Below are 56,586 nucleotides of genomic sequence, written 5' to 3' on the forward strand. Positions count from 1 at the left end.
CGCTGCTGCGGGTCCAGCATCGTGTCGTCGTGCCCGTCGGGCTCCTCCAGCTCCACCGACAGGCAGTGCGCGACCACCTCGGTGCCGGGCTGCCACTTGGTCACCCCGGGCCCGGTGCGCAGCACCACGCCGGCCAGGTCCGACCCGACCACGTGGTAGGGCAGGTCGTGCCGCTTGGTCAGCGGCGAAAGCCGGCCGTAGCGCTCCAGGAACCCGAAGGTCGAGACCGGCTCGAAGATCGAAGTCCACACGGTGTTGTAGTTGATCGCCGAGGCCATCACCGCCACCAGCGCCTCACCCGGCCCCAGCTCGGGCAGCGCCACGTCCTCGACGTGCAACGACTTGCGGGGATCCTTCTCCTTGGTCGACATCCCCTCGAACATGTCGACCTCGTCCTTGTGGACCGTGGCCGCACGGTAGTGGTCGGGGATCTCCAGGTTCGCGAAGTCTCCGGTGGCCGCGCTCTGCTCGTCTTCCTGGCTGGCCATGATCGCGTCGAGGATGTGCTGCACGTCGGCTCCTGTGTTCAGGGTCGGGGCTTTGGCGGGGACATTACCCATCGGTAACCGTGGCTGACACCCCGGTGTGACCTACCTATCTGCGTGATCTGACGGCGCCGCCGGCTCGACGAGCTCGACGAGCACCCCACCGGCGTCCTTGGGGTGGATGAAGTTCACGCGCGACTCCGACGTACCGCGCTTCGGCTCGTCGTACAGCAGCCGGACGCCGCGCTCCCGGAGGGTGGCGCTGACGGCGTCGATGTCGGTGACCCGGTAGGCCATCTGCTGGATGCCGGGACCCTTGGTGTCCAGGAACTTGGCGATCGTCGACTGCTCGTTCAGCGGGGCCAGCAGCTGGATGTGCGACCCGGAGTCGCCGACGGCCATCATCGCCTCTCGGACGCCCTGCTCCTCGTTGACCTCCTGGTGCGCCAGGCGCATCCCGTAGGTCTGCTCGTAGAAGGCGATCGCGGCGTCCAGGTCCGGGACGGCGATGCCGACGTGGTCGATGGCGGTGAACAGGTGCGAGCTCATGGCGCACATCGTCGTACGGCGACCGGAGGGCCGCGAGCGGGTGTGACGTGTTCCACCCTCGCCGGGCCCGGAACCCGTGGGTAGGGTCGGCGCCAGAAGCACTCACGAGTTCTCTGGAGGCACCATGTCCGGTCCGTCCGTCATCGTCGCGGGGGCGCGCACCCCGATCGGCCGCCTGTCCGGCAGCCTCAAGGACTTCTCCGCCGCGCAGCTGGGCGGCGTGGCGATCAAGGGCGCCCTCGAGAAGGCGGGCGTCTCGGGCGACCAGGTCGACTACGTGGTGATGGGCCAGGTGATCCTGGCCGGCGCCGGCCAGAACCCCGCGCGGACGGCGGCGATCGCGGGCGGGATCCCGATGAACGTGCCGTCGATCACCATCAACAAGGTGTGCCTGTCCGGCATCAACGCGATCGCGCTCGCCGACCAGCTGATCCGCGCGGGCGAGGTCGACGTGGTGGTCGCCGGTGGCATGGAGTCGATGACCAACGCCCCGCACTTCCTGCCGAAGTCGCGCGAGGGCATCAAGTTCGGCGACGTGAAGCTCGTCGACTCGATGGCCTACGACGCGCTCTACGACCAGGCCACCCAGCAGGCGATGGGCCTGCTCACCGAGGAGTGCAACGCCGCGGCCGCGAACCTGACCCGCGAGGAGCAGGACGAGTTCGCCGCGCAGTCGCACCAGAAGGCCGCCGTCGCCTGGAAGAACGGCATCTTCGACGAGGAGGTCGTCCCCGTCGAGATCCCGCAGCGCAAGGGCGACCCGATCCAGTTCGCGACCGACGAGGGCGTGCGCGGCGACACCACCGCGGACTCGCTCGGCAAGCTCCGCCCGGCGTTCTCCAAGGAGGGCACCATCACCGCCGGCTCCTCCTCGCAGATCTCCGACGGCGCCGCCGCGGTGGTCGTGATGAGCAAGGCCAAGGCCGAGGAGCTCGGCCTGGAGTGGCTCGCCGAGATCGGCGCGCACGGCCAGGTCGCCGGCCCCGACTCCACCCTCCAGCTGCAGCCGGCCGCCGCGACCGCGAAGGCCTGCGCGAAGGAGGGCATCGCCCCGACCGACCTCGACCTGGTCGAGTTCAACGAGGCGTTCGCGGCCGTCGGCATCTCCTCGGCGCGCGAGCTGGGCCTCGACAACGCCAAGGTGAACGTGAACGGCGGGGCGATCGCGCTGGGCCACCCGGTCGGGATGTCCGGCGCCCGGATCGTGCTCCACCTCGCGCTCGAGCTCAAGCGCCGCGGTGGCGGCGTGGGTGCCGCCGCGCTGTGCGGCGGCGGTGGCCAGGGCGACGCCCTGATCGTGCGTGTCCCGAAGGGCTGAGCGCGGCATCCCCGCGTCTCCCAGGGCCGTCGCGAGCGGCGTCCAGCGCGTGCGCTGGCAAGGCGGAGGAGGGAGGCGGCTCGGGTATGCCTGCGACTGACGACAACGAAGCCAGCGTGCGTGATGGGCGTCGCGTAGCAGGCCGGGGGAGGCGCGGGGATGCCGATGTCGGTGACCTCGTCGAGCGCGCCCGCGCCGGCGAGGCCCGGGCCGTCGCTCGACTGATCTCGCTCGTCGAGGACGAGTCCCCGCTGCTGCGGGAGGTGATGGCGGCCCTGGCGCCGCACACCGGCAACGCGCAGGTCATCGGCATCACCGGCTCGCCCGGCGTCGGCAAGTCGACGTCGACGAGCGCCCTGGTGACCGAGCTGCGCCGCAACGGCAAGCGGGTCGGCGTCCTCGCGGTCGACCCGTCGTCGCCGTTCTCCGGCGGTGCGCTGCTCGGTGACCGGGTCCGGATGCAGGACCACGCCCTGGACCGGGAGGTCTACATCAGGTCGATGGCGTCGCGCGGCCACCTCGGCGGCCTGGCGTGGACGACGCCGCAGGCGCTGCGGGTGCTGGACGCCGCCGGCTGCGACGTGATCCTGATCGAGACCGTCGGCGTCGGGCAGAGCGAGGTGGAGATCGCCGGCCTCGCCGACACCACGATGGTGCTGCTCGCGCCGGGCATGGGCGACGGGATCCAGGCCGCGAAGGCCGGCATCCTCGAGATCGGCGACCTGTACGTCGTGAACAAGGCCGACCGGGACGGCGCCGAGCAGGTGCGGCGCGACCTGCGCTCGATGCTCGCGCTCGCCGAGCGCACCGAGGGTGCGTGGAAGCCGCCGATCGTGATGACGGTCGCGCAGAAGGGCGAGGGCCTCGGGGAGGTCGCCGCCGAGCTCGACAAGCACCGGGCCTGGATGGAGTCGAGCGGCGAGCTCGAGCGCCGCCGTACCCGACGGGCTCGGGACGAGATCGAGGCGATCGCGGTGACCGCGCTGCGGTCCCGGTGGGGCGACGTCCACGGCCGGTCCGAGCTGGACGACCTCGCCGCGGCCGTGGTGGCGGGCACGAGCGACCCGTACGCGGCGGCGGACGTGCTCCTGGAAGACCTCTGACGGTCGCGTCCGGGCCCGGCCGACGGGCCCGGTCTGCCGCCGATCCGGTCTAGACCGGCGTGTCCGGTGGCCGTCGCTCACCCGGTCGGGTAGACATCGGGTCGATCCATGTCCTGACTCCGGGTGTCTGCGGATGGAGCTTCCCCATGAAGAAAGCAGTGATCGCGCTGCTCGTCGTCTTCGGCCTGTTCTGGATGGTCACCGACCCCCACGGGCTCGCGCAGTCCGCGCACCGGGCCGGCGCCAGCGGCGCCCAGATGACCGGGTCCTTCTTCGACGCGGTGATCACGTTCATCCGCGAGGTCGAGTAGGCCGATGGCGCTCGGTCTCTGGGTCGACCCGCGCATCGCGAAGCACCTGCTCCGCGACGAGGGTGAGGTGATCGTCGACGAGGTGCGGCACCACTGGGCGGCGTACGTGCGCCCGGTCCTCGAGGGCCTGGTGGGCTTCGGCCTGCTCCTGCTGAGCGGGGTGACGCCGGTGGACGTCGCCTGGCTGCCGATCCTGCTCGCGTTCGGCGTGCTCGGGCACGCGCTGTGGCTCGCGGTCGCCGCCCACCGCGACCGGTTCGTGATCACGAACATGCGGGTCTTCCGCGTGCACGGGGTGCTGGGCCAGAGCCTGGCGACCATGCCGCTGAGCCGCATCCTCGACATCACCGTGCGCCGTCCGCTGCACGGGCGGATCCTCGGCTTCGGCCACTTCTGCTTCGAGTCCGCCGCGCAGGAGCAGGGGATCCGGGACGTCCGGTACGTCGCGCACCCGTACCAGCGCGATCTCGCGATCCAGCGGGTCGTCCAGCGCGCGGGCCTGCGGGGGCGCCAGTTCCACTAGGGCCGCCCGCATGGACGGCGCGAGCCGGCTGGGGGACGCGGCGACTAGCCTCCTGGCGTGACCTTGCCCTTCGATCCCATCGACGAGGCCGCGCGTCAATGGGGCACCCGCTGGGACCGCGTCCCGGCCATGCACGCCGTCACCTCGCTGATGCGGGTGCAGCAGCTGGTGATCGGCCGCCTCGACGCGATCCTGAAGCCGCACGGCCTCACCTTCGCGCGCTACGAGGCGCTGGTGCTGCTGGTGTTCTCCTCGCGCGGCTCGCTGCCGCTGGGGAAGATGGGGGAGCGGCTGCAGGTCCATCCGACCTCGGTCACCTCGATCGTCCGGCGGCTCGAGACGGCCGGCCTCGTGGTGCGGCGGGCGCATCCCGAGGACGGCCGGGCGGTGCTGGCCGAGATCACCGAGGCGGGCCGGGAGCTCGTCGAGCGGGCCACCCAGGACCTGGTCGACGCGGAGTTCGCGCTCGGGGCGCTCGGCGACGACGACCTGGCCCGCCTCTCCGAGCTGCTGCGACCGGTGCGCAAGGCGGCCGGAGACTTCTGAGCCGCCGGCCCGGGCCGCAGTTGGACGATTTAGTTGGACGTCCTACTATTTCGGCATGAGCGAGAGCGCACGTGACCGCTGGCAGTCCCGCTACGAGAAGTCGCGCGTCCGGGAGGCCGACTTCACCACGCTGAGCGGGCTCGACGTCGAGCCGGCCTACGGCACCGACGACTCCGAGTGGCCCGGCGAGTTCCCGTTCACCCGCGGCCTGTACCCGACCGGCTACCGCGGCCGCACCTGGACGATCCGGCAGTTCGCCGGCTTCGGCAACGCCCAGCAGACCAACGAGCGCTACCGGATGATCCTCGGCCGCGGTGGGGGTGGGCTCAGCGTCGCGTTCGACATGCCGACCCTGATGGGCCGTGACTCGGACGACCCGAAGTCGCTCGGCGAGGTCGGCCACTGCGGCGTCGCGATCGACTCCGTCGCCGACATGGAGGTGCTCTTCGACGGCATCGATCTCGGCGACGTCACCACGTCGATGACGATCAGCGGCCCGGCCGTCCCGGTCTTCTGCATGATGCTCGTGGCCGCGGAGCGTGCCGGCGTCGACACGCGGACGCTCAACGGCACCCTGCAGACCGACATCTTCAAGGAGTACATCGCGCAGAAGGAGTGGCTCTTCGCGCCCGAGCCGCACCTGAAGCTGATCGGCGACCTGATGGAGTACTGCGCCGCGAACATCCCGGCGTACAAGCCGCTCTCGGTCTCCGGCTACCACATCCGCGAGGCCGGCTCGACGGCCGCGCAGGAGCTGGCGTTCACGCTCGCCGACGGCTTCGGGTACGTCGAGCTCGGGCTCTCGCGCGGCCTGGACGTCGACGTCTTCGCGCCCGGACTGTCGTTCTTCTTCGACGCGCACGTCGACTTCTTCGAGGAGATCGCGAAGTTCCGCGCCGCCCGCCGGATCTGGGCGCGCTGGATGCGCGACGTCTACGGCGCGCAGACCGAGAAGGCGCAGTGGCTGCGCTTCCACACCCAGACCGCGGGTGTCTCGCTGACCGCGCAGCAGCCCTACAACAACGTGGTGCGCACCGGCATCGAGGCGCTGTCCGCCGTGCTCGGCGGCACCAACTCGCTGCACACCAACGCCCTCGACGAGACCCTCGCGCTGCCGTCCGAGCAGGCCGCCGAGATCGCGCTGCGCACCCAGCAGGTGATCATGGAGGAGACCGGCGTCGTCAACGTCGCCGACCCGCTCGGCGGCTCCTGGTACGTCGAGGCGCTCACCGACCGGCTCGAGGCCGAGGCCACCGCGATCTTCGACAAGATCCTGGCGATGGGCGGCTCCACGCTCACCTCCGAGCAGCCCGAGCAGATCGCGGAGGCGGTCCGCAACGGCGAGTGGCTGGTGACCCGCGGCCTGCTGCGCGGCATCGAGGAGGGCTGGTTCATGTCCGAGATCGCGGAGGCGGCCTTCCAGTACCAGGTCGCGCTGGAGAAGCGCGAGAAGCGGATCGTCGGCGTGAACTGCCACGAGGAGTCGGTCACGCACGACCTGGAGATCCTGCGAGTCTCGCACGAGGTCGAGGTCGAGCAGGTCCGCGCGCTCGGCGCGCGCCGCCAGGCCCGCGACGAGGCGTCGGTCCGGGCCACGCTGGACCGGATGGTCGAGGCCGCTCGGGCCGGCGAGAACCTCCTCGAGCCCATGCTGGACGCCTGCCGCGCCGAGGCCACGCTGGGCGAGATCTGCGACGCGCTGCGCGCCGAGTGGGGCGAGTACCGGGAACCCGCGCGCTTCTGAGCCCGTCCATGCCGGCATGAGGCTCTGGCTCGTCGCCCTGCTGGTCCCGATCGCCGCGTGCTCCGACGATCGCGGCGAGTGGTGGCAGGAGCCGCCCGCGGGCTCCCGGTGGGTGGGGTACGACGGCGCGGTGGTCGCCGTGCCGGACTGGTGGACGACGGGTGAGACGCAGTGCGGCGAGCCGGTCGAGGACACGGTCTACGTCGACTCCGGTGCGATCTACGACTGCGCGAACCCGGCCGACCCGGCGGTCGTCGCCGAGGTCTCGTCGCTGGCGGTCAGCAGTGAGGGCGGACGGGCGGTCTTCGAGGTGACCATCGCCGACCAGGGCGACGGCGACGAGGAGCAGATCCTGGGGTCGCGCCGGCAGCTGCCCGAGGGCGTCACCACGGTGCCGCTCGCGGTGGCCGGGGGCTGGACCCCCGCCTGGGGAGCCGACCCGAGGACGGTGCGCGACCTCACCGCGGCGATCGAGGCCGCCGGGCTGGGAGTGCGGCTCGAGACCGTCGAGCCGGACCCGAACGGGGACGTCGCGGACCTGGCGCCGGGCAGCCTCCTCGACGTCGAGCCCGCGCTCGGCACGCCGGTCGTGGCGGGGAGCACGGTCGTGCTCAAGGTCATGGGCGGGGGGACTTCCGGCCCATGACCGGGCGTGCGGGCTCTGGTGGAATCAGGCTGTGGACCTCGCTCGCGCCCTCACCGGCCTGCCGGACAACCCCCGCGTCGTCGTCACGGGCAACCATGCGACGCCCTGGCACGTCCTGAAGCTCCTCGACGAGGAGCTGGACACCTATCGACTCTGGGCGCTCAACGGGCAGCGCGGCCTGCCGGACCGCGAGGGCGTCACGATGGAGACGTCGTTCGTCGGGCCGGGGCAGCGGCACAGCCGTCGGCTCAGCTACGTGCCGTCCCGGCTGTCGATGGTGCCCACGCTGTTCGGCCGGCAGTTGCCGCCGGACGTGGTCGTGCTGCACACGACCCGCCCGCGCGACGGCAAGGTGTCGCTCGGCGTCGAGGTCAACGTGCTGCCCGCCGCCGTCGAGGCCGTCAAGCGGCGCGGCGGCGTCGTGATCGCCCAGGTCAACGACCACATGCCGTGGACGTACGGCGACGCGCTCCTCGACGTCGGCCTCGTCGACCTGCTCGTGGAGGCGGACGCCCCGCTGCCCGCGGCGCCCGCCGGCCCGGTCGACGAGGAGGCCGCCCGGATCGGCGCCCTCGTGGCCCACCGGGTGAGCGACGGGTCGACCCTGCAGGCCGGCATCGGCGCCGTACCCGACGCGACCCTGCACGGCCTGACGGGCCGCGCGGGCCTGCGGGTCTGGACCGAGATGTTCTCCGACAGCGTGCTGGCGCTGGAGAAGGTCGGGGCGCTGGACCGGACGGTGCCGATCACCGCGTCGTTCCTCTTCGGCTCCCCGGAGCTGCTCGAGTGGGTCGATGGCAACGACCGGGTCGAGATGCGGCGTACCGAGGTGACGAACAGCCCGGCCCGGATCGCCCAGAACCAGCGGATGGTCAGCGTGAACACCGCGCTGCAGGTCGACCTCTTCGGCCAGGCGAACGCGTCGCGGATCAACGCCCGGATCCACTCCGGGTTCGGCGGCCAGACCGACTTCATCGTGGGGGCCATGCACAGCCTCGAGGGGCAGGCCTTCATCGCGCTGCGGTCGTGGCACCCCAAGGCGGACTGCTCGACGATCGTCCCGCTCGTGGACGAGCCGGTGACGTCGTTCCAGATGAGCGCGGTCGTCACCGAGCAGGGGATGGCGGAGATCGCCGGGCAGGACCAGCGCGAGCAGGCCCGCCAGCTGATCGAGCACGCCGCCCACCCGAGCGTCCGCGAGGAGCTGCGCGAGGAGGCCGTGGCGCTGGGGCTGGCCTGATCTCCCTAGGATTGGTCGTATGAGCCAGCAGCCGTTCTCCCGTCCCGGTGCCGTCGACCTCTCCGGGTTCGCGGGCGCCACGCCCGCGGGCGCACCCGAGGGTACGCCGGCGGGCTCGTCGTACGCCGTCGTCGTCACCGAGCAGAACTTCCAGTCGACCGTCGAGGCGTCCACGACCGCCCCGGTGTTCCTCGTCTTCTACTCGCCGACCCGGATGCCCGAGAGCGCCGACCTCGCGCGCGACCTCGAGATCCTGTCCGGGGAGTTCGAGGGCCGGTTCCTCGTCGGCCTGGTCGACATCGACCAGGTCCCGCAGATCGCGCAGGCCATGCAGATCCCGTCGATCCCGCTGGTCGTGGCCGTGCTCGACGGCCGGCCGGCGCCGCTGTTCCAGGACGTGCTGCCGCTCGACCAGCTGCGGGCCCAGCTCACCCAGGTGATGCAGCAGCTGACCGCGAACGGCGTCGCGGGCCGCCATCAGCCGCGCCACGTCGCGGCCGAGGGTGAGGACGGCGAGCCCGCGGTCGACCCGCGGTACGCCGCCGCCCAGGACGCGCTGGGCGAGGGCGACATCGACCGCGCGGTCGCGGAGTACCAGAAGCTCGTCGACGCCAACCCGGCCGACGCCGAGGCCGCCGCCGGGCTGGCGATGGCCAAGGTGCTCCAGCGCACGGCCGGCGTCGACCTCGGCGCGGCCCGTGAGGCGGCCGCGGCGAACCCCGACGACGTCGACGCGCAGACCATGGTCGCCGACCTCGACATGCTCGGCGGCCACGTGGAGGACGCGTTCAACCGGCTGGTCGAGCTGGTCCGGCGTACCTCCGGCGACGACCGCGACCGGGCACGCGAGCACCTGCTCGGGCTGTTCGCCGCGGTCGGCAACGACGACCCGCGGGTGCTGCGGGGCCGGCAGAACCTCGCGTCCGCCCTCTTCTGATCGGGTCGTCCGCCTCTCGCGCGTGTATGCGCCACCCTCAGGCGGACGACCCGGCGAGGGCCCCCAGGACCGCACACACCGCGGGTGAGTCCGCCATGCTCCGGCGGTGCACCGCGATCACCTCGCGGGTCGGCGCGGGATCGTCGGCGGGTACGCCGACCAGCTCGTCGCCGAGCGGCTGCCGGCCGAGCCGGGGCACCAGCGCGATGCCGAGCCCGGCCCGCACCAGCGCGAGGTGGGAGTCGAACTCCACCGAGGTGTGGGCGATGCGGGGGAGGCGCCCGGTCCCGGCGTACATCCGGGTCAGCCACTGGCGGCAGATGGTGCCCTCGGGGGTGGCGATCCAGTCGTCGTCGACGAGGTCGCGCGGCGTCAGCGCGGGGCGGTCGGCCAGCGGGTGGTCGCGGCGCATGATGACGTCCGCGACGTCGTGCGCGACCACGGTGCTCGCGAGGTGGTCGGGGATGGTGATCGGGAGGTCGCCCCAGCGGTGCACGACGCCGAGGTCGGTCTGCCCCGAGGAGACCAGGTCGACCGTGTCCCAGGGTTCGCGCTCGGTGAGCGACAGGATCAGCTCGGGGTGGGCGTCGCGCAGCCGCCGGACCACCGGGGCGACCAGGCCGCGCATCGCCGTCGAGAACGCCGTGACCCGCAGCCGCCCGGCGACCGCGCCGGCGCGGCGGTGCAGCGTCGACTCGACCTCCTCGAGGTCGGCCAGCAGCCGGCCCCCGGCGTCGACGAGGTGCCGGCCGTGGTCGGTGAGGATCACGCCCCGGCCGACCCGCTCCAGCAGAGGCACGCCGGTCTGCCGCTCCAGCCGCTTGACCTGCTGGGACACCGCGCTCGGCGTGAACCCCAGCGCCTCGGCGGCCGCCACGACCGAGCCGTGGGTGTCGACGGCGCGCAGGCTGGCCAGCGCGGCGAGGTCGATCATGCAGGGATGCTACATCGAACGTTGCATGATCGTTCGCTGGTGCTTCATGATCCGGACGGGCAGGCTGGTCCGGTGAGCCGCCGTGACTCCCTCCTCGCCGCCCTGGTCGCCTCGATCTGGGGGCTCAACTTCGTGGTGATCGACTGGGGGATGCACGACGTTCCACCGCTGCTGTTCGCGGCGATCCGCTTCGCGGCCGTCGTCTTCCCCGCGGTGCTCCTGGTACGCCGGCCGGACGCGCCGTGGCGGGTGGTCGCCGCCGTCGGACTGTTCATGTCCCTGGGCCAGTTCGGCTTCCTGTACGTCTCGATGCACGCGGGCCTGCCGCCCGGCCTGGCCGCGCTGGTCCTCCAGGCGCAGGTGATCTTCACGGTGCTGATCGCCGCGGGCGTGCTGCGGGAGGTCCCGACCGTGCCCCAGGTCGCCGGCGTGCTGCTCGGCTGCGCGGGCCTGGCGGTCGTGGCGGTCGGCCGCGGCGGGCACGTCCCGGCGGGGGCGGTGGCGCTCTGCCTGCTGGCCGCGCTGTCGTGGGGGATCGGGAACGTCGTGAGCCGGGCGTCCGGCGTGCGCGGCGGCCTCTCGCTGACGGTGTGGTCGGCGGTCGTGGTCCCCGTGCCGCTGCTCGCGCTGTCGCTGCTCGTCGACGGGCCCTCGGTGGTCGGTGCCGCGCTGACGTCGTTCTCGTGGCAGGCCGCGGTGTCGACGCTCTACACGGCCGGGCTCGCCTCGCTCGTGGGGTACGGCGTGTTCAACACGCTGCTGTCGCGCAACCCGTCGTCGTCCGTGGTGCCGTGGGTGCTGCTGGCCCCGGTCGTGGCGATGGCCTCGGCCTGGCTGCTGCTGGGCGAGCGGCCGAACGCCGCCGAGCTCGCCGGCGGCCTGATGCTGGTCGCCGGCGTGCTCGTGGCGATGCGGGACTCAGGCCGCGGGGCCCTTCGCGCGGACGTCGGCGACGGCGTTCATGGCCTGCCGGAGCTCGGCGAGCCAGTCACCCTCGTGCTGGCCGACCAGCCGGACGCACCAGGCCAGCGCGTCGGACCGTGACCGGGCGACGCCCGCGTCGACCAGGGTGTCGAGCACCAGCCGCTGCGGCTGGCGGAGCCGGGTCATGACCGGTGCCGAGACGTGCGTCCAGAGCTCGCGGTGGTCGCCGACGGCGAGCCCCCAGGACACCTTCCGCTCGAACCGGTGCTGCGCCTCCTGGGCGATCTCCATCCGCCGTTCGCGGGTCTCCTCGCGGAACGCCGACGCGCGGCCCGCCCGCGCCTCGGCCGTGGCGGCGTCGGAGCCCTGCGGCTCGACGTCCGTCGTGGTGAGCACGACCGTGATCTCCTCGCGGTCGACGGTGACGTCGGCGGGCTGCCAGTCCGCCGGGAGCCGGCCGGCGAACCAGCCCGTCACGCGCTCCCGTTGTTCCTCGGTAATCATGTAATCATCGTTGCACGACTGGTCAAACTTAAGGTCGCCGACGCTTGTAACGCGGTGTCGGGACCACTGGGAACCCGCTGCAACGGGTTCACAGTGGTCGTAACACCGCGTTACAGCCGGGTGTGGTCGCGTCAGGCGTAGCCGGACTCGGTGTAGGTCGGGCCGTCGTCGTCGAGGTTGGCGAGCGCCGCGGCGATCCGGCGGGCGGTGAAGTCGGCGCACCGCTCGAGGACCTGCTCCGGGGTGCAGAACTCCGCGGTCCGGATCTCGCGGGTCTGCCGGACCACCGAGTCGAGCAGGGACGGGTCGTGGACGCCGCCGTCGAACACCAGGCAGAGCGCGTCGTCCCAGCCGCTCCACGGCGGCAGCCAGTCGGTGAGCAGCAGCCGGCCGACGGGGACGGTCAGCCCGAGCTCCTCCTCGACCTCCCGGGCCACGGCGACCTGCGGCGACTCGCCGACCTCGACCACGCCGCCGGGCAGGTCCCAGTCCTGCTTGTAGGTGAGCTGGCACAGCAGCACCCGGGAGTCCGTGGAGCGCATCAGCAGCTGGCTGATCGCCCGCTTGCGCGGCAGGAACGAGTTGAGCAGCGCGCGGAAGCCCTCCGGTTCGTGGACCGGTGTGTCGGTCGCCAGCCGCGCATACACGATCCGGTCCACCGGCTTGCCGCCCACGGTGACGCCCCGCATCACGCCCTCGCGGCGCAGGCCCGACCAGGTCGCGGTCCGCTGCGCCGCTTCGTCGTCGGGGTCGACCAGGGCCTCGACCCGGGCGTGGTCGACCAGGGCGGCCGCGACCTCGTGCCGGACGACGTCGACCGGTTGGTCCGGCGACCAGGTGATCCGGGCGATCCCGTCCGCGACGGTGGTCACGATCGTGTTCGGCTCGGTCACGGGGAAAGACTAGCCACGCTTCCGGAACCACACCGTCGCCAGCGGCGGCACCACGATCGTCGCGTGGGCGGGCTGCCCCGACCACTCGCCGTCGACCGCGGTGACCGTGCCGAAGTTCCCCACGCCGGAGCCGCTGTAGGCCTCGGCGTCGGTGTTCACGACCTCGTCCCACTCGCCGCTCTCGGGCAGGCCGAGCCGGTAGTCGTCGTGCGGCACGGACGCGAAGTTCGCGACGCACACCACGTCGGGGTCGCCGTCGCGGCCGCGCCGGATCCAGGAGAACACGTTGCGCCCCGCGTCGTTCGCGTCGACCCACTGGAAGCCGCCCGGGTCGTTGTCGCGCGACCACAGCGCGGGGGAGGCGACGTACGCCGCGTTCAGGTCGCGCACCAGCGACTGCACGCCCCGGTGCTCGGGGTGGTCGAGCAGCCACCAGTCGAGCTCGCGGGACTCCGCCCACTCCGACTCCTGGCCGAACTCGATGCCCATGAACGTCAGCTGCTTGCCCGGGTGCGCCCACATGAAGGCCAGGTAGGCGCGCAGGTTGGCGAGCTGCTGCCAGCGGTCGCCGGGCATCTTGCGCAGCAGCGAGCCCTTGCCGTGCACGACCTCGTCGTGGCTGAGCGGCAGCACGTAGTTCTCCGACCACGCGTACACCAGCGAGAACGTCATCTCGCCGTGGTGGTACGCGCGGTGCACGGGCTCGCGCGCCAGGTAGCCGAGCGAGTCGTGCATCCAGCCCATGTTCCACTTGAAGCCGAAGCCCAGCCCGTCGGAGTCGGTCGACCGGGTGACGCCCGGCCACGACGTCGACTCCTCGGCGATCGTGGTGACCCCGGGAACCCGCTTGTAGACGGTCGCGTTCATCTCCTGGAGGAACTGCACCGCCTCGAGGTTCTCGTGGCCGCCGTGGATGTTCGGCGACCACTCGCCCTCCTCGCGGGCGTAGTCGAGGTAGAGCATCGAGGCCACGCCGTCGACGCGCAGCCCGTCGGCGTGGAACTCCTCGAGCCAGTAGAGCGCGTTGGCGTACAGGAAGTTCCGCACCTCGCGCCGGCCGAAGTTGAAGATGTGGGAGCCCCACTCCTTGTGCCAGCCGCGCTGCGGGTTGGGGTCCTCGTACAGCGGCGTGCCGTCGAACCGGGCCAGCGCCCACTCGTCGGTGGCGAAGTGGCCGGGCACCCAGTCCAGGATCACGCCGACCCCCGCCTGGTGCAGCCGGTCGACCAGCAGCCGGAAGCCGTCGGGGTCGCCGAACCGCGCGTCCGGCGCGAAGTACGACGTGACGTGGTAGCCCCACGAGCCGCCGAACGGGTGCTGCATGACGGGCATCAGCTCCACGTGCGTGTAGCCGAGGTCGGCGACGTACGACGGGAGCTCGTCGGCGAGCTCCTCCCACGACCAGTACCGCCCGTCGTGGTGCTTCTTCCACGACCCGAGGTGCATCTCGTACACGCTCATCGGCTCGTTGGCCGGCTGCTTGGTCGCGCGCTCGGCGAGCCACGCGTCGTCGCCCCACGCGTACGACGACTCGAACACCCGCGAGGCGGTGTCGGCGGGCTTCTCGGCCCAGGACGCCATCGGGTCGGCCTTCTCGCGCCACTGGCCGTCCGGCCCGAGGATCACGTACTTGTACGACGTCCCGCTGCCGACGCCCGGCACGAACAGCTCCCACACGCCGGACGAGCCCAGCTGGCGCATCGGGTGCTCGCGTCCGTCCCAGCTGTTGAAGTCCGCCTTGATCCGGACCGCGCGGGCGTTGGGCGCCCAGACCGCGAACGACGTGCCGGTGACCGGCTCCAGCGCGCCGGGGTAGTGGTGCAGGCGCGCGCCCAGCACGTCCCAGAGCCGCTCGTGCCGGCCCTCGTTGATCAGGTGCAGGTCCATCTCGCCGAGCGTGGGCAGGAAGCGGTAGGGGTCGTCGATGACGTGCTCGTCCGGCCCGTAGCTGACCGCGACGCGGTAGTCGGGCACGTCCGGCAGCGGGATCACGCCGGCCCAGATGCCCTCGTGCTCGTGGGTGAGCTCGGTCTCGCCGCCCTCCCACCGCACGACGACCCGCGACGCCAGCGGCTTCAGCACGCGCACGGTCACGCCGCCGTCGTACGGGTGCGGACCGAGCACGCCGTGCGGGTTGCCGTGCTCGCCGCGCACCACCTGGGTCAGCTCGGCGGGGTCGACCTTCAGCAGCTTCGGGGTGCTCATGCTCAGGCTCCGATCCTCGCCACGGCCTCGAGCGGGATCGCCACCCAGGTCGGACGGTTGCGGGTCTCGTAGACGGTCTCGTACACGGCCTTGTCGGCGACGTAGGCGTCGAGGAGGACCCGCTGGTCCTCGTCGAGCGCGCCGTCGGCGTACGCCGTCAGGAAGTGGTTGCGGTTGCGGTGGGCCCACTCCTCGGCCCGGTAGGCGCGCTGCTCGGCGCCCTCGGGCTGGTCCTCCGCGAACTGCCGCTCCACCACGTGCGGGACGTAGTCGAAGGAGCGCAGCATCCCGGCGACGTCGCGCCAGGGGGAGTCCGGCTTGAGCCGCTCGGCCAGCGGCTTGGCCGGCTCGCCCTCGAAGTCGACGATCTTCCAGCCCAGGCTGGTGCGCAGCGTCTGGCCGAGGTGCAGGTCGCCGTGGATCTGCTGCACGGCCACGTCGTCCAGCCTCCGGAGGCGGTCGTACGCCGCGCGCAGCGTCCCGGCGTGCGGGGCCAGCTCGGGCACGACCTCGAGGGCGGCGTCCAGGCGGGCGTCCATGCCGTCCGCGAGCGCGCGCACGGCCGCGGCGTCCAGCCGCTCGACAGGGAAGTTTTCGGCGAGCACGCCGTGGACGTCGCGCAGCGCGACGCCGAGCCGCTCGGCCTCGGCCGCGAAGTCGCCGCCGGCCTCGTAGGCGTGCAGGTCCCCCTCGGCGAACAGGTTGCGGGCACTGGCCAGGGCCAGGTCCCACCCGTCGCTGGCGGTCCGCAGGAACTGCTGGAGCATGGCCAGCTGCAGGATCGTGCCCGAGCCCTCGTCGGCGCCGCTCTCGGGGTCGCCGTCGACCCAGTCCAGCCAGCCGTAGAGCGCCGCGATGTGCTCCGAGCCGGTGCGGGTCAGCACCTCGTGGACGCTGATGTCCGGGTTGACGCCCGGGGTGATCTTGCGGAACACCTTCATCAGCGAGTCCTCGCCGTAGGCGACCGAGGAGTTCGACTGCTCGCCGGAGAACAGCGTGGAGTGCGCCTCGAGGTCGAGGTCGTGGCCGGGCAGCCGGTGGAAGCGGAGGCCGCTCTCGTCGCTGAGGTTGCCGCCCGGCTCGCGGGCCGCGCGGTCGAACGCGGCGAGCCAGCAGTCCATCGCCTCCCGGTCGTGCAGGGCGTCGTACGCGTGCACCCAGCCGTGGGTGGGGTCCTCCCACCAGCCGATGAACGCGTGGTCGAGCCGGGTCTCGGGATCGGTGTAGAACGACATCGGCACCTGGTAGACCTCGGTGCCGCCCTCGCTGTCGCCGTAGGCGACCTCCACCAGGTCGATGACGACCACCGGGCTCGACTCTCGCGACGTCGGCACCTCGCCGATCCGCCGCACGTCGGAGATCTGGAACGGGCGGCCCTTGCCGCCGAACCACCGGGTCCGCCCCAGGTAGCGGTGGAACACGTCTGGCTCTGGGATCACAGCAGTAGCCCCTCTTCGGTTGTCTCCTGCGGCGTCAGCCGGAACCAGTAGAAGCCGTACCCGGCCAGGGTCAGCAGGTAGGGCAGCTCGCCGATCTCCGGGAACGGCACCCCGCCGAGCAGCTCGACCGGCCGGCGGCCCTCGAACCGGCGCAGGTCGAGCTCGACCGGCTGCGGGAACCGCGACAGGTTGTTCACGCAGAGGATCAGGTCCTCGCGTCCGTCCTCCCCGACGTGCTCGCGGACGTAGGACAGCACCGACGGGTTGGACCCGCCGAGGTCCTGGAACGTGCCGAGACCGAACGCCGGGTGGTTGCGGCGGGCGTGGATCATCCGGCGCATCCAGTGCAGGAGCGACGAGGAGTTCTCCAGCTGGGCCTCCACGTTGACCGACTGGTACCCGAAGACCGGGTCCTGGATGACCGGCCGGTCGAGCTTGCCGGGGGTCGCCGAGGAGAAGCCGGCGTTGCGGTCCGCGGTCCACTGCATCGGCGTGCGGACGCCGTCGCGGTCACCCAGCCAGATGTTGTCGCCCATCCCGATCTCGTCGCCGTAGTAGAGGACCGGCGAGCCCGGCAGCGACAGGAGGAGCGCGTTGAAGAGCTCCATCTGGTTCATGTCGTTGTCGAGCAGGGGGGCGAGCCGGCGGCGGATGCCGATGTTCGCCTTCATGCGGGGGTCCTTGGCGTACTCGCCCCACATGTAGTCGCGGTCCTCGTCGGTGACCATCTCGAGCGTCAGCTCGTCGTGGTTGCGCAGGAAGATGCCCCACTGGCAGCGGTCCGGGATCGGCGGCGTCTGCTCGAGGATCTCCGAGATGGGGAACCGCGACTCGCGGCGCACGGCCATGAAGATGCGCGGCATCACCGGGAAGTGGAACGCCATGTGGCACTCGTCGCCGCCGCCCTCGAAGTCGCCGAAGTACTCGACGACGTCCTCGGGCCACTGGTTGGCCTCGCACAGCAGCACCCGGCCGGGGTACTCGTCGTCGACGACCTTGCGGACCCTCTTGAGAAAGTCGTGGGTCTCGGGGAGGTTCTCGCCGTTGGTGCCGGGACGCTCGTAGAGGTAGGGCACGGCGTCGAGGCGGAAGCCGTCCATGCCCATGTCGAGCCAGAAGCGGATCGCGTCCAGGATCGCCTCGTGCACCCGCGGGTTGTCGAAGTTCAGGTCGGGCTGGTGGGAGAAGAAGCGGTGCCAGAAGTACTGCTGGCGCACCGGGTCCCAGGTCCAGTTCGACGGCTCGGTGTCGACGAAGATGATGCGGGCGTCCTGGTAGAGCTCGTCGGTGTCGGACCAGACGTAGAAGTCGCCGTACGGACCGTCGGGGTTCGACCGCGACTCCTGGAACCACAGGTGCTGGTCGCTGGTGTGGTTCATGACGAAGTCGATGATCACCCGGATGCCGCGCTTGTGGGCCTCGCCGAGGAAGTAGCGGAAGTCCTCGATGGTGCCGATGTCCGGGTGGACGCCGGTGTAGTCGGCGACGTCGTACCCGTCGTCGCGCAGCGGGCTGGGGAAGAACGGCGGGATCCAGAGGCAGTCGACACCCAGCCACTCCAGGTAGTCCAGCTTCTCAACCAGGCCCCGGAAGTCGCCGGTGCCGTCGGCGTTGGAGTCGCGGAACGCCCGGACCAGGACCTCGTAGAAGACCGCGGTTTTGAACCAGTCGGGTGTGCGGTTGAGGGGCTCGATCGTCACCGGGCCCTCCTCACGCTGAGGATGTGCGCCGGTTCGTGGAACGGGTCGAGCCGCACGTAGTTGTGGGCGGTCCAGTTCCAGTCGGCGCCGGTGATCTCGTCGTGGACGAGGAACGACTCGTGCTCGGTGAGCCCGAGGGCCTCCATGTCCAGGTGCACCGTCGTCTCCCGAGCCGCGTGCGGGTCGACGTTCACGACCACGATCACCACGTCGCTCTGCCCGTCGGGCAGGGTGTGCCGCTTCGAGAACACCAGGATGTTCTCGTCGTCGCTCCAGTGGACGGAGACGTTGCGGAGCAGCTGCAGGGCCGGGTGCGCGCGACGGATCTCGTTCAGCCGGGTGAGGTACGGCGCGAGCGTGCGGCCCTCGCGGTCGGCGGCGTCCCAGTCGCGGACCCGGATCTGGTACTTCTCCGAGTCGAGGTACTCCTCGCTGCCGGGCCGGACGGCGACGTGCTCGAACAGCTCGTAGCCGGCGTACACGCCCCAGCTCGGCGACCCGGTGGCGGCGATGGCGGCGCGGATCTTGAACGCCGCCGGCCCGCCGTACTGCAGGAAGGCGTGGAGGATGTCCGGGGTGTTGACGAAGAAGTTCGGCCGCATCAGGTGGTCGGACTCGTGCGAGACCTCGAGGAGGTACTCCTCGAGCTCCCACTTGGCCGTCCGCCAGGTGAAGTACGTGTAGCTCTGGTGGAAGCCGACGGCGCCGAGGGCGTGCATCATCGCCGGGCGGGTGAACGCCTCGGACAGGAAGATGACGTCGGGGTCGGTGCGCCGCACCTCCTTGAGCAGCCACTCCCAGAAGGCGACCGGCTTGGTGTGCGGGTTGTCGACCCGGAAGACCCGGACGCCGTGCGACATCCAGAGCCGGACGGTCCGCAGCACCTCCTGGCTGATGCCGGTGGGGTCGTTGTCGAAGTTGACCGGGTAGATGTCCTGGTACTTCTTCGGCGGGTTCTCGGCGTACGCGATGGTGCCGTCGGCGCGGGTCGTGAACCACTCCGGGTGGGAGGTCACCCACGGGTGGTCCGGGGCGGCCTGCAGCGCGAGGTCGAGGGCGACCTCCAGGCCGAGCCCGCGGGCCCGGGCGACGAACGCGTCGAAGTCGTCGAAGGTGCCGAGGTCGGGGTGGATCGCGTCGTGCCCGCCGTCCTTCGAGCCGATCGCCCAGGGCGAGCCGGTGTCCTCGGGCCCGGGGTCGAGGGTGTTGTTCGGGCCCTTGCGGTTCACCTCGCCGATCGGGTGGATCGGCGGCAGGTAGATCACGTCGAAGCCCATCGCAGCCACGGCGTCGAGCCGCTTCGCGGCCGTCTGGAAGTTGCCGCTGGTGACCGCGCCGGTCTTCGGGTCCTTGGTCGCGCCCTCGGAGCGCGGGAAGAACTCGTACCAGCTGCTGAACAGCGCGAGCTGCCGGTCGGCGTACGCCGGGTAGGGGCCCTCGACCGTGAGCAGCTCGCGGATCGGGTGGGTGTACAGGATCCCGGTCACCTCGGGCGACTCGAGCACCGCGAGCCGGGCCTCGGGCGGACGGCTGGTGTCGCGCGCGGCGTCGACCGCGCCCTGGAGGACCTGGGCGGCGTCGGCGGACGAGGGGTCGCGCGGGTCGAGGGAGGCCAGCACGCGCTCGAGGAGCAGCGCGCCCTCGGTGAACGTCAGCTCGACGTCGACGCCGGCCGGCACCTTGAGCGCCGCGTGGTGCTGCCAGGTCCCGAGCGGGTCGGACCAGGACACGACCTCGAAGCTCCAGGCGCCCACCGTGTCGGGGGTCACCCAGGCCTCGTAGCGGTCCGGGATCTCCGCGTGCTTGGTCATCCGGACCGGCGGCCGCCGCCGCCCGTCGGGCCCGATGAGGACCACCTCGGCGCCGAGCTTGTCGTGACCCTCGCGGAACACCGTCGCGGTCACCGGGAACGGCTCGCCGACGGTCGCCTTGGCGGGTTGCCGCCCCAGGTCCACCAAGGGCGCGACGTTCATGATGGGGATGCGTCCGACCATGATCTCCAACCTAGCGAGCGTGCGGAGGGGGTCGGCAAGTGCTGTCCGCCGACCCGTACCGCGTACCCGACCGTGCGGGTGGGAAACGCCGTGTCCGGTGGGCGACCCTGTCGGGGCCCGGAACGAGCGCGGGGCGGTGACGACCGTCACCGCCCCGCGCCCGAGTGAGTCGGGTCAGAACGCCTGCAGCTCCGCGGCGTGCACGATCGTGCCGCGGTCCGACCCGGACTTGCAGTCGGTCGAGGCGGACGGGTCGTTGTCCTGCTCACCGGCGTAGCCGGCGAACCCGGTGCACTGGTTCTCCAGCGCCACGAACCGGATCGCCGCCGCCCGCGTCGCCGGTACGGCGAACGAGCGGAGCGTCAGGTTCGGGGCCACCGGACGCGGGCGGACCGCCGGGAACGCGTCGCCGGGCGACACGTAGAACCGCTTCCAGGTCGCCTTGGCCGAGCCGCACTTCTTCACGCACGCCTCGAGCGCGAACTTCCGCAGCGCGGTGAAGCGGGAGCCCGAGTCGGGGTCGGGGTCCTTCGCGAGCGGGACCTCGTTCGGGTCGGCCGGGGCGGGGGTGAGCATCGCGCTGACCTGGACCCGGCGCACGGTGTGGACCCGGCCGGCGAGGTCGACGGTGACCGAGGGGTGCGAGACGTCGACCGTGTCGGCCGTGACCGCGCCCCACGCGGTGCGCTCGGTGCCGTCGATCAGCGACACGGCGTTCAGCGAGCCCGCGGAGGCGGCGAGGACCTTCGCCCCGTTCCGCTGGGCCGCGAGGTTCTTCGGCATGTGGAGCCGGACGACCTTGTGCTGGCCCGCCTTCACGGTGATGTGGAACCGCTTGAACCCGCGGGCCTTCGAGACCGCGAGCATCTCGTAGCGGCCCGGCGTCATCCGCAGGGTGTGCTTCACGGGGGTCACCCGGGCCTCGAAGTGCCCGACGTAGACCTTGGCCCGGGCGCCGCGGAAGACGACCTTGGCGTTCTTCGACGTCGGCGAGGCGAAGCTCGGCTTCGTGTCGCCGGAGTCGGCGTTCGGCGACGACGCGCCCTTGCCCATCCCGCGGCGCGCGAAGGCGTCCCACAGGACCTTCCGGTCCTTGCCCCCGAAGCGCATCCGGTCCGCGGCGATCATCGCGTCGCGGGCGTCGAGCATCGAGGTCGCACCCTGCTGGAGCAGGAACGCGTCGAAGACGAGCTGGATCCAGCGGCGGTTGCCCGGGCACTGGGCGGCGGGCAGCGGCGTCGCGTTGGCACGCGCCTGGGCGCAGCGCAGCTGGAGCGCCTTGTTGCCGTAGGGGAACTTCTTGTTCCACTTCTTCACCAGCGCCTGGCGGACCTCCCAGTTGGTGCCGTTCCAGATCTCGCCGTCGGCGTGCACCTCTTCGCCGGTGCTGTCGAAGCCGATGTCGGAGTAGTTCAGCGGGTTGCGGTTGATCGCGTAGTCGCGGATCGCCACGGACTTGTTGCCGGTGGCGTAGACGCCGACCGCCCAGGGGTTGCCGCCGTTGCCGTAGCCGTGGCTGAACATGTACTCGCCGGCGGTCAGGTCGCCCCAGGACTCGCCCATCGCGCCGCCCTGGAAGGACGTGATGCCCTGGTCCGGGCCGCCGATCATCCGGTTGCTGATCGCGTGGGTGTACTCGTGGCCGACGATGCCCATGTCGAGCGCGCCGTCGACGCAGGGGGAGTAGAAGGCGCCCGCGATCGGCTGGAAGAGGTACTGGTTGGTGATGCCCGGCACGCCGTCCTGCAGCGTGATCTGGTTGGCGTTGTCGCGGCCCAGGTACGACGGGGTGCCGCCGGAGAGCGCGCCGGCCTGGGCGTTGCCGGTCTCCTGGTCACCCTCGACGCCGCCGCGGCCGAAGTTGCTGGCCTGGAGGTTGTAGTTCTCCTCGGTGAAGCCCAGGTAGTAGGAGAAGTCGTGCATCCGGTTGTGCGCGACGAACAGGTTCGTCACCGTCGCGTCGATGTCGTTGCCGCCGGGGTGCAGCTGGGAGGGGTCGCACTGGGAGTTGTTCCAGGCGTCGGTGAACTCCGTGGTGTACTCACGGGTCGGCGAGGTCGGGGCCTGGGCGGTGCCGCCCGGGGTCAGCGGGCTGGCCCACGCCTCGTGGGTGTTGGCGTTGTTGCCGACCGTCGTCATCGAGCCGTTGCCGCTCCCGGACAGGGTGTCCCAGGGGCCCGGGGCCGCGACGTTGCGGAACGGGCCGGTCGGGGTCGTGCAGCCCGGGCCGGGGAACCAGCAGCCCACCACGGTGTTCTTCGGCGTGGTGTCGGGGGAGTAGTCGAGCGTCGGGTTCGCGGTGAAGTAGCGCCACCTCGGCTCGAAGCCGCGGTCGCCCGCGGACGGGCCCGCCGTGTCGCTGGTGGTCACGCTCGCCGCGTAGTTGCCCGGCGGCAGGAACGGAGCCGTCGGGTCGTCGAACGGGCAGACCTGCATCGTGTAGATGCCCTTCGGGATCGAGTCCGCGGCGTACGTCGCGGTCTCGGGGCTGGTGCCGAGGTCGCCCGCCACCAGCAGGTCGCCGCTCGGCGAGAAGATCTTCACGACGATGTCGTTGGCGGAGTTGGCCATCGCGGCGACCGCGTCGATCTGCTTGGTGTTGCCGTCGGTGAGCTCGAACTCGTGCTTCGGACCGCACTCGGTCGCCGTGACCTCGCCCTGGAACGGGTAGACGTCGTTGTTGTTCTCGACCTGGTTCTGCCGGTGCAGGATCGCGCCGGTGACGCCGTCGACCATGATCGTGTACGCGAACGCCGCGCCCTTCTCGACGTCCAGCACGTTGGTCTCGAAGACCGGGCGGACCGAGCCGTCGGCCAGGGCGAGCGCCCGCTCGCGCACCAGCTGCTGCTGGGCGAAGCCCGGGACGGTCAGCCGGGTCCATCCGCCGGTGACCTTGCTGGTGATGTCGCCGGTGTCGACCTTCCGGCCGACGTCGGCGGCCGCCTTCACGAACGCCTGGACCGGGCTCAGCGTCGCCGCCGGCGGCGCCCCCTGGGCCTTGGCGATGGACGAGGAGGCGTAGGCGATCTCGCCGTTCGCGACGCCGACGGTGACCATGCTGTCGAGCGCCGGGGAGAGGTCGCCGAACTTCTGGCGGAACAGGACCGCGCGGGCGTCGCTCTGCGCGAACCGCTGGCTGTTGACCAGCTCGAGGTCGTCCACCTGCTGGGCGGTGAGGCCGAAGACGGCGGCGTTGTCCCGCAGCCAGGCGCGCGCCGCGGTGACGGGGTCGGCCGAGGTCGCCCGCGCCAGCACGCCGTCGGCGGGCAGGATCGAGGACGGCGTGCCGAACCGGTTCCAGCGCAGGTCGACGGCGCCGAGGCGGGCCGCGGCCGTGCGTTGGGCGGCGGTGGGCAGCGCGGTGCCCCGCGCGTCGAGGTCGGTGAGGCCGGCGACGGGGTCGCCGAGGCCGCCGAGGGGGACCGTGGTGGTGTCGGGAGCGGTGGTGGCGCTCGTGGCGAGGGCGGGCAGCTGCGTGAGGCCGGGGACCAGGGTGGCGGTCAGCAAGGCCAGTGCGGCGACGCGGTAGCGGGTCATGCCCGGGCCAACGCCGGACGGCCGGGTTCGTTATGTGAACCCCGAGTTGCTCGTTTCTTTGAACGATCCAAGCCTCTCGGGGTAGCGTCGGTCGGGTGCGTGCAATTCGTCGATTCACCGTCCGGCCCGTTCTGCCTCCGGCGCTCTCCGCGCTCGGGGACCTGGCCGGCAACCTGCGTTGGTCCTGGCACCCCGAGACCCAGGACGTCTTCGAGTACGTCGACCCCGAGCGCTGGGAGTCCACCGGCCGCGACCCGGTGAAACTGCTGGGCGCCGTGGGCCGGGCCCGCCTCGAGGAGCTGGCGGCGGACGCCGACTTCCTCGCCCGGCTGGGGTCCGCCCGGGAGAGCCTGGAGCAGTACCTCACCGGCGAGCGCTGGTACCAGCGCCGGCAGCGCACCGGCGAGGACCTGCCGAGCGCGATCGCCTACTTCTCCCCGGAGTTCGGCATCACCGCGGTGCTGCCGCAGTACTCCGGCGGCCTCGGCATCCTGGCCGGCGACCACCTCAAGGCCGCCAGCGACCTCGGCGTCCCGATCCTCGGCGTCGGCCTGCTCTACCGGCACGGCTACTTCAAGCAGTCGCTGTCCCGCGAGGGCTGGCAGCAGGAGACCTACCCGGTCCTCGACCCGGACGGGCTGCCGATCTCGCTGCTGCACGAGGAGAACGGCACGCGGGCCACGATCTCGATCGCGCTGCCCGACGGCCCCGACCTGCTGGCGCGGATCTGGGTCGCCAGCGTCGGCCGGGTCCCGCTGCTGATGCTGGACACCGACGTCGAGGGCAACCCCGACCACTACCGGGACGTGACCGACCGGCTGTACGGCGGCAACAGCGAGCACCGGCTGCGCCAGGAGCTCCTCCTCGGCATCGGCGGCGTGCGCGCGATCCGCGCGTACTGCCGGATCACCGGCCACCCGGCGCCCGAGGTGTTCCACACCAACGAGGGCCACGCCGGCTTCCTCGGCCTGGAGCGGATCCGCGAGCTGACCGTCGCCGAGGGCGGCCCGAAGCTCGACCTGGACACCGCGATCGAGGTCGGCCGCGCGTCCACCGTCTTCACCACCCACACGCCGGTGCCGGCCGGCATCGACCGCTTCCCGCGCACGCTCGTCGAGCAGTACTTCAGCGAGGCCGGCCCGGTCCCCGGCGTCCCGGTCGAGCGGATCCTCGAGCTCGGCACCGAGGACTACGAGGGCGGCGACACGTCGGTCTTCAACATGGCGGTGATGGGCTTCCGGCTCGCGCAGCGCGCGAACGGCGTCTCCCAGCTGCACGGCCACGTCAGCCGGGGCATGTTCCAGGGGCTGTGGCCGGCCTTCGACGAGGCCGAGGTGCCGATCGGCTCGATCACCAACGGCGTGCACGCCCCGACCTGGGTGGCGCGGGAGATGTTCGACCTCGCGGCCGGCCAGGGCGCCGAGCGCGAGTCCGACGACACCGACGCGTTCTGGGCCGCGGTGGACAAGGTCCCCGGCGACCAGGTGTGGGCCACCAAGCGGGTGCTGCGCGACAAGCTCGTCCACGACGCCCGCAAGCGGCTGCGCAGCTCGTGGAAGAAGCGCGGGGCGGCCACGGCCGAGCTCGCGTGGATCGACAGCGCGCTCGACCCCGACGTCCTCACGATCGGCTTCGCGCGCCGGGCGGCGTCGTACAAGCGACTCACGCTGATGATGCGCGACCCCGAGCGGCTCAAGAGCCTGCTGCTGCACCCCGAGCGCCCGATCCAGCTGGTGATCGCCGGCAAGGCGCACCCGGCCGACGACGGTGGCAAGAAGCTGATCCAGGACATCGTCCGGCTCTCCGACGACCCGGAGATCCGACACCGGATCGTGTTCCTGCCCAACTACGACATCGCGATGGCGCAGCCGCTCTACCCGGGCTGCGACGTGTGGCTGAACAACCCGCTCCGTCCGTACGAGGCGTGCGGCACCTCCGGGATGAAGGCCGCGCTCAACGGCGGCCTCAACCTGTCGGTGCTCGACGGCTGGTGGGACGAGTGGTACGACGGCGACAACGGCTGGGCGATCCCGACCGCCGACGGCGTCGAGGACGTCGACCACCGCGACGACCTCGAGGCGGCCGCTCTCTACGACCTCATCGAGAACGACGTCGCGCCGCGCTTCTACGACCTCGACGCCGAGGGCGTGCCGACGCGCTGGCTGGAGATGACCCGCCACACGCTCAAGTCGCTGGGCCCGAAGGTGCTCGCGACCCGGATGGTCCGCGACTACGTCCGCCAGCTCTACGCGCCGGCCGCGACCACCGCGCACCGCCTGAACGCCGACTACGCCGGTGCCGCCGAGCTCGCCGCGTGGAAGAAGAAGGTGCGGGCCGGCTGGCCGCACGTGCACGTCGAGCACGTCGAGAGCAGCGGCGTCGGCGACGCCCCGGAGGTCGGCGACACGATGAGCGTCCGCGCGTTCGTGGCGCTGGGCTCGCTCGCCCCCGAGGACGTCGACGTCCAGCTCGTCTACGGCCGCAGCAACGGCGACGACGAGCTGCTGGAGACCGGCATCGAGTCGCTGCACGTGGCCGAGTCCTACGAGGGGGGCCGGCACCGGTTCGACGCCGAGCACGTCCTCGACCACTCCGGCTCGTTCGGCTACACGGTGCGCGTCATCCCGCGCAACGACCTCCTGGCCTCCCCGGCCGAGCTCGGCATGGTCGCGCTGCCCTGAGGCCGACTCGGCGCTACTGCAGGTCTACGGGCCGCCGAGTCGGCGCTACTGCAGGTCTACGGGCCGCCGAGTCGGCGCTACTGCAGGTGTGAGCCCTGCATTCGCGCCGACTCGGCGCCATGGCGGCCTGCATTCGCGCCGACTCGGCGTCAGAGCTGGCGGAAGACGACGACGGTGCGCCGGCCGATCGCGAGCCGGTCGCCGGCCTTGATCGGGGTGCCGACGGGGAGCTTGGCGTCGGTCGAGAGCACGACCTCGCCGGTGTGCACCCACTCGTTCTCCGGGATGGTGATCTTCTGGGGCAGCCAGTCGGAGTTGAACCAGATCATGAACGACTTGTCGACCTGCTGCTCGCCGCGCGGGCCGGGCGCGCGGAGCGGGTCGCCGGAGACGAACATGCCGATCGCCCGCAGGTGCGGGTCGTGCCAGTCGTCGCCGGTCATCTCGCGCCCCGAGGGGTGCAGCCAGGCCAGGTCCTTGGCGCCGCCGAGCATCGTCGGCCGGCCCTCGAACCAGTGCCGCTGCCGCAGCGCCGGGTGCTCGCGCCGCAGCCGGAGCGCGGTCTTGGTGATCTCGTAGACGTCCAGCCACGCGTCGTCCGGGCGCCAGTCGATCCAGGACACCTCGTTGTCCTGCGCGTAGGCGTTGTTGTTGCCGCGCTGGGTCCGCCCGCGCTCGTCGCCGGCGGTGATCATCGGGACGCCGTTGGACAGGCAGAGCGTCGCCATCATGTTCGCGGCCTGGCGACGGCGTACGGCGAGCAGCGCCGCGTCGCCGGTCTCGCCCTCGGCGCCGTGGTTCCAGGACCGGTTGTTGTCGGTGCCGTCGCGGTTGTCCTCGCCGTTGGCCTCGTTGTGCTTCCGCTCGTAGGACACCAGGTCGCGCAGCGTGAACCCGTCGTGCGCGGTGACGAAGTTGATCGAGGCGTACGGCGAGCGGCCGTCGTCGAGGTACAGGTCGGACGACCCGGCGAGCCTGGTGGCCACGGTGCGGATCCCGGAGGAGTGGTTGCGCCAGAAGTCCCGGATCTCGTCGCGGTACTGGTCGTTCCACTCCACCCACGGCGGCGGGAACTCACCCACCCGGTAGCCGTCCATGGAGGCGTCCCAGGGCTCGGCGATCAGCTTCACGTGCCGCAGGACCGGGTCCTGCCCGATCGCCATCAGCAGGTGGTTGTTCATGTCGACCCGGTGGTGCACCCGGGTCAGCGCCGACATCAGGTCGAACCGGAACCCGTCCACGTGCATCTCGGTGACCCAGTAGCGCAGCGAGTCGAGGATCAGCCGCAGCGCGAAGGGGTTCGACGCGTCGACGGTGTTGCCGCAGCCGGTGACGTCCCAGTAGGTGTCCTGGAACGGCTCGCCCGCAGCGGAGCCGGCGACCCGGCAGTAGAACCCGCGGTCGTCGAGCCCGCGGAACGACAGCGTCGGCCCGAGCGCGCCCGCCTCGGCCGTGTGGTTGTAGACCACGTCGAGGATCACCTCGAGCCCCGCCTCGTGGTACGCCTTCACCATCTGCTTGAACTCGGTCACCTGCTGGCCCCGGTCGCCACCGGCGGAGTAGGCGTTGTGCGGGGCGAAGTAGCCGATCGAGTTGTAGCCCCAGTAGTTCGTCAGCCCGCGCTCGAGCAGCGCCGGCTCGGACACGAACTGGTGCACGGGCAGCAGCTCGACCGCGGTGACCCCGAGGTCCTTGAGGTAGTCGATGACGGCCGGCGTCGCGAGCCCCGCGTACGTGCCCCGCAGCTCCTCGGGCACCCGGTCGTGCAGCGCGGTCATGCCCTTGACGTGCAGCTCGTAGATCACGCTGTCGCGCCAGCGGTGCCGCATCGGCTGGTCGTCACCCCAGTCGAACCGGTCGTCCACCACCACGCCGAGCGGCACGAACGGCGCGGAGTCCAGCTCGCTGCGACGCTCCGGCTCGCCGACGACGTAGCCGAAGATCGCGGGGTCGACGGTGAGGTCGCCCGCGACCGCCTTGGCGAACGGGTCCAGCAGCAGCTTGTTCTCGTTGAAGCGCAGGCCCTGCGCGGGGTCCCACGGGCCGTCCACCCGGAAGCCGTAGCGGGTCCCGGGCCGGACGCCGGGGATCGCGCCGTGCCAGATGCCCAGCGCCTGCTCGGTCAGCCGGTGCTGCACCTCGTGGCCGTCGTCGTCGAAGAGCGAGACGAACGCCGCGGTCGCGCGCGGGGCGTGCACGGCGAAGTTCGTCGCCTCCTCAGACCAGGTCGCACCCAGCGGCCAGTTACGGCCCGGCCACACCGGGGCACGCTCACCGCGGGTACGCCAGAGTCCGGGGGTCACCCGCCCCATTGTTCCCGATACGGTCGGGGCAGTTGAACCGACCCGACCCAACCAGAGAGGTGGCCGCCCCATGGGGGAGTTCGTGCGACTGGAGGTGGCCGACGGCGTCGGCACGATCCGGCTGGACCGGCCGAAGATGAACGCGCTCAACGTGCAGGTCCAGGAGGAGATCCGGGCCGCCGCCGTCGAGGCCACCGAGCGCGACGACGTCCGGGCCGTGGTGCTGTACGGCGGGGAGCGCGTCTTCGCCGCCGGGGCGGACATCAAGGAGATGGCCGACATGTCGTACACCGACATGGTCAAGCGCTCCGGTGCGCTGCAGTCGTCGTTCGGCGCCGTCGCCCGGATCCCGAAGCCGGTCGTCGCCGCGGTCACCGGCTACGCGCTCGGCGGCGGCTGCGAGCTCGCGCTCTGCGCGGACGTCCGGTTCGCCGCGGAGGACGCGGTGCTCGGGCAGCCGGAGGTGCTGCTCGGCATCATCCCGGGCGCCGGGGGCACCCAGCGGCTGACCCGCCTGGTCGGCCCGAGCAAGGCGAAGGACCTGATCTTCACCGGCCGGTTCGTCAAGGCCGACGAGGCGCTGGCGATCGGCCTGGTCGACCGCGTCCTGCCGGCCGACCGGGTGTACGACGAGGCGGTGGCCTGGGCGCAGCAGTTCGCGGGCGCCGCGGCGTTCGCGCTCCGCGCCGCGAAGGAGAGCATCGACCGCGGCCTCGAGGTCGACCTCGAGACCGGCCTGGAGATCGAGCGGCAGCAGTTCGCGGCGCTGTTCGCGACCGAGGACCGCGGCATCGGCATGCGGTCGTTCGTCGAGAGCGGCCCCGGCAAGGCGAGGTTCGAGGGCCGATGAGCCGCAGCAGCGCCGTACGCACCCGGGTCGCGCAGGTGGTCTGGGTGGTCGCCGTCGTGTGCGCCCTCCTCCTCGCCGTGGGGGCGCTGCTGATCGCCCTGGACGCCAACCAGCACAACGCGCTGGTGAAGTTCGTGCTCGACGCCGCCGACGTCCTCGATCTCGAGGTGTTCTCGCGCGGCAACGGCATCTTCGAGTTCCACGGCGGCGACGCGGCCACCAAGAACGCGCTGGCGAACTGGGGCCTGGCGGCCATCGCCTACCTCGTCGTGGGCCGGGTCCTGGAGCGGGTCATCCGGCCCTGACCCCGGTCCGGCGCGGCCGCAACCGTGACAGCGCCGCTGTGACGAACCCGACCCTCGCACGAGTTTCGACGCCGGTGACCCGGCGGTAGCCTCACGACCAACCCGAGTACACAGGAGGGGCCCGAGGGGCCACACCCACCATGAACATTGTCGTCTGTGTGAAGTACGTCCCCGACGCCACTGCCGACCGGCAGTTCGAGTCGGACAACACCGTGGACCGCGTCGGCGTCGACGGGCTCCTGTCGGAGCTCGACGAGTACGCCGTCGAACAGGCCCTGCAGCTCAAGGAGAAGGCGGGCGATGACACCAAGGTGACCGCCCTCTGCGTCGGCCCGGAGAAGGCCGTCGACGCGGTGCGCAAGGCCCTGCAGATGGGCGCCGACGAGGGCGTGCTCGTCACCGACGAGGCGATCGCCGGCTCGGACGCCGCCGCCACCTCGCTGGTGCTGGCGAAGGCCGTCGAGAAGGCCGGCGCGGACAGCAAGGTGGACCTGGTGCTGTGCGGCATGTCCTCGACGGACGGCGCGATGAGCGTCGTCCCGGCGATGCTGGCCGAGCGCCTGAACCTGCCCCAGGTCACGCTCGCGTCGGTGGTCGAGACCCAGGGCGACCAGGTGCGCGTCAAGCGCGACGGCGACACCGCGACCGAGGTGATCGGCGCGACGATGCCGCTGGTGCTGTCGGTCACGGACCAGTCGGGCGAGGCCCGCTACCCGTCGTTCAAGGGCATCATGGCCGCCAAGAAGAAGCCGCTGGAGACCTGGTCGCTCGGCGACCTCGGCGTCGACGCGGGCCAGGTCGGCCTGGACGCGGCGTGGACCGCGGTCGAGGAGACCACCGCCCGCCCGCCGCGCACCGCCGGCGAGGTCGTCAAGGACGAGGACGGGTCGGGCGCCACGGCGCTGGCCGAGTTCCTCGCCTCGAAGAAGTTCATCTGAGGAGCGCTGCCTGATGTCTGAAGTTCTCGTTCTGATCGACCACGCCGAGGGTGCGGTCCGCAAGCCGACGTACGAGCTCCTCACGATCGCCAAGCGTCTGGGCGAGCCGTCCGCCGTCTTCATCGGCCCGGCCGGCCAGGCGTCCGACGTCGCGGAGAAGGTCAAGGCGTACGGCGCCGAGAAGGTCTACGTCGTCGACGACAGCCAGATCAAGGGCTACCTGGTGGCCCCGAAGGCGGAGGCGCTGCAGCAGCTCGCCGAGAAGACGTCGCCCGCCGCGATCCTGATCCCGTCCTCCGCGGAGGGCAAGGAGGTCGCCGCCCGGCTCTCGATCAAGCTGGAGTCCGGCCTGATCACCGACGCCGTCGACGTCCAAGAGGGCCCGGTGACCACGCAGAGCGTGTTCGCGGGCAGCTACACCGTCACCGCGAAGGTCATCCACGGCACGCCGATCATCACCGTGAAGCCGAACTCCGCCGCCCCCGAGGAGTCCGCGGGTGCCGGCACCGTCGAGGAGTTCGAGGTGACGGTCTCCGACGCCGCGAAGGCCGCCCAGATCGTGGCCTCGCAGCCGCGGAAGGCGACCGGACGTCCCGAGCTGACCGAGGCCGCGATCGTGGTCTCCGGTGGCCGTGGCACCGGCGGCAACTTCGAGCCGGTGGAGAACCTCGCCGACGCCATCGGCGGCGCGGTCGGCGCCTCGCGCGCCGCAGTCGACTCCGGCTGGATCCCGCACACCTTCCAGATCGGGCAGACCGGCAAGACCGTGTCGCCGCAGCTGTACATCGCGACCGGCATCTCCGGCGCGATCCAGCACCGCGCCGGCATGCAGACGTCGAAGACGATCGTGGCCGTCAACAAGGACGAGGAGGCCCCGATCTTCGAGCTCGTCGACTTCGGTGTGGTGGGCGACCTGCACACGGTCCTCCCGGCCCTCACCGACGAGGTCACCAAGCGCAAGGGCTGACCACCCTGATCCCCGGGAACGACGGCGACTTCGCGTCGCTCCAGCCGCTCGAGGGCGGCTGGTCCGGGGAGACGTTCGTCGCCGAGGCCGGCGGAGACCGCACCGTGGTGCGGATCTTCGCCGGCCTCCGTCATGCTCCGCAGGCGGCCGAGATCCAGGCCGCGCTCCTGCGCCTGGTGCGCGGGCTGCTGCCGGTGCCGGCCGTCCTCGAGCAGCGTCCGGGACTGCTCGTGACCGAGTACCTGCCCGGCGTACGCGCCGACCTGGTGCTGCCGACCCTCTCGCCCGACCGGCTCCGGCGCCTGGGGGAGTCGCTCGGCGCGGTCGCCGCCACGCTGGGTGGCATGCCGATGCTGCGCCGCGGCGTGTTCGCCGACGCGGACCTGACGGTCACGCCGTACGACCTCGAGCTCCCGCCGTCGCTGGGGCCACTCGCCGAGCGCGCGGACAGCCTGCTCGACACCGAGCCGCGCACCTGCCTGGTGCACAGCGACCTCAACCCCAAGAACCTGCTCGTGGACCCGGACACGCTGGCGGTCACGGGCGTGCTCGACTGGGAGTTCGCGCACGCGGGCCATCCGTTCACCGACCTCGGCAACCTGCTCCGCTTCGACCGGGAGCCGGCGTACGTCGAGGGCGTGCTGGCGGCGTACGCCGCGGCCCGCGGCACCGCCCCCGAGGCGGCCCTGGACCTGGCCCGCGCCGCCGACCTCTACGCCCTGTCCGAGCTGGCCTCGCGCGCCGGGGAGAACCCGGTGGCCGACCGCGCCGCGGTCCGACTCGCGGCGATCGTCGCCGCCCAGGACTGGCACGCCACCGACGTCTCGACTCAACGGGGAGTGGGTATCGGGGGAGGGTGACCGACATCCCGCAGCCGGCCCTGGCGACGCTCAGCCACGAGCGGTTCTGGGAGGACGGCTGGGTCTACGAGCGCAAGCTCGACGGGCAGCGCTGCCTGGCGGTGCGGACGGGACAGGGCACCCGGCTCTACTCGCGCAGCGGCCGCGACGTCACCGTGGCGTTCCCGGAGATCGCCGAGGCGCTGGAGCAGCAGGCGTCGTCGGACTTCGTGGTCGACGGCGAGGTGGTGGCGTTCGAGGGCTCGCGCACCAGCTTCGCCCGGCTCCAGCCGCGGATCCACCTCAGCAGCGCGGCGAAGGCGCGGCGCAGCGGGGTGGCCGTCTACCTCTACGCGTTCGACGTGCTGCGCGCCGACGGCGCGGACGTCCGCCGGGAGCCGCTGCTCGACCGCAAGCGACGGCTCCGGAACCTTCTCACCTGGGACGACCCGGTCCGCTACACCCCGCACCGCGTGCACGGCGGCGAGGAGTGGTTCGGCGAGATCTGCGCGAAGGGCTGGGAGGGCCTGATCGCCAAGCGGGCCGACGCGGCGTACTCCACGGGCCGCACCAAGGACTGGCTGAAGTTCAAGTGCGAGGCCGGCCAGGAGCTGGTCGTCGTCGGCTGGACCGACCCGGAGGGCTCGCGCGTGGCGCTGGGTGCGCTGCTGCTCGGCTACTACCGCGGCGACGACCTCGTGTACGCCGGCAAGGTCGGCACCGGCTTCAGCCAGGCGGTGCTCCGCGACCTGCACGCGCGGCTGACGCGGCTCGAGCGCGACACGAGCCCGTGCACGAAGGGCGCCCTGCCGCGCAAGGGCGTGCACTGGGCCGAGCCCGAGCTGGTGGTCGAGGTGGCGTTCACCGAGTGGACGACCGCGGGCCAGCTGCGCCACCCGCGCTACCTGGGACTGCGGACGGACAAGAAGGCGAAGGACGTGGTGAGGGAGTGAAGGTCGCAGGCGTAGAGATCAGCAAGCCCGACAAGGTCCTCTTCCCGGACGACGGCATCACCAAGGCCGTCCTGGCGGAGTACTACGCCGGCGTCGCGGACCGGATGCTGCCGCACCTGAAGGACCGGCCGATCAACATGCAGCGCTTCCCGGACGGCATCGGGAAGTTCTCGTTCTACGAGAAGAAGGTGCCCTCGCACTTCCCGGACTGGGTGCGCACGGTCGAGGTGCAGACCGCCGACGGCCCGCAGCGGCAGGTGGTGATCGACGACCGGCGCAGCCTGGTCTACCTCGCCCAGCAGGCGTGCATCACCCCGCACACCTGGCTCAGCCGGGCGGAGCACCTGGACCGCCCCGACCAGCTCGTCCTCGACCTCGACCCCAGTGCCCCCGACGAACAGAGTGACCTGGCGAAGGTCCGCCGCGCGACTCGGCTGGCCGGCGAGGCCCTGGAGGACCTCGGGCTCACGACGTACCTCAAGACCACCGGCTCCCGGGGCTACCACGTGGTGGTGCCGCTGCGGCCGGAGGAGGGGTTCGACGAGGTGCGTGCGTTCGCGCGGGCGGTCGCCGAGCGGCTGGTCGAGCGTGAGCCCGACCTGCTCACCCTGGAGGCGCGCAAGGCCAACCGCGGCGACCGGGTGCTCGTGGACATCTTGCGCAACGGCTACGGGCAGACCGTGGTGCCGCCGTACGCCGTGCGCGCGCGGCCGGGCGCTCCGGTCTCGGCGCCGATCGCGTGGGACGAGCTGTCCCGGGTGCGGCCGGCGCAGGTCACCATCGCGAACCTGGGCCGCCGGCTGGCCGCGAAGGACGACCCCTGGGCCGGGATGCGCCGGCACGCCAGCGGCCTGGCGCGGGCGCGCCGGCGCCTGTGAGCGCCGGGGTCAGCCCTGGCCGCCGTACCCCTCCTCGTGGACGATGCCGACCTGGGGGACCGTCACCTTGCGGTGCTGGGGCGACCCGCTGATCCGGATCTCCCGCAGCGACTGGTTGTTGTCCGTCGAGGACTCGACCAGCTTGTGCTCGGGGTTGGCGGTCACCGCGATGTAGTAGGTCCCGTTGGGCAGGTCCGCGATCGGGAAGGACTGCCCGGCCCGGTACTGCGAGTAGGTGTCGCCCCATCCGGAGACCAGCACCTCGCGGATCGAGAGCGACGAGTAGTCGCCGCACGAGGTGGAGAGGTCGGTGTTCTCCGGCCTCCAGTCGGCGGCCGGCACGGTGAGGTCGACGGAGTCGGTGTTCGCGAGGCAGAAGGCCTCCTTCTTCGACTTCGCGACCTGGGTCTGGTCCGCGTCGAGGAGCGTGTAGCGGGCGAAGTCCTCGAAGTGCCAGTGCGAGTGCGACGGCCGGGGGTCCCACTCCATCGAGCCGACCGGCTGGTAGCCGGTCTGGTTGCCGGCGGCGTCGAAGAAGTACTGGTAGGCGTCCATCAGGTCCTCGCCGTCGCGGCGGAAGCCGTCGACGACCAGCGGGCTGTCGCCGGCGTTCCACACGGTCGCGGAGAACCGCAGGTAGGTGCCCTTCTTGTTCAGCGAGATGCCCCACGCGGGCAGCGACCGCAGGTCGGGCTGCGGCCCGCCCTCGTCGGCGCGGCCGGCGGGGCCGGTCGGCCGGTGCGCCGCGGGCCTCGCCAGGTCGCGGTGCCGGCCCACCGACGCGGCCTCGCCGCCGCGCTCGTCGGTGACCGTGAGGGCGAGGCTGCGGGTCGCCTCGTCCGGGCTGATCCCGAAGATCTCCGCGTACCGGCTCCGGATGGTCGCCGTCACGGTGTACTCGCCGGGGCCGATCCGCAGCGGCCTGCTCTGGCTCAGGACCGGCGTCGCCCAGCCGGCCTGGATGCCCTGCACCGAGCCGAGGCTGTAGGCGTTGTACCAGCAGCCGACGGGGTACGGCGAGCGCGGGTCGGCGTTCGGGTCGACCCGCTCGGAGTACCCGTTGAGGCACCCCTTCCTGGTCATCGTCAGCGTGTCCTCGCCGCGCTTCTTCGGGTCGATCGTGATCTTCAGGAAGCGGTCCAGGCCGGAGAAGTCCGACATCGATCCGGCCGGCAGGGGCACGTCGCCGGCCGCGGAGTGCCAGACGGTCTGGATCTGGTCGTCGTACGACGGCCGTTGCGACCAGAGCTCGAACGGCGCGCCGTGCGCGATCACCCGCAGGCCGAGGTCGGTCCAGGTGCGGTGCCGGAAGGCGAAGGCGGTCACGTGCGACGGCGCCCACAGGGTGATCGGAGCGGCCGGGTCCGCCTTCGGGGCCTGCGGGGACTGCGCGGTCGCAGCCGGTCCGACGGAGGCGAGCAGCGGGGCGGCCAGCAGCAGGCCTGCGGCGGCGAGGAGGGAACGGCGCAACGGAGGGACCTTTCCGGAGGTGAGCCTGACCAACGTACGACGCAGGGACGGCCGGATCGGTTGCGACGCCCTACTCTCGTCCACATGACCAGTCCAGTCGTCGTGCTCGCCGAGCGCGCCCGCGCGGCCAGCCACGGGCTGGCGCTAGCGACCCGCGCGCAGAAGGACCGAGCGCTGGAGGCGATGGCCGACGCGCTCTGCACCCACGAGGACGCGATCCTCGCGGCCAACGCCGAGGACGTCGCCCGCGCCGAGGACGGCGGCGCGCCGCCGAACATCGTCGACCGGCTCCGGCTCACGCCCGAGCGGCTCGCGGGCATGGCGCAGGGGCTGCGCGAGGTGGCCGGCCTGCCCGACCCGGTGGGCGAGGTGGTGCGCGGCAGCACCCTCGCCAACGGGCTCGAGCTGCGCCAGGTGCGGGTGCCGTTCGGCGTGGTCGGGATGATCTACGAAGCCCGGCCGAACGTCACCGCGGACGCGGCGGGCATCTGCCTGAAGTCCGGGAACGCCGTGCTGCTGCGCGGCAGCTCCAGCGCGAGCGCCAGCAACGCCGCGATCGTGGCGGCGCTCCGCTCGGCCGTGGCGGACGCCGGTCTGGAGTCGGACGTCGTCCAGCTGGTGCCGGCCGACAGCCGCGACACCGTCAAGGAGCTGATGCGCGCCCGCGGGCTGGTCGACGTGCTGATCCCGCGCGGGGGAGCGGGCCTGATCCGCTCGGTGGTCGAGGAGTCGACCGTGCCGGTCATCGAGACCGGCGTCGGCAACTGCCACGTGTACGTCGACCGGGCCGCCGACCTCGACAAGGCGCTGGCGATCGTCGTGAACGCCAAGACCCAGCGCACCAGCGTGTGCAACGCCGCCGAGTCGCTCCTGGTGCACGCCGACGTCGCCGACGCGTTCCTGCCGCGGGTGGTCGCCGCGCTGCAGGACGCCGGCGTCACCGTCCACGGCGACGCGGCGTTCCAGGCGCTGGACGGCGTGGTCCCGGCCACCGACGAGGACTACGCCGAGGAGTACCTCTCGCTCGACATCTCCGCGGCCGTCGTACCCGACCTGGAGGCGGCGATCCGCCACATCCGGCGGTACTCCAGCCAGCACACCGAGGCGATCGTCACCGAGGACCTGGCCGCGGCCCGCCACTTCACCGCCGCCGTCGACTCCGCCGCGGTGCTGGTCAACGCGTCCACGCGGTTCACCGACGGCGGGGAGTTCGGCTTCGGTGCCGAGATCGGGATCAGCACCCAGAAGCTGCACGCCCGCGGCCCGATGGGGCTGCCGGAGATGACCTCGACCAAGTACGTCGTGACCGGCGACGGCCACGTCCGCTGACCCCGGTAGGCTGTCGCCCATGCTGAACCCGTACGTCGTCGCCCTCGCCGCCGAGGAAGCCGTCAACGAGAACGTGCCGAACCACTGGTTGGTCGGTGGCGTCACGCTCGCGATCCTGCTCGCGCTGATCGTCGCGCTCCTGATCTTCGGCGCGGGACGCGAGCACAGCTGAGCGAGCACGTGCCCGACGCCCGGCGGATCGGGGTCATGGGCGGCACCTTCGACCCGATCCACCACGGTCACCTCGTGGCGGCGTCGGAGGTGCAGGCGTGGTTCGACCTCGACGAGGTCGTCTTCGTCCCGACCGGTGACCCCTGGCAGAAGTCCGACCGGGTGGTCACGCCGGCCGAGCACCGGTACCTGATGACCGTCATCGCGACGGCGTCCAACCCGCGGTTCACCGTCTCCCGCGTCGACATCGACCGCGCGGGCCCGACGTACACGATCGACACGCTGCGCGACCTCAAGGCGCAGCTGCCCGACGCGGAGCTCTACTTCATCACCGGCGCCGACGCGCTCACCGAGATCTTCACCTGGCGCGACGCCGACGAGCTGTTCGCGCTCGCGCGGTTCGTGGGATGTACCCGTCCTGGGTACAGCATGGACGAGGAGACCCTCGCGACCATCCCCGCCGACCGGGTGACGATGGTCGAGATCCCCGCGCTGGCGATCTCGTCCACCGACTGCCGGGAGCGGACCCGGCGCGGGGAGCCGGTCTGGTACCTGGTGCCGGACGGCGTCGTCCAGTACATCGCCAAGCACCACCTCTACCCGAAGGACCAGACTTGACGGCCACCGACCACGCCCTCGAGCTGGTGCGTACCGCCGCGCTCGCGGCGTCGGACAAGCTCGCCCAGCAGATCGTCGCGTTCGACGTGAGCGAGCAGCTCGCGATCACCGACGCCTTCCTGCTCGCCTCCGCCACCAACGACCGCCAGGTCAAGGCGATCGTCGACGAGGTCGAGGACCGGCTCCGCGAGATCGGCGCCAAGCCGATCCGGCGCGAGGGGGAGCGGGACGGGCGCTGGGTGCTCATCGACTACGGCGTGATCGTCGTGCACGTGCAGCACGAGGAGGAGCGCCAGTTCTACGCCCTCGAGCGGCTGTGGCGCGACTGCCCGACGATCGAGCTGCCCGCCGACGTCGTCTCGCATGACCGGTAGGACGCTCGTCCTGGTCCGGCACGGCCGGACCGCGTACAACCACGAGAATCGGATCCAGGGGCAGCTCGAGGTCGAGCTCGACGACACCGGCCACGCCCAGGCCGCGGCGCTGGCGCCGGTGATCGCGGCCCTGCGGCCCGCGGCCATCTGGTCCTCCGACAGCGCCCGGGCCCGCCAGACCGCGGTGTACCTCGCCAAGGAGACCGGCCTCGAGCCGACGTACGACGCGCGGTTGCGGGAGTACTTCCTCGCCGGGCGGCAGGGGCTGACCCACGAGGAGTACGACTCGGTGGCGCCCGAGGAGTTCGCCACGTTCTTGCAGGGCGACTACGACGTGGTGCCCGGCGGCGAGAGGACCGCCGAGGTGGCCGCCCGGATGGTCGCGGCGCTGCGTGAGCTGCTGGGCTCCGTCGAGCCCGGCTCGGTGGCCGTGGCGGTCTCGCACGGCGCCGCGATCCGCGACGCGGTGCCGGTGCTGCTCGGCCTGCCGCCGACCGCGCGCAGCGTCCTCCGCGGCCCCGCCAACTGCGGCTGGGTCGAGCTCGACGTCCCCGCCTCCGGTCCCGCCCGGCTGGTCGCGTACAACCGCGTGGTGGGTGACTGAGCGGTGTCGGTTTCCCCGGTCGACCGGGGAAACCTGAACTTGCTGGCCGAAACTTCGGCCGACAAGTACAGGGATTGGCCGACAGGTCCGGGTCCGGGACCCCCGATTTCGCATCGGGCGGAGCGGTTGGCTAGTATTCCGCGAGTTGTCATCCCGCACGGGAGAACGACGATGGGGCTGTGGCGCAGCTGGTAGCGCATCTGCATGGCATGCAGAGGGTCAGGGGTTCGAGTCCCCTCAGCTCCACAACAGGAGGAGCCCGGCCGCCGGCCGGGCTTTCTTCATTTCCCGTCGAGACCCGCGAAGTGGCCCTCGCGGGGGTCTCGGAAGGGCCACTTCGCGTGGCTCGACGGTGTAGCAGCAGCGCCGCGCCCACCGGCCGGGCACGTCACCCCCAGCGTGGTGCTAGATCTCGAGCTGCGCAGCCCAGGTGTTGATCGCGTCGACGACCTCGGCGGGCCGGGTCATCGTGGGGACGTGCCCGCTGGGGAGTACGACGAGCTCGGCGTTCGGGATCGCCGCGGCGGCCTGCCGGCCGAGGTCCACCGGTGCGACGAGGTCGAGCTCTCCGTGGATCACGAGGGTGGGTACGGAGACCTGGGACAGGTCCGGGGCGACGCCTTGCTCGAAGTGGCTCTCGATCATCCGCGCGGCGGCTTCGGGGTCGGCTCGGAGCAGGATCTGCCGTCCCCATCGCTTGAGGTGCTCGCTGTCCGGCTCGGGGATGCACGCCTCCATGAAGTCGTGGACGAAGGCTGCGTAGTCGCCACGGATCTGCGCGGTGTCCGGCACCGGGCCCGTCATCTCGGTCACGCCGTCGACCAGGACCAGGCCGAGGAACCGGTCGGGGTGGGCCAGGACCGCCTGCAGGCAGGTGGCGGCGCCCATCGACTCGCCGGCGAGGACGCACCGGTCGACCCCGTAGTGGTCCATCACCGTGAACAGGTCCTCGACCAGGGCGTCCGGGCTGATCTGCTCGGCGGTCGCGGTGGAGGCGCCGCTCCCGCGATGGTCGTACGCGACGCTGCGCCAGTCCTCCTGCATCAGCTGCATCGGCTGCTGCCACAGCTCCCAGCTGCCGACCCAGCCGCCGTGCCCGACGAACCACCGCGGCCCGGTCCCGAACCGCGCGGTCTGGAGCCGGTGACCACCGGCATCGATGAACATGGGCTGAGCGTAGGGCGGATCGGACGGCCACGACGTAGTTCGCGCGAAGCGACGAACCGATCTGCCGGGCTGGTCGACGACACGCGAAGCGGCCCGTCCGGGTCATGTACCGCGGCAGCACCGATGCCTACCGTCCCGGCATGCGAGCAATGGTGGTAGGAGTCTCGGTGCTCGCGGCGTTCGGGTCGGTGCTGCTGCCGGCCACCGCGGACGCGGCACCGAGGGCGAACGTCGAGGTCACGATCATCGCGGACGGCACCGACCTGTCCGGCGTGGTCACGAGCAGCAGGCCGCGCGTGTGCGCGGCCGACCGCACCGTCGTCGTGTTCAAGGTCCGGGGCACCCCGGGCGGCGGCGACGACCAGCGGTTCGCGATGGACACCACCGACCGCCAGGGCGGCCGGTACGTCTGGTCGACGGGCACCACCGGCACCGAGGGCCGCTTCTACGCGAAGCTCAAGGCGACGCCGGACTGCCGGGCCGCGATCAGCGGCGTGGTCCGCGCCCGTCGCTAGCTGTAGCGCCCATCGGCGGTCAGGCGTCGATCAGCACCTGGCGCGGCTCCGGGTCGCGCGTCCGCCGGCGGGTGACCAGCAGGGCCGCGCCCGCGCCGGCCACCAGACCCACGACTGCCCAGCGCCAGCCGGCCAGGGACCACCACGCGGTCTCGGTGACGACCCGCTCGCGCACGACCGGGTCGGCCGCGGGCCGGGACGCGGACGGAGGCGGGGCGGCCGAGGCGGGTGCGCCCGCCAGCACGCCCTGCACCAGGTTCCGGAGAGCCTGGCCGTCGGCCGGGCGGGTCCAGACGACGTCGCCGGCGTTCCGCATCGCCTCGGTGCCGTAGGTCGCCACGACCGGGCCGCCCTCGGCGCCGAGGAAGACCCGCTGGGTCCGCCACGGCTCGACGTCGTGGATGAGCCAGGTGACGTTGAGCGCTGCCCCGAGCCCGCCCGGCTCGCCGGCGAGGCGCTCGCCGTCCGCGAGGATCCGGTCGAGCCCGGCGTACGCGGCGTCGGAGAAGTAGAGGGCCGCCACCCGGCCCGTGGCGGGGTCGGTGACCAGGACGCTGGTGGGGCCACCGGCGTGGGCCGGCGGCGCGAGGGCGAGGGTGGTGCTCGCGGCGAGCACGAGCAGCAGGAGAAGTCGGCGCATGCCCCGTCTACACCGCCCACGCCGGCGCGGTTCCGTCACTCGAGCGAGGCGAGGATCTCGACGGCCCGTCGGCGGCTCAGGTCCCCCTCGAGCCGCAGCGTCACGCCCGGGAGCGGCAGCACGAGCGTCTGCGCCGAGAGCCGGGGTGCGTACGTCTCCGGCTGACCGCCCTCGGGGACCACGGTCACCTCGTGCGGGACCGCAAACCACAGCGCGTCCCGCCCCGCGACGGTCACGGGCTCGGCGCCCGGGGCCGACTTCCAGAAGTACGGATCGAGGCCGGCGGCGAACTGGTCGAGCCGGATCGTCCGTCCGCCCGCCGACCAGCTCATCGACACCAGCGTGCCGTCGTCGGTCACGCGCACCCCGTCGGGCGGCCCGAGCGCGGCCGGGACGAGGGGCTCGAACGCCGCGCCGTCGAGAGACCTCCCGCTCTCGGACGGGACCACGGGCGTGCCGGTCGGCACCGTGTCGTCGTCGCGCACCATCACCCCGCCGACGTCGAGCCAGCCGGTCACCTTCGCACCGACGGGAGAGACCGCCAGCCCGAGCAGCGCGAGCACGACCGCCGCGACCACGGCCCAGCGCAGCCGGTGCCGCCGCGGTTTCGCCACCCGCGCGACGACCGCGCCGGCGAGGCCCGGGCCGGGCTCCGGCACCCGCAGGTCGCCCGCCAGCTCGCGGAGCCGGGTCTCGAGCCGGTCAGACATGGTCCGCCTCCCGTCCGGCCTCGACGAGCTCGGCCCGCAGCCGCGCCAGCCCGCGGCTGAGCCGCGACTTCACGGTGCCGCGGGGCAGGCCGAGGGTGGTCGCGGTCTCGGCCTCGTCGAGCTCGAGGAGGTACCGACAGGTGACCACGACGCGGAGCCGGTCCGGCAACCCGGCGACCGCGGCCAGCAGCCGCTCCTTCGCCTCGTGGTCCGCCACCGCCTCGCCCGGGTCGAGCAGCTCGGCAGGCAGCGCGACGGCCCGCTCGCGCGCTCCTCGTCGTACGGACGCGCGGTGGTGGTTGCGCGTCTCGTTGGCCACGATGCGCAGCAGCCAGGGCCGGAGCTCGGCACCGTCCCGGAAGCGGCCCAGCGACCGGTACGCCTTCACGAAGGCCTCCTGTACGACGTCCTCGGCATCGGTGCCGGCCCCGAGCAGGGTGGCGGTGCGCACGGCCATCGGGGCATGACGGGTCACCAGCTCGGCGTACGCGTCGAGATCACCCGACCGCACCCGAGCCACCAGGGTGGCGTCGTCGGTGATGGGCGCAGCTCCGTCCTGTCGTCCGGCATCCGTTCTACACCGCCGGGCGGTTGTCGGTTCCGTTCGGCAGAATCCCTCCGTGTCCTCGATCGACGACTTCCTCGGCCTGGTCGGGCAGCTGCCCGGCGTGGCGCGCACCGACAAGGCGCGCTGGTCGCAGTTCGACGTGGTGGGGCAGCGGTTCGGCTACCTGTGGGAGCCCACGGTGACCGTCGGGCTGAAGCAGACGATCGCCGAGCAGCTGGCCCTCGTCGGGGAGCGGCCCGACGTGTTCGAGGTGCAGTTCACGGCGTACGGCTTCGGGTGGGTCGTGGTCCACCTGGAGCGGGTGGAGCGCGACGAGCTCGCCGAGCTGGTCTTCGAGGCGTGGCGGCTCAGCGCGCCCGCCGACCTGGTCGCCGCGCGGGCGGACCGGCTCCCGGTCTGACCGGGCCTCGGGCTAGCATCGCTCGCCAACGAGAACGCGTTCTACCCTCGCGACTGGAGGCTGGTGCGGATGCCCGAGCTCGGCCCGGACGGCTTCAACCTGTCCACGGTCTTCGACACCGTCGCGCACGCGGTGCCTGACCAGGAGGTGCTGGTCTGGCGCGACCGCCGGCTCACCTACGCCGACATGAACCGGCGCGTCGACGGCGTCGCTCGCTACCTGGTGGGTCGTGGCCTGGGCTGCCACACGCCCCGGGCCGAGCTGGCGGGCCACGAGTCCGGGCAGGACCACGTCGGGCTCTACCTGCGCAACGGCAACGAGTACCTCGAGGCGATGGTCGCCGGCTACCGGGCCCGGGTGGCGCCGTTCAACGTCAACTACCGGTACGTCGAGGAGGAGCTGCTCTACCTGCTCACCGACGCCCGGACCCGGGCGCTGGTCTACCACGCGGAGTTCGCGCCGAACGTCGCCGCGGTGCGCGACCGGCTGCCCGGCCTCCAGGTGCTCGTCCAGGTCGCCGACGAGTCCGGGAACGAGCTGCTCCCCGGAGCCGTCGACTACGAGGAGGTCGTGGGCACGCCCGAGCCCACCGGCGGCATGCCGGTGCCCAGCGGCGACGACCTGTTCGTGCTCTACACCGGCGGCACCACCGGGATGCCCAAGGGCGTGCTGTGGCGCAACGACGACATCTACGTCACGTCGATGGGCGGCACGCCGTTCGGCACCAGCGACCCGTTCACGTCGTACGACGCCATCGCCGAGCACGCCACGAACGCCGGCGGCGGCATGCGGCTGTTGATGATCCCGCCGTTCATGCACGGCGCGGCGCAGTGGTCGACGTTCCACACGATCACCGGAGGCGGCGCGATCGTCCTCCCCGACGACGTCCACCGGCTCGACCCGGCCGACGCTCTCGCCACCGCCGTGCGCGAGCGGGTCGTGAGCATCCCGGTCGTCGGCGACGCCGTCGCGCTCCCGCTCGTCGAGGAGGTCGAGCGCGGGGGCTACGACCTGTCCGGGCTGGCGGCCTTCAACAACGGCGGTGCGCCGCTGACCCCCGGCGTGCGCGACCGGATCCTCGAGGCGCTGCCGCACCTGCTGGTCATGGACGCCGCCGGCGCCTCCGAGACCGGGCTGCAGATGAGCTCGATGTCGCTCAAGGGCATGGCGGCCGGTACGGCGACCTTCGCGCCGGTCCCGGCCACGACCGTCGTCGACGACCTCCTCACGCGGGTCCTGGAGCCGGGCGAGGGCGAGGGCTGGCTCGCCCAGCGGGGCCGGGTGCCCCTGGGCTACCTCGGCGACGAGGCCAAGACCGCGCGCACCTTCCCGGTCATCGACGGCGTCCGGTTCTCGATCCCCGGCGACCGCGCGCGGTTCGACGAGGCCGCCCAGATCGTGCTGCTCGGCCGCGACGGGGTCACGATCAACTCCGGGGGCGAGAAGATCTTCGCCGAGGAGGTCGAGCGAGCGCTCGCGGCGCACCCCGCCGTCCGCGACGTGATCGTCGTCGGCCGGGCCTCCGAGCGCTGGGGGAGCGAGCCGGTCGCGGTCGTGCAGCTCGAGGAGGGCAGCACCGCGACCGACGCGGAGCTGCTCGCCGAGGCGGCGAAGCACGTGGCCCGCTACAAGGTCCCGAAGGCGGTCGTCCGGGTCCCGGTCGTCGAGCGGTCGCCGTCCGGCAAGGCGGACTACCGCTGGGCCCGGGCGCAGGTGTAGCAGCGCGCTCGGACCCAACGGGCGGCGGTCCTACTCGGAGACGGCGATCGTCCAGAGGCTGTCGGTCGCCGCGCCGGCGCTGTTGAAGCACAGCACGCCGATGCTGCTAGATCCCCAGGAGCTGACCTTGCACCAGTTGGCGCCGCCGCCGTAGCCAGAGACGACCACGTTGCCGCCGCCCAGGTTCAGGCCGTCGAAGGTGATCGTGTAGTTGCCGGCGCTGTTGTGGACGACCGTCACCTCGCCGCCGGAGCGGTTGTAGGTATAGCCGTTGTTCGTCAGCGTCGCGTCCGCGGCCGCCGAGTTGTTCCACGCGTAGGCGCGCACGACGCCCAGCTTGCCGGCCGCGAAGCTGTCCGGGTTCGAGATCGCGCCGGCGGTGAGGCCGCCCGCGCTCGCGGCGGACGGCACCTGACCGAGGGTGCTCTCGTTGACGTCGGTGCCGGTCACCCCGTCGTTCTTGAGGTCGACGCTCTTCACCGAGTTGTTGACGATCTGCTTCGACCCGACGGAGTTGGCCGGGACCATCGCCGCGGCGACGGCGGCGCCGCCGCCACCGATCGCGAGTACCAGCGCCGTGGTGCTCGCGACGTTGGCGTAGGTCATGCGGGACGTGAGCTTGCTGAGCATTGCTGGACCACCGTTCTTCGGGGGGAGGGAGGAGTGCCAGCAAAGGTCACCTAGGTGGACGCGCACCATGGCGCGATGGGGCCATCGCCGTGCCGCGTCGCCGGCAGAGGTGTGGGCCGTGCGGGCAGCGGGCACCGCGACCGCATGGCCGCTTTCGACATCGCCGCGCTGGACATCGACGGCACCCTGATCGACTCGAACTACCACCACGCCATCGCGTGGTCACGGGCGTTCGAGCAGGTGCTGGACCGGCACGTGGCGCTCGCCGCGATCCACCGGGCGATCGGGATGGGCGGTGACCGGCTCGTCGCGGCGGTGACCAGCGACGACGTCGAGCGGGAGCACGGCGACGCGATCCGCGACCGGTGGGAGCGGGAGTACGACGGGATGCTCGAGGAGACCCGGCTCTTCGACGGCGCGGTCGACCTCCTCGTCGGGCTCCGCGAGGCGGGCCTCAAGGTCGTGCTCGCCAGCTCCAGCATCCCCAAGCACGCCGACCACGCACTGCAGCTGCTGAATGCCCAGGAGCATGCCGACGCCTGGACGACCAGCGAGGACGCCGAGGCGTCGAAGCCCGACCCCGAGCTGCTCGACGAGGCGCTGGAGAAGGTCGGCGGGGGCCGGGCGCTGATGATCGGGGACTCGGTGTGGGACGTCGTCGCCGCCACGCGCCGGGGCGATCCGACCGTCGGGCTGCTGTCCGGCGGGTCCGGTCGCCAGGAGCTCCTCGACGCCGGCGCCGTCGCGGTGTACGCCTATCCCCGGGACCTGCTGGAGAACCTGGACGAGGTGCTCGACCGCTGACGCGATGAGTTCCGGCCGGGCCGCGGGTCGGTAGGTCAGAACCCCTCGAAGGAGCGCACCATGTCCACTTTCCTCAACCCGTACCTCAACTTCCGCGCCCAGGCCCGGGAGGCGATGACCTTCTACCAGTCCGTCCTGGGCGGCGAGCTCCAGGTGATGACGTTCGCCGACCAGGGCGGCATGGGCGTTCCCGAGAGCGAGGCCGGCCTGGTCATGCACTCCGCCCTCACGGTGTCCGACTCCGTGCTGCTGATGGGTGCCGACGTCCCGAGCCACGTGGACACCGGGGGCGACATCGCCAACGGCTCCATCTCCCTCAGCGGCGACGACGAGGCCACGCTGTCCGCCTGGTTCACCGGCCTGGCCGAGGGTGGCCAGGTCACGGCGCCCCTCGAGAAGGCGCCGTGGGGCGACTCGTTCGGCATGCTCACCGACCGGTACGGCGTCGACTGGATGGTCAACATCAGCGGGAGCTGACCGCGCCGACCTCCTCCAGCTCCGACCAGTCGACGGTCGCCGTGCGCCGCCGGTACTCCGCCACCAGGCCGGGCCAGTTGGTGGTGATGCGGCGGCCGTCGCGGTACCAGCTGTCGCAGCCGGCCCAGATGCTGTGCCCCAGCCGGTCCTGCATCTCGTCGTCGTACGCCTCCCAGACGTCGCGGCGCACCGCGACCCGGTGCGCGCGGCCGTCCTGGATGCGTCGGGCGACCTGCGCGATCCAACCGGCCTGGGCCTCGAGCATGCCGATGATCGAGCTGCCGCCGAGGTTGGTGTTGGGGCCGTAGACCACGAACAGGTTCGGGAAGCCGGGCATCGTCATCCCGAGGTGGGCGCGGGCGCCGTCGGCCCACAGCTTCTCGAGCGGTACGCCGTCGACGCCGCGCACGTCGATGCCACCGAGGAACTCGGTCGCGGCGAAGCCGGTGCCCCAGATCAGCACGTCGGCCTCGTGCAGCCGCCCGTCGCCGGTCCGCACGCCCGCCGGCTCGATCGCGATGATCGGCTCGGTGACGACATCGACGTGGTCGCGGTCCAGCGCCCGGTACCAGTCGTTGGAGAACAGCACCCGCTTGCAGCCGAGCCGGTAGTCCGGGACCAGCTTGCGGCGCAGCTCCGGGTCGCGGACCTGGCGCCGCAGCTGCAGCTTCCACGACGCGCGGATCGCGGCCATCAGCGGCCCGGCGATCGGCGAGGTGCCCTCGAGGGCGCCGTTGAACCGCTCGGTGATCCAGTAGGTCAGCCGCCGTTCGCCGGCGGGCACCGCCGGCCAGCGCTCGAAGGCGCGGTGGTGGCCTGGCGTGTAGGCGCGGTCCGGCTTCGGGACGACGTACGGCGCGGAGCGCTGGAAGACCGTCAGCGCGCGGACCCGGTCGGCGATGCCGGGCACGAACTGGATCGCGCTCGCGCCGGTGCCGACGACCGCGACCCGCTTGCCGGCCAGGTCGACGTCGTGGCGCCACTGCGCGGAGTGGAACGCCGGCCCGGCGAACGTGTCCGCGCCGGGGATCGCCGGGATCACCGGGTTCGACAGCTGGCCGGTCGCGGAGACGACCACGTCGGCCTCGAGGACGCCGTGGTTCGTGGTGATCCGCCAGGCGCCGTCGGCGTACTCGAGCGCGGTGACCTCGGTGCCGGTGCGGACCAGGTCCAGCAGCCCGTCGTCCGCGGCGGTGCGCCGGATGTAGTCGAGGATCTCGGCCTGGCCCGAGTAGCGGCGGCCCCACGTGGGGTTGGTCGCCCACGACCAGGAGTAGAGCGGCGACGGGACGTCGCACGCCGCGCCCGGGTAGGTGTTGTCGCGCCACACGCCGCCGACGTCGTCGGCCCGCTCGAGGATCGTGATGTCGCGGACGCCGGCGGCGCGCAACGCGTGCGCGACCCCGAGCCCGCCGAACCCGGCACCGATGACCACCACGTGGAGACCCATGGCGAGAACGTACCGGGAGTACGCCGGATCCGCGTCAGGTGATCGTCATGCCCCCGTCGACGGCGAGCGTCTGCCCGGTGACGTACGCCGAGGCGTCCGACGCCAGGAACACGACCGTCGCCGCCAGCTCGGCGGGGTCACCCTTGCGGCCGGCGGGGATCCGCGGCTGCTGGGACTCCAGGTAGCCCGGCGGGTACTGGTCGGTCATCTCGGACTCGAAGAAGCCGGGCGCGATCGCGTTCACGCGGATGCCCTTGCGGCCGGTCCACTGCTGCGCCAGGTCGCGGGTGAGCCCGATCAGGCCGGCCTTCGAGGCGGCGTACGCCGCCTGGGGGAGCCCGGCGGTGGTGAGGCCGAGCACCGAGCTGATGTTGACGATGCTGGACCCGGGCTGCATCACCCGGCCGCAGGCCTGCGCCATCCAGTAGCAGCCGTTGAGGTTGACGTCGATCACCTGCCGGAACTGCTCGGGCGTCTCCCGGGTCGCGGGCACCGCCGTCCCGATGCCGGCGTTGTTGACCAGGACGTCGACGCGCCCGAACTCCTCCATCGCGAGCGCGACCAGGTTCGTGCAGGAGTCGGGGTCGGCGACGTCGGTCGCGACGGTCAGGGCGCGGCGGCCGGTGGCCTCGACCAGCTTCGCGGTGTCCGCGAGCCGGTCCACGCGCCGGGCGCCGAGCGCGACGTCCGCGCCCGCCTCGGCGAGCCCCTGGGCGAAGGCGACGCCGAGGCCGCTGGACGCGCCGGTGACGACGGCGACCTTGCCGTCGAGTCGGAAGAGGTCGGTGATGGTCATGCGCCCCATCGTGTCAGCACGCGGTAGCATGAACGCATGCAGAGGACCCTGCTCCTTACCTAGCCGCGTCGACGCGCACGACTCGACGCGGCTGCCCCTCGTCCACGAGGGGTTTTTTTGTGCCCGGAGCCGACCACCAGTGCATGAGCCAGAGCATGAGAGAGACGAGATGAGCAGCGAGCAGGAGACCTACGACATCCAGGCGGTCCAGGACAAGTGGCTGCCGGTGTGGGAGCGGCTGGACCCCTTCCGCGCCGACGACGACTCGCCGCGCGAGAAGAAGTACGCGCTGACGATGTTCCCGTACCCCTCCGGCGACCTGCACATGGGGCACGCCGAGGTCACCGCCCTGCACGACGTGATCGCCCGCTACTGGTGGCAGCGCGGCTACGAGGTCATGAACCCGATGGGCTGGGACTCCTTCGGCCTGCCCGCCGAGAACGCGGCGATCCGCAACAACGAGCACCCGGCGACCTACACCTACGCCAACATCGAGACCCAGTACGAGTCGTTCAAGCGGTACGCCGTCTCGTTCGACTGGTCGCGCCGGTTGCACACCTCCGACCCGGAGTACTACCGCTGGACCCAGTGGCTGTTCCTGAAGTTCCGCGAGCGCGGCCTGGCGTACCGGAAGAACAGCCCGGTCAACTGGTGCCCCAACGACCAGACCGTGCTGGCCAACGAGCAGGTCGTCGACGGCCGCTGCGAGCGCTGCGGCGCCGAGGTCACCAAGCGCGAGCTGACCCAGTGGTACTTCCGGATCACCGAGTACGCCCAGGAGCTGCTGGACTGCCTGGACGAGCTGGAGCCGACCTGGCCGGCGCGCGTCGTCACCGCGCAGCGCAACTGGATCGGCCGCTCCGAGGGCGCCCACGTCCACTTCCGGGTCGAGGGCCGCGAGGAGCCGATCACCGTCTACACGACGCGTCCGGACACGCTGTACGGCGCGACGTTCATGGTCGTCGCCGCGGACGCGAAGCTGGCCGCCGAGCTGGTGACCGACGAGCAGCGCCCGGCGTACGAGGCCTACCTGGAGGACGTCCGCAAGGAGTCGGAGATCGACCGGCTGTCGACCGAGCGGCCCAAGACCGGCGTCTTCCTGGGCGTGCACGCCGTGAACCCGGTCAACGGCGAGCGGATCCCGGTGTGGGCGTCGGACTACGTGCTGGCCGACTACGGGACCGGCGCGATCATGGCCGTGCCGGCGCACGACCAGCGCGACCTGGACTTCGCGAGGAAGTTCGGCCTGCCCGTGCGGCGCGTCGTCGACACCGGTGAGCCGAACCCGGAGGAGACGGGGATCGCCACGACCGGTGACGGCGTCTACGTGAACTCCGGGCCGCTGGACGGCATGACCGACAAGGCCAGCGGCATCCGCGCGATCATCGAGCGGCTGGAGGCCGACGGCACCGGCGAGGGCACGGTCAACTTCCGGCTGCGTGACTGGCTGCTGAGCCGGCAGCGCTACTGGGGCGTGCCGATCCCGATCGTGCACTGCGAGCGGTGCGGCGAGGTCGCCGTACCGTACGAGCAGCTGCCGGTCGAGCTGCCCGAGCTGCGGGGCGCCGACCTGAAGCCCAAGGGCGTCTCGCCGCTGGCCGCGGCCGAGGAGTGGGTGAACGTCGCCTGCCCGAGCTGTGGGGGGCCGGCGAGGCGGGACAGCGACACGATGGACACGTTCGTCGACTCGTCGTGGTACTTCCTGCGCTACTGCTCGCCCCACTACACCGACGGCCCGTTCGACGTGGAGAAGGCGAAGACCTGGATGCCCGCCGACATCTACGTCGGCGGGGTCGAGCACGCGGTGCTGCACCTGCTGTACGCGCGCTTCTTCACCAAGGTGCTGGCCGACATGGGGATGCTGGAGGTCCGGGAGCCGTTCGCGTCCCAGCTGAACCAGGGCATCGTCATCAACCAGGGCAAGAAGATGAGCAAGTCGCTGGGCAACGGCGTCAGTCTGGGGGACCAACTCGCGGAGTTCGGAGTGGACGCCGTCCGGGTCACCCTGGTCTTCGCCGGCCCGCCGGAGGACGACATCGACTGGGCCGACGTGTCGCCCGCGGGCTCGCTGCGGTTCCTGCAGCGCGCCTGGCGGCTGTCCGGTGACGTCACGTCGGCACCCGGCACGCCCCCCGAGGGCGGGGACGTCGCGCTGCGGCGGGTCACGGCGCACACCGTGCACGACGCCGCCGAGCTGGTCGAGTCGTACCGGTTCAACGTGATGGTCGCCCGGATCATGGAGCTGGTGAACGCCACCCGCAAGGCGATCGACTCCGGGGCCGGCCCGGCCGACCCCGCCGTGCGCGAGGCGGCCGAGGCGGTCGCGATCCTGCTGTCGCTGGTGGCGCCGTACACGGCGGAGGAGATGTGGGAGCGGCTGGGCCACGAGCCCACCGTGGCCCGCGCCGGCTGGCCGGCCGTCGACCCCGCGCTGCTGGTCGAGGAGTCCGTGACCGCGGTCGTCCAGATCCAGGGCAAGGTCAAGGCCCGGCTGGAGGTGGCGCCCGACATCAGCGAGGCGGACCTGGAGCGGCTGGCCCTGGCCGACCCCGCGGTGGCGAAGGCGATCGACGGCCGCGAGGTCCGCAAGGTCATCGTGCGGGCGCCGAAGCTGGTCAACGTCGTCGTCTGAGGTCGTCGTCTGAGGTCGTCGTCTGAGGTCGTCGTCCAGCACTGTGCTCTAATCTCGGCGCCATGCCGGCCGTGATCGTCACCGACTCGACCGCCAGCCTCCCACCGGAGCTGGCGGTCGAGCGGGGGATCGTGGTCGTGCCGCTCCAGGTGGTGATCGGCGCGACCGTGTACGACGAGGGCGCCGACGGTGCCACCCCGGAGCTGGTCGCGGCCGCGCTGCGCGAGTGGAAGCCGGTCAGCACGTCGCGGCCGAGCCCGGCGGCGCTGCTGGAGGTCTACGAGCAGGCGGCGCGCGACGGCGCGACCGAGATCGTGTCGGTGCACCTGTCGGGCGAGATGAGCGGGACCTACGAGTCGGCCCAGCTGGCCGCCCGGGACGCGTCCGTCCGCGTCGTACCGGTGGATACCCGGCAGGTCGGGGTGGCCACCGGGTTCGCGGTGCTCGCCGCCGCCGACGTGCTCGACGCCGGCGGCACCGCCGACGAGGCGGCCGCCGCCGCGCGCGCCCGGGCGGAGGCGACGTCGTCGCTGTTCTACGTCGACACCCTGGAGTACCTGCGCCGCGGTGGCCGGATCGGCGCCGCGGCCGCGCTGTTCGGCGGCGCGCTCGCCGTGAAGCCGCTGCTCCAGATCGAGGACGGCACGGTCGCCTCGCTGGAGCGGGTGCGCACGTCGGGGCGCGCGCTGGCGCGGCTCGAGGAGCTCGCGGTCCAGGCGGCCGGGGAGGCGGACGTCGACGTCTGCGTCGCGCACCTGGCCAGCCCGGAGCGGGCCGGGCAGCTCGCCGAGCGGCTGGGCCAGCGGCTGGAGGCGAACCTGGGCGGCCGCGAGGTCTGGTGCGGCGAGCTCGGTGCCGTGCTCGGCGCGCACGTGGGTCCGGGCATGATCGCGGTCTGCGTGGCGCCCCGGCTCTGACCCGGTCACCGTCCACAGGAGGCGGCTCCGGCGGCGTCCTCCCCAGGCGGCTCGTCGCGACCGGCGGGTCGTCGGCCCGGCTGCCTAGCGTCGCCGCATGGCCCGATCCACCGACCACCAGGACGTCGTCTCCCGCCGGCTCGCGCTGCTCCGCCCGGAGCCGGCCGCCGAGCCGCCGGCGCCGCCGGTCCCCGTCCCCGGACGGCACGCGGCCCGACGCTCCGTCTCCCTGCTGCCCGAGCCGCTGCGGGGGCGGATCGCGTTGGGCCCGGCCCAGCTCGCCGTGGTCGCCGTGCTGCTGGCGGCGGGCCTGGTGGTGACGTGCTGGTGGGTGCTGCGCGGCCAGGCGGAGCGGGTCGAGGCGCCGCCGCCGGTCTCGGTGGCCTCCGCGCCACCGCTCGTCGACGCCTCGCCCGTCGCCGCGTCGGCCTCGGCGAGCGCGGCCACCGGGTCGGTGACCGTCGACGTCACGGGCAAGGTGCGACGTCCCGGCATCGTCGTGCTCGACGCCGGCGCCCGCGTCGTGGACGCGCTGGAGGCGGCCGGGGGAGCGCGGCCCGGGGTGGACCTGTCCGGGCTCAACCTGGCCCGCGTCCTGGTGGACGGCGAGCAGGTCGTCGTGGGCGTGCCGGCGCCGGCCGGCGCCGCGGCGTCCGCCCTGGCGTCACCCGGTGCGCCCGGCGGGCCGCTGGTGAACCTCAACACCGCGTCGCAGAGCGAGCTCGAGTCGCTGCCCGAGGTCGGGCCCGTGACCGCCCAGGCGATCCTCCAGTGGCGTGACGAGCACGGCGGCTTCACCGCCGTCGACGAGCTGCTCGAGGTCGACGGCATCGGCGACGCCACGCTGAGCCAGGTCGCGCCGTACGTGACGGTCTGACGTGCGCACCGACCTGCGGATGCTGCTGCTCGGCGGTGCCGCCTGGGCCGGCGCGCTCGGCGGCCGGTGGCTGGGTTGGTGGGCGCTGCTCGCCGTGGTCGGCGTGGTGGCGGTGCGGTGGTCGCGCGCGGCCGGGGCGGCGGCGTTGGTGCTCGCCGCCACGGCGGGCGTCGCGGTCATCCGCGCGGAACAGGTCGCCGGCAGCCCGGTCGCCGGGTTGGCCACCGACGGCGCGACGGTGCGGCTGACCGGGGTCGTGACCAGCGACCCCCGCCGGACCGCTGGCCGCTACGACGAGGTCGTCGTGACCCGCCTCGACGTCCGGCGGGTGACCGGCCGCGGCGCGTCGTACGCGGTCCGAGCGCCGGTCCTCGTGCTCGGGGACACCGACTGGAGCGACGTCCCGCTGGGCAGCACGGTCGAGACCACCGGGCAGCTGTCGCCCGCCGACGACGCCGACCTCGCCGCCGTCCTCGGCGCCCGCGGGCCGCCCACCGTCACCGGCGACCCGGACCCGTGGTGGGACGCCGCCGCCGCGGTGCGCGCGTCGATCCGCGAGGCGGTCGCCGGCCGGCCGGACGCCCAGCGCGCGCTGGTCCCGGCCCTGGTCGACGGTGACGACGCGGGGGTGAGCTCCGCCCTGGCGGACGACTTCCGGACGACCGGCCTCACGCACCTGCTCGCGGTCTCGGGCACCAACCTGACACTGGTCGTCGGGTTCCTGCTCCTGGTCGCGCGCTGGTGCGGGGTGCGCGGGCGGTGGCTCTACGCCGTCGGCGCCGCGGGGATCGTGGGGTTCGTGCTCCTCGCGCGCACCGAGCCGAGCGTGCTGCGGGCCGCGGTGATGGGCACCGTCGCGCTGTTCGCGATGGGCACCGACGGCCGCCGGCGGGGCGCCCGGACGCTCGGGGTCGCGGTGCTGGCCCTGCTGCTGGTCCAGCCGGGCCTGGCCGGGTCGCCGGGGTTCGCGCTGTCGGTGCTCGCCACCGGCGGGATCCTGCTGCTCGCCCCCGGCTGGCGCGACGCGCTGGCCCGGTGGCTGCCGCGCTGGGTCGCGGAGGCGGTTGCGATCCCCGCCGCGGCGCAGCTGGCCTGCACGCCGGTCGTGGCGGCGCTGTCCGGCCAGGTGAGCCTGGTCGCCGTCGCGGCCAACCTGGCGGCGGCGCCGGCCGTCGGCCCGGCGACCGTGCTCGGGCTGGCCGGCGGCCTCGCCGGGCTGGTGTGGGACCCGCTCGGCCGGCTGCTCGGGACCGGTGCCGGGTGGTGCGTGTCCTGGCTCGTCGTGGTGGCGACCCGGGGAGCCGCGCTGCCGACGGCGGCGGCGGGCTGGGGGACCGGCGCGGCGGCGCTGGCGCTGCTGACCGTCCTGGTCGTGGCCGTGGTGCTGGCCGGACCGGTCCTGCTGCGCCGGCCCTCGACGGGCCTGGCCTGCTGCGCGCTGCTGGTGCTCGCGGTGCTCGTCCGCGTGCCGACGCCCGGCTGGCCACCGGCGGGCTGGGTCCTCGTCGCCTGCGACGTCGGCCAGGGCGACGCGCTGGTGCTCAACGCGGGGCCGCACGCCGCGGTCGTCGTCGACGCCGGCCCCGACCCGGGGCTGGTCGACGCCTGCCTCGACGATCTCGGGATCGAGACCGTGCCGCTGCTGGTGCTGACCCACTTCCACGCCGATCACGTCGACGGGATCAGCGGGGTGCTCGACGGTCGGGCCGTCGGGGCCGTGGAGACGACCCGGCTGCTCGACCCGCCCCAGGGCGTCGCCGAGGTGGACGCGGTCACCGACCCCGTGCCGGCGCCGTACGGCACCGTCCAGCGGGTCGGAGGCGTGACCCTGCAGGCGCTCTGGCCGCCGCCGGACTCCCCGACGGTCGGGCCCGGGGACGGCAGCACCGCCAACGAGGCCAGCGTGGTGCTGCTGGCCGAGGTCCGTGGCGTCCGGCTGCTGCTGACCGGCGACGTCGAGCCGGAGGGCCAGGCGGTCCTGGCGCGCACCTACCCGCGGCTGACCGTGGACGTCCTCAAGGTGCCGCACCACGGCAGCCGCTACCAGGACGAGGACTGGCTGCTGTCCCTCGGCGCCCGGATCGCGGTCACCTCGGTCGGCGCCGACAACGACTACGGCCACCCGGCACCCGAGACGCTGGAGCCGCTCGCCGCGGCCGGGATGGACGTCTACCGCACCGACCGGGACGGCGCCGTCGCGGTGGTCGAGGACGGCGGCGGGCTGTCGGTGGCCACGCACTAGGGTGTGGGCACCATGGCGAGCTCACCCCGCGCGGCAGACGTCCTCGGCCGGGTCACGCTGGTGACCGGCAAGGAGGAGTTCCTCAACGAGCGCACCGTCGCCGCCGTCCGCGAGGCGGTCCGGCACCACGACCCGGAGGCCGAGCTCTCCGAGACACCCGCGTCCGACCTGACGCTCGCCACCCTGGGCGAGCTGGCGGCGCCGTCGCTGTTCTCCAGCATCCGGTGCGTGGTCGTCCGCGCGCTGGAGAACCTGCCCGAGGAGTCGGTCGAGGGGCTGCTGACCTATGCCGCGGCGCCGGCCGACGAGGTGGCCCTGGTCCTCGTCCACGGCGGGGGACCCAAGGGCTCGGGGGTGCTCACCAAGCTGCGGAAGCTGGCCCCGGTCACCGAGGTGAAGTCCGGGGAGCTCCGGGCGTCGGAGTACCCCGGCTTCGTGGCGGCCGAGGTGCGCAGCCACGGCACGACGATCGAGCGGGAGGCGGCGGACGCGCTGGTGCAGGCGGTCGGCCAGGACCTCCGCGCCCTGGCCGCCGCGGCCCACCAGCTCGCCAGCGACTTCGCGGGCGAGCCGATCACCGAGGCGAAGGTCAAGCAGTACTTCGGCGGCCGGGCGGAGGCCAAGTCGTTCGCCGTCGCCGACGCCGCGCTCTTCGGGCGGCGGACGGTCGCGCTGGAGGAGCTCCGCTGGGCCCTCGACGGCGGGACGGCCCCGGTCCTGGTGACCGCGGCGTTCGCCTCGGGCGCCCGCGGCCTGGCCCGGTACATGACCGCGCCCCGCGGGATGCGCGAGGCCGACCTGGCCCGCGAGGTCGGCGTGCCGCCGTGGAAGCTGCGCATCGTCCGCGACCAGACCCGCGGGTGGTCCGAGGGCGGCATCTCGCGGGCGATCCGCGCCATCGCCCAGGCCGATGCCGACATCAAGGGCGCGGCCAGCGACGCGTCCTACACGCTGGAGCGGCTGGTGCTCACGGTGACCGACCTCCGCGAGCCCCGCTGACGGGGAGGCACTGCCCCTCGCGCCGTCGCAGGCCGCAGCCAGCTCACCGGGCGCCGCCCCGGCCAGAGACGCAGAACGGCCCGCCAGCGTGAGCTGGCGGGCCGGTCAGGAAAGACTCAGGGACGACTCAGAGGGAGGCGGCCTTCCGGGCGATCGCGGACTTGCGGTTCGCGGCCTGGTTCTTGTGGATGACGCCCTTGGAGACGGCCTTGTCGAGCTTCTTGGCGGCCT

52 protein-coding genes, 1 tRNA gene and 1 pseudogene (1 of these 54 only partly in view) are annotated in these 56,586 nt (G+C 72.4%); 34 read left to right on the plus strand and 20 right to left on the minus strand.

Annotated features, from left to right (window positions below; all coding sequences use genetic code 11):
• Window positions 1-512 (minus strand): alcohol dehydrogenase catalytic domain-containing protein (locus tag ABD086_RS17485; RefSeq protein ID WP_425571650.1); only part of this gene is annotated, 512 nt, incomplete at its 3' end.
• A 78-nt stretch (window positions 513-590) separates the two neighbouring features.
• Window positions 591-1,043 (minus strand): methylmalonyl-CoA epimerase, encoded by a 453-nt coding sequence (mce, locus tag ABD086_RS17490; RefSeq protein ID WP_343908889.1) that lies wholly within the window; start codon window positions 1,041-1,043, stop codon window positions 591-593.
• 115 nt (window positions 1,044-1,158) lie between these two features.
• Between mce and ABD086_RS17495 the strand changes: the two genes are divergently transcribed.
• The 9 genes from ABD086_RS17495 (at window position 1,159) to ABD086_RS17535 (ending at window position 9,402) form a co-directional block, all read left to right on the plus strand.
• Window positions 1,159-2,352 carry an acetyl-CoA C-acetyltransferase gene (locus ABD086_RS17495; RefSeq protein ID WP_343908890.1) on the plus strand — a complete coding sequence of 398 codons (1,194 nt, stop codon included), beginning with the start codon at window positions 1,159-1,161 and terminating at the stop codon, window positions 2,350-2,352.
• 116 nt (window positions 2,353-2,468) lie between these two features.
• On the plus strand, window positions 2,469-3,455 hold the full coding sequence (gene meaB / locus ABD086_RS17500; RefSeq protein ID WP_343908891.1) for a methylmalonyl Co-A mutase-associated GTPase MeaB: 987 nt from the start codon (window positions 2,469-2,471) through the stop codon (window positions 3,453-3,455).
• A gap of 146 nt (window positions 3,456-3,601) precedes the next feature.
• On the plus strand, window positions 3,602-3,766 hold the full coding sequence (locus tag ABD086_RS17505) for a hypothetical protein (RefSeq protein ID WP_343908892.1): 165 nt from the start codon (window positions 3,602-3,604) through the stop codon (window positions 3,764-3,766).
• A gap of 4 nt (window positions 3,767-3,770) precedes the next feature.
• Entirely contained in the window at window positions 3,771-4,289 is a 519-nt protein-coding gene (locus tag ABD086_RS17510) for a PH domain-containing protein (protein WP_343908893.1), read from the plus strand.
• A 57-nt stretch (window positions 4,290-4,346) separates the two neighbouring features.
• Window positions 4,347-4,835 (plus strand): MarR family winged helix-turn-helix transcriptional regulator, encoded by a 489-nt coding sequence (locus ABD086_RS17515; RefSeq protein ID WP_343908894.1) that lies wholly within the window; start codon window positions 4,347-4,349, stop codon window positions 4,833-4,835.
• 55 nt (window positions 4,836-4,890) lie between these two features.
• Window positions 4,891-6,579 (plus strand): coenzyme B12-dependent isobutyryl-CoA mutase large subunit, encoded by a 1,689-nt coding sequence (gene icmA, locus ABD086_RS17520; protein WP_343908895.1) that lies wholly within the window; start codon window positions 4,891-4,893, stop codon window positions 6,577-6,579.
• Window positions 6,580-6,595: 16 nt separating this feature from the next.
• Entirely contained in the window at window positions 6,596-7,225 is a 630-nt protein-coding gene (locus ABD086_RS17525) for a PASTA domain-containing protein (RefSeq protein ID WP_343908896.1), read from the plus strand.
• A gap of 31 nt (window positions 7,226-7,256) precedes the next feature.
• Window positions 7,257-8,465 carry an acetyl-CoA hydrolase/transferase family protein gene (locus tag ABD086_RS17530; RefSeq protein ID WP_343908897.1) on the plus strand — a complete coding sequence of 403 codons (1,209 nt, stop codon included), beginning with the start codon at window positions 7,257-7,259 and terminating at the stop codon, window positions 8,463-8,465.
• 19 nt (window positions 8,466-8,484) lie between these two features.
• Window positions 8,485-9,402: a tetratricopeptide repeat protein gene (locus ABD086_RS17535; RefSeq protein ID WP_343908898.1), complete on the plus strand. Its 918-nt coding sequence runs from the start codon at window positions 8,485-8,487 to the stop codon at window positions 9,400-9,402.
• Window positions 9,403-9,439: 37 nt separating this feature from the next.
• Here the strand turns inward: ABD086_RS17535 and ABD086_RS17540 are convergent, their stop codons facing one another.
• Complete coding sequence (locus ABD086_RS17540; RefSeq protein WP_343908899.1) at window positions 9,440-10,336, minus strand: LysR family transcriptional regulator; 897 nt, start codon at window positions 10,334-10,336, stop codon at window positions 9,440-9,442.
• Window positions 10,337-10,342: 6 nt separating this feature from the next.
• Here ABD086_RS17540 and ABD086_RS17545 point away from each other — a divergent pair.
• Window positions 10,343-11,233: pseudogene (locus tag ABD086_RS17545) on the plus strand (EamA family transporter); the annotation flags it as partial.
• Window positions 11,234-11,254: 21 nt separating this feature from the next.
• Here the strand turns inward: ABD086_RS17545 and ABD086_RS17550 are convergent.
• From ABD086_RS17550 to ABD086_RS17580, 7 genes are all read right to left on the minus strand, one after another.
• Window positions 11,255-11,764 carry a hypothetical protein gene (locus ABD086_RS17550; protein ID WP_343908900.1) on the minus strand — a complete coding sequence of 170 codons (510 nt, stop codon included), beginning with the start codon at window positions 11,762-11,764 and terminating at the stop codon, window positions 11,255-11,257.
• A 131-nt stretch (window positions 11,765-11,895) separates the two neighbouring features.
• Complete coding sequence (locus ABD086_RS17555; protein WP_343908901.1) at window positions 11,896-12,657, minus strand: NUDIX hydrolase; 762 nt, start codon at window positions 12,655-12,657, stop codon at window positions 11,896-11,898.
• A gap of 9 nt (window positions 12,658-12,666) precedes the next feature.
• The gene (gene glgB, locus ABD086_RS17560; RefSeq protein WP_343908902.1) at window positions 12,667-14,862 is read right to left on the minus strand and encodes a 1,4-alpha-glucan branching protein GlgB; all 2,196 of its coding nucleotides are present in this window, start codon (window positions 14,860-14,862) and stop codon (window positions 12,667-12,669) included.
• A gap of 2 nt (window positions 14,863-14,864) precedes the next feature.
• A complete protein-coding gene (locus tag ABD086_RS17565; RefSeq protein ID WP_343908903.1) occupies window positions 14,865-16,301 on the minus strand; it encodes a maltokinase N-terminal cap-like domain-containing protein in 1,437 nt (478 codons plus the stop codon).
• Entirely contained in the window at window positions 16,298-18,001 is a 1,704-nt protein-coding gene (gene treS, locus ABD086_RS17570) for a maltose alpha-D-glucosyltransferase (RefSeq protein WP_343908904.1), read from the minus strand. The genes ABD086_RS17565 and treS overlap by 4 nt, the downstream gene beginning before the upstream one ends.
• Window positions 17,998-19,995 carry an alpha-1,4-glucan--maltose-1-phosphate maltosyltransferase gene (locus ABD086_RS17575; RefSeq protein WP_343908905.1) on the minus strand — a complete coding sequence of 666 codons (1,998 nt, stop codon included), beginning with the start codon at window positions 19,993-19,995 and terminating at the stop codon, window positions 17,998-18,000. Before ABD086_RS17575 ends, treS begins: the two co-directional genes overlap by 4 nt.
• Before the next feature lie 174 nt (window positions 19,996-20,169).
• Entirely contained in the window at window positions 20,170-23,532 is a 3,363-nt protein-coding gene (locus ABD086_RS17580; protein WP_343908906.1) for a M36 family metallopeptidase, read from the minus strand.
• Window positions 23,533-23,627: 95 nt separating this feature from the next.
• Between ABD086_RS17580 and glgP the strand changes: the two genes are divergently transcribed.
• Window positions 23,628-26,213 (plus strand): alpha-glucan family phosphorylase, encoded by a 2,586-nt coding sequence (glgP, locus tag ABD086_RS17585; RefSeq protein ID WP_343908907.1) that lies wholly within the window; start codon window positions 23,628-23,630, stop codon window positions 26,211-26,213.
• Between the two features lie 149 nt (window positions 26,214-26,362).
• On the opposite strand, the gene glgX is transcribed toward glgP, so the two are convergent.
• The gene (gene glgX, locus ABD086_RS17590; RefSeq protein WP_343908908.1) at window positions 26,363-28,516 is read right to left on the minus strand and encodes a glycogen debranching protein GlgX; all 2,154 of its coding nucleotides are present in this window, start codon (window positions 28,514-28,516) and stop codon (window positions 26,363-26,365) included.
• 70 nt (window positions 28,517-28,586) lie between these two features.
• Between glgX and ABD086_RS17595 the strand changes: the two genes are divergently transcribed.
• The 7 genes from ABD086_RS17595 (at window position 28,587) to ligD (ABD086_RS17625) (ending at window position 34,246) form a co-directional block, all read left to right on the plus strand.
• A complete protein-coding gene (locus ABD086_RS17595; protein ID WP_343908909.1) occupies window positions 28,587-29,366 on the plus strand; it encodes an enoyl-CoA hydratase/isomerase family protein in 780 nt (259 codons plus the stop codon).
• Complete coding sequence (locus tag ABD086_RS17600; RefSeq protein WP_343908910.1) at window positions 29,363-29,671, plus strand: hypothetical protein; 309 nt, start codon at window positions 29,363-29,365, stop codon at window positions 29,669-29,671. The genes ABD086_RS17595 and ABD086_RS17600 overlap by 4 nt, the downstream gene beginning before the upstream one ends.
• 140 nt (window positions 29,672-29,811) lie before the next feature.
• The gene (locus ABD086_RS17605; protein ID WP_343908911.1) at window positions 29,812-30,609 is read left to right on the plus strand and encodes an electron transfer flavoprotein subunit beta/FixA family protein; all 798 of its coding nucleotides are present in this window, start codon (window positions 29,812-29,814) and stop codon (window positions 30,607-30,609) included.
• A gap of 13 nt (window positions 30,610-30,622) precedes the next feature.
• Window positions 30,623-31,576, plus strand: a complete 954-nt coding sequence (locus tag ABD086_RS17610) for an electron transfer flavoprotein subunit alpha/FixB family protein (RefSeq protein WP_343908912.1) — start codon at window positions 30,623-30,625, stop codon at window positions 31,574-31,576.
• Between the two features lie 8 nt (window positions 31,577-31,584).
• Entirely contained in the window at window positions 31,585-32,436 is an 852-nt protein-coding gene (locus ABD086_RS17615; RefSeq protein ID WP_343909023.1) for a phosphotransferase family protein, read from the plus strand.
• Complete coding sequence (gene ligD, locus ABD086_RS17620; protein ID WP_343908913.1) at window positions 32,433-33,368, plus strand: non-homologous end-joining DNA ligase; 936 nt, start codon at window positions 32,433-32,435, stop codon at window positions 33,366-33,368. Before ABD086_RS17615 ends, ligD (ABD086_RS17620) begins: the two co-directional genes overlap by 4 nt.
• The gene (gene ligD / locus ABD086_RS17625; protein ID WP_343908914.1) at window positions 33,365-34,246 is read left to right on the plus strand and encodes a non-homologous end-joining DNA ligase; all 882 of its coding nucleotides are present in this window, start codon (window positions 33,365-33,367) and stop codon (window positions 34,244-34,246) included. The genes ligD (ABD086_RS17620) and ligD (ABD086_RS17625) overlap by 4 nt, the downstream gene beginning before the upstream one ends.
• A 9-nt stretch (window positions 34,247-34,255) precedes the next feature.
• Here ligD (ABD086_RS17625) and ABD086_RS17630 read toward each other — a convergent pair whose 3' ends face one another.
• Entirely contained in the window at window positions 34,256-35,716 is a 1,461-nt protein-coding gene (locus ABD086_RS17630; RefSeq protein WP_343908915.1) for a lysyl oxidase family protein, read from the minus strand.
• Window positions 35,717-35,800: 84 nt separating this feature from the next.
• Here ABD086_RS17630 and ABD086_RS17635 point away from each other — a divergent pair, with 84 nt between their 5' ends.
• The 6 genes from ABD086_RS17635 (at window position 35,801) to ABD086_RS17660 (ending at window position 39,058) form a co-directional block, all read left to right on the plus strand.
• Window positions 35,801-37,045, plus strand: coding sequence for a glutamate-5-semialdehyde dehydrogenase (locus ABD086_RS17635; RefSeq protein WP_343908916.1), 1,245 nt, complete (start codon window positions 35,801-35,803; stop codon window positions 37,043-37,045).
• A 19-nt stretch (window positions 37,046-37,064) separates the two neighbouring features.
• Complete coding sequence (locus ABD086_RS17640) at window positions 37,065-37,217, plus strand: hypothetical protein (protein WP_343908917.1); 153 nt, start codon at window positions 37,065-37,067, stop codon at window positions 37,215-37,217.
• A gap of 8 nt (window positions 37,218-37,225) precedes the next feature.
• The gene (nadD, locus tag ABD086_RS17645) at window positions 37,226-37,834 is read left to right on the plus strand and encodes a nicotinate-nucleotide adenylyltransferase (RefSeq protein ID WP_343908918.1); all 609 of its coding nucleotides are present in this window, start codon (window positions 37,226-37,228) and stop codon (window positions 37,832-37,834) included.
• The gene (gene rsfS / locus ABD086_RS17650) at window positions 37,831-38,208 is read left to right on the plus strand and encodes a ribosome silencing factor (protein WP_343908919.1); all 378 of its coding nucleotides are present in this window, start codon (window positions 37,831-37,833) and stop codon (window positions 38,206-38,208) included. Before nadD ends, rsfS begins: the two co-directional genes overlap by 4 nt.
• Window positions 38,198-38,812 (plus strand): histidine phosphatase family protein, encoded by a 615-nt coding sequence (locus ABD086_RS17655; RefSeq protein ID WP_343908920.1) that lies wholly within the window; start codon window positions 38,198-38,200, stop codon window positions 38,810-38,812. The genes rsfS and ABD086_RS17655 overlap by 11 nt, the downstream gene beginning before the upstream one ends.
• 173 nt (window positions 38,813-38,985) lie before the next feature.
• Window positions 38,986-39,058: transfer RNA gene (locus ABD086_RS17660), tRNA-Ala, on the plus strand.
• Window positions 39,059-39,217: 159 nt separating this feature from the next.
• Here the strand turns inward: ABD086_RS17660 and ABD086_RS17665 are convergent.
• On the minus strand, window positions 39,218-39,979 hold the full coding sequence (locus tag ABD086_RS17665; RefSeq protein ID WP_343908921.1) for an alpha/beta fold hydrolase: 762 nt from the start codon (window positions 39,977-39,979) through the stop codon (window positions 39,218-39,220).
• A gap of 140 nt (window positions 39,980-40,119) precedes the next feature.
• On the opposite strand from ABD086_RS17665, the gene ABD086_RS17670 reads away from it, so the two are divergent.
• Complete coding sequence (locus ABD086_RS17670; RefSeq protein ID WP_343908922.1) at window positions 40,120-40,494, plus strand: hypothetical protein; 375 nt, start codon at window positions 40,120-40,122, stop codon at window positions 40,492-40,494.
• Between the two features lie 19 nt (window positions 40,495-40,513).
• Here the strand turns inward: ABD086_RS17670 and ABD086_RS17675 are convergent, their stop codons facing one another.
• From ABD086_RS17675 to ABD086_RS17685, 3 genes are read right to left on the minus strand one after another with little or no spacing between them, the layout of a single operon-like run.
• Window positions 40,514-41,134, minus strand: a complete 621-nt coding sequence (locus ABD086_RS17675; RefSeq protein WP_343908923.1) for a hypothetical protein — start codon at window positions 41,132-41,134, stop codon at window positions 40,514-40,516.
• Between the two features lie 35 nt (window positions 41,135-41,169).
• A complete protein-coding gene (locus tag ABD086_RS17680; protein WP_343908924.1) occupies window positions 41,170-41,844 on the minus strand; it encodes a hypothetical protein in 675 nt (224 codons plus the stop codon).
• Window positions 41,837-42,364 carry an RNA polymerase sigma factor gene (locus ABD086_RS17685; RefSeq protein WP_343908925.1) on the minus strand — a complete coding sequence of 176 codons (528 nt, stop codon included), beginning with the start codon at window positions 42,362-42,364 and terminating at the stop codon, window positions 41,837-41,839. The genes ABD086_RS17680 and ABD086_RS17685 overlap by 8 nt, the downstream gene beginning before the upstream one ends.
• 100 nt (window positions 42,365-42,464) lie before the next feature.
• Here ABD086_RS17685 and ABD086_RS17690 point away from each other — a divergent pair, with 100 nt between their 5' ends.
• Both ABD086_RS17690 and ABD086_RS17695 read left to right on the plus strand, forming a co-directional pair.
• Window positions 42,465-42,812: an MmcQ/YjbR family DNA-binding protein gene (locus ABD086_RS17690; RefSeq protein ID WP_343908926.1), complete on the plus strand. Its 348-nt coding sequence runs from the start codon at window positions 42,465-42,467 to the stop codon at window positions 42,810-42,812.
• Between the two features lie 69 nt (window positions 42,813-42,881).
• Window positions 42,882-44,531: an acyl-CoA synthetase gene (locus tag ABD086_RS17695; RefSeq protein ID WP_343908927.1), complete on the plus strand. Its 1,650-nt coding sequence runs from the start codon at window positions 42,882-42,884 to the stop codon at window positions 44,529-44,531.
• A gap of 30 nt (window positions 44,532-44,561) precedes the next feature.
• Here ABD086_RS17695 and ABD086_RS17700 read toward each other — a convergent pair whose 3' ends face one another.
• Window positions 44,562-45,161 (minus strand): hypothetical protein, encoded by a 600-nt coding sequence (locus tag ABD086_RS17700; protein ID WP_343908928.1) that lies wholly within the window; start codon window positions 45,159-45,161, stop codon window positions 44,562-44,564.
• A 144-nt stretch (window positions 45,162-45,305) separates the two neighbouring features.
• On the opposite strand from ABD086_RS17700, the gene ABD086_RS17705 reads away from it, so the two are divergent.
• Both ABD086_RS17705 and ABD086_RS17710 read left to right on the plus strand, forming a co-directional pair.
• Window positions 45,306-45,965: an HAD family hydrolase gene (locus tag ABD086_RS17705; RefSeq protein ID WP_343908929.1), complete on the plus strand. Its 660-nt coding sequence runs from the start codon at window positions 45,306-45,308 to the stop codon at window positions 45,963-45,965.
• 60 nt (window positions 45,966-46,025) lie between these two features.
• On the plus strand, window positions 46,026-46,442 hold the full coding sequence (locus tag ABD086_RS17710; protein WP_343908930.1) for a VOC family protein: 417 nt from the start codon (window positions 46,026-46,028) through the stop codon (window positions 46,440-46,442).
• On the opposite strand, the gene ABD086_RS17715 is transcribed toward ABD086_RS17710, so the two are convergent.
• Both ABD086_RS17715 and ABD086_RS17720 read right to left on the minus strand, forming a co-directional pair.
• The gene (locus ABD086_RS17715) at window positions 46,429-47,892 is read right to left on the minus strand and encodes a flavin-containing monooxygenase (protein ID WP_343908931.1); all 1,464 of its coding nucleotides are present in this window, start codon (window positions 47,890-47,892) and stop codon (window positions 46,429-46,431) included. The two genes, ABD086_RS17710 and ABD086_RS17715, sit on opposite strands and share 14 nt — an antisense overlap.
• Window positions 47,893-47,926: 34 nt before the next feature.
• Window positions 47,927-48,688, minus strand: coding sequence for an SDR family NAD(P)-dependent oxidoreductase (locus tag ABD086_RS17720; protein WP_343908932.1), 762 nt, complete (start codon window positions 48,686-48,688; stop codon window positions 47,927-47,929).
• A 169-nt stretch (window positions 48,689-48,857) separates the two neighbouring features.
• On the opposite strand from ABD086_RS17720, the gene leuS reads away from it, so the two are divergent.
• The 5 genes from leuS to holA all read left to right on the plus strand — a co-directional run bounded on the left by leuS (window position 48,858) and on the right by holA (window position 56,355).
• Window positions 48,858-51,320: a leucine--tRNA ligase gene (gene leuS / locus ABD086_RS17725; protein ID WP_343908933.1), complete on the plus strand. Its 2,463-nt coding sequence runs from the start codon at window positions 48,858-48,860 to the stop codon at window positions 51,318-51,320.
• Between the two features lie 62 nt (window positions 51,321-51,382).
• Window positions 51,383-52,237, plus strand: a complete 855-nt coding sequence (locus ABD086_RS17730) for a DegV family protein (protein WP_343908934.1) — start codon at window positions 51,383-51,385, stop codon at window positions 52,235-52,237.
• Between the two features lie 97 nt (window positions 52,238-52,334).
• Window positions 52,335-53,114 carry a ComEA family DNA-binding protein gene (locus ABD086_RS17735; protein ID WP_343908935.1) on the plus strand — a complete coding sequence of 260 codons (780 nt, stop codon included), beginning with the start codon at window positions 52,335-52,337 and terminating at the stop codon, window positions 53,112-53,114.
• Window position 53,115: 1 nt separating this feature from the next.
• On the plus strand, window positions 53,116-55,356 hold the full coding sequence (locus tag ABD086_RS17740) for a ComEC/Rec2 family competence protein (RefSeq protein WP_343908936.1): 2,241 nt from the start codon (window positions 53,116-53,118) through the stop codon (window positions 55,354-55,356).
• 12 nt (window positions 55,357-55,368) lie between these two features.
• Entirely contained in the window at window positions 55,369-56,355 is a 987-nt protein-coding gene (gene holA, locus ABD086_RS17745; RefSeq protein WP_343908937.1) for a DNA polymerase III subunit delta, read from the plus strand.
• Window positions 56,356-56,482: 127 nt separating this feature from the next.
• Here holA and rpsT read toward each other — a convergent pair whose 3' ends face one another.
• On the minus strand, window positions 56,483-56,586 hold the final stretch of the coding sequence (gene rpsT / locus ABD086_RS17750; RefSeq protein WP_343908938.1) for a 30S ribosomal protein S20. 157 nt of this gene lie beyond the right edge of the window; 104 of the gene's 261 nt are visible here — the last part of the coding sequence; its start codon lies off the right edge, out of view — the gene reads right to left on this strand; it ends in the stop codon at window positions 56,483-56,485.

Origin of the sequence: Nocardioides aquiterrae, from assembly GCF_039526625.1 — a bacterium.
GTDB classification, from domain to species: domain Bacteria; phylum Actinomycetota; class Actinomycetes; order Propionibacteriales; family Nocardioidaceae; genus Nocardioides; species Nocardioides aquiterrae.

Coding starts and splice junctions, on each gene's coding strand:
- icmA (WP_343908895.1), top strand. CDS start 4,891: ATGAGCGAGAGCGCACGTGACCGCTGGCAGTCCCGCTACGAGAAGTCG.
- ABD086_RS17610 (WP_343908912.1), top strand. CDS start 30,623: ATGTCTGAAGTTCTCGTTCTGATCGACCACGCCGAGGGTGCGGTCCGC.
- ABD086_RS17735 (WP_343908935.1), top strand. CDS start 52,335: ATGGCCCGATCCACCGACCACCAGGACGTCGTCTCCCGCCGGCTCGCG.
- leuS (WP_343908933.1), top strand. CDS start 48,858: ATGAGCAGCGAGCAGGAGACCTACGACATCCAGGCGGTCCAGGACAAG.
- ABD086_RS17495 (WP_343908890.1), top strand. CDS start 1,159: ATGTCCGGTCCGTCCGTCATCGTCGCGGGGGCGCGCACCCCGATCGGC.
- ABD086_RS17665 (WP_343908921.1), bottom strand. CDS start 39,979: ATGTTCATCGATGCCGGTGGTCACCGGCTCCAGACCGCGCGGTTCGGG.
- ABD086_RS17680 (WP_343908924.1), bottom strand. CDS start 41,844: ATGTCTGACCGGCTCGAGACCCGGCTCCGCGAGCTGGCGGGCGACCTG.
- ABD086_RS17595 (WP_343908909.1), top strand. CDS start 28,587: ATGGGGGAGTTCGTGCGACTGGAGGTGGCCGACGGCGTCGGCACGATC.
- ABD086_RS17670 (WP_343908922.1), top strand. CDS start 40,120: ATGCGAGCAATGGTGGTAGGAGTCTCGGTGCTCGCGGCGTTCGGGTCG.
- ABD086_RS17730 (WP_343908934.1), top strand. CDS start 51,383: ATGCCGGCCGTGATCGTCACCGACTCGACCGCCAGCCTCCCACCGGAG.
- ABD086_RS17695 (WP_343908927.1), top strand. CDS start 42,882: ATGCCCGAGCTCGGCCCGGACGGCTTCAACCTGTCCACGGTCTTCGAC.
- ABD086_RS17640 (WP_343908917.1), top strand. CDS start 37,065: ATGCTGAACCCGTACGTCGTCGCCCTCGCCGCCGAGGAAGCCGTCAAC.
- ABD086_RS17705 (WP_343908929.1), top strand. CDS start 45,306: ATGGCCGCTTTCGACATCGCCGCGCTGGACATCGACGGCACCCTGATC.
- ABD086_RS17605 (WP_343908911.1), top strand. CDS start 29,812: ATGAACATTGTCGTCTGTGTGAAGTACGTCCCCGACGCCACTGCCGAC.
- ABD086_RS17510 (WP_343908893.1), top strand. CDS start 3,771: ATGGCGCTCGGTCTCTGGGTCGACCCGCGCATCGCGAAGCACCTGCTC.
- ABD086_RS17550 (WP_343908900.1), bottom strand. CDS start 11,764: ATGATTACCGAGGAACAACGGGAGCGCGTGACGGGCTGGTTCGCCGGC.
- ABD086_RS17715 (WP_343908931.1), bottom strand. CDS start 47,892: ATGGGTCTCCACGTGGTGGTCATCGGTGCCGGGTTCGGCGGGCTCGGG.
- ABD086_RS17540 (WP_343908899.1), bottom strand. CDS start 10,336: ATGATCGACCTCGCCGCGCTGGCCAGCCTGCGCGCCGTCGACACCCAC.
- ABD086_RS17505 (WP_343908892.1), top strand. CDS start 3,602: ATGAAGAAAGCAGTGATCGCGCTGCTCGTCGTCTTCGGCCTGTTCTGG.
- ABD086_RS17720 (WP_343908932.1), bottom strand. CDS start 48,688: ATGACCATCACCGACCTCTTCCGACTCGACGGCAAGGTCGCCGTCGTC.
- mce (WP_343908889.1), bottom strand. CDS start 1,043: ATGTGCGCCATGAGCTCGCACCTGTTCACCGCCATCGACCACGTCGGC.
- ABD086_RS17535 (WP_343908898.1), top strand. CDS start 8,485: ATGAGCCAGCAGCCGTTCTCCCGTCCCGGTGCCGTCGACCTCTCCGGG.
- holA (WP_343908937.1), top strand. CDS start 55,369: ATGGCGAGCTCACCCCGCGCGGCAGACGTCCTCGGCCGGGTCACGCTG.
- ABD086_RS17600 (WP_343908910.1), top strand. CDS start 29,363: ATGAGCCGCAGCAGCGCCGTACGCACCCGGGTCGCGCAGGTGGTCTGG.
- glgB (WP_343908902.1), bottom strand. CDS start 14,862: ATGAGCACCCCGAAGCTGCTGAAGGTCGACCCCGCCGAGCTGACCCAG.
- ABD086_RS17525 (WP_343908896.1), top strand. CDS start 6,596: ATGAGGCTCTGGCTCGTCGCCCTGCTGGTCCCGATCGCCGCGTGCTCC.
- ABD086_RS17675 (WP_343908923.1), bottom strand. CDS start 41,134: ATGCGCCGACTTCTCCTGCTGCTCGTGCTCGCCGCGAGCACCACCCTC.
- ABD086_RS17655 (WP_343908920.1), top strand. CDS start 38,198: ATGACCGGTAGGACGCTCGTCCTGGTCCGGCACGGCCGGACCGCGTAC.
- ABD086_RS17575 (WP_343908905.1), bottom strand. CDS start 19,995: ATGGTCGGACGCATCCCCATCATGAACGTCGCGCCCTTGGTGGACCTG.
- ABD086_RS17580 (WP_343908906.1), bottom strand. CDS start 23,532: ATGACCCGCTACCGCGTCGCCGCACTGGCCTTGCTGACCGCCACCCTG.
- ABD086_RS17710 (WP_343908930.1), top strand. CDS start 46,026: ATGTCCACTTTCCTCAACCCGTACCTCAACTTCCGCGCCCAGGCCCGG.
- ABD086_RS17635 (WP_343908916.1), top strand. CDS start 35,801: ATGACCAGTCCAGTCGTCGTGCTCGCCGAGCGCGCCCGCGCGGCCAGC.
- ABD086_RS17700 (WP_343908928.1), bottom strand. CDS start 45,161: ATGCTCAGCAAGCTCACGTCCCGCATGACCTACGCCAACGTCGCGAGC.